The sequence below is a fragment of the Streptomyces sp. NPDC088810 genome (assembly GCF_044750305.1).
Classification (GTDB): Bacteria; Actinomycetota; Actinomycetes; order Streptomycetales; family Streptomycetaceae; genus Streptomyces.
In genome coordinates this window covers 1-54,051 of record NZ_JBIVJQ010000016.1, presented here as the reverse complement: position 1 = coordinate 54,051, position 54,051 = coordinate 1, and the positions used below count along the sequence as shown (strand labels likewise).

51 protein-coding genes and 12 pseudogenes are annotated in these 54,051 nt (G+C 69.8%); 23 read left to right on the top strand and 40 right to left on the bottom strand.

The window, feature by feature from the left end; genetic code table 11:
* Nucleotides 1–1,057: 1,057 nt before the first annotated feature.
* Both ACIP4Y_RS35390 and ACIP4Y_RS35385 read right to left on the bottom strand, forming a co-directional pair.
* Nucleotides 1,058–2,107, bottom strand: a pseudogene (locus ACIP4Y_RS35390) (transposase); the annotation flags it as partial.
* 84 nt (nt 2,108–2,191) lie between these two features.
* Nucleotides 2,192–2,602 carry a RidA family protein gene (locus ACIP4Y_RS35385; RefSeq protein ID WP_401400326.1) on the bottom strand — a complete coding sequence of 137 codons (411 nt, stop codon included), beginning with the start codon at nt 2,600–2,602 and terminating at the stop codon, nt 2,192–2,194.
* An 809-nt stretch (nt 2,603–3,411) separates the two neighbouring features.
* Between ACIP4Y_RS35385 and ACIP4Y_RS35380 the strand changes: the two are divergent.
* A pseudogene (locus ACIP4Y_RS35380) lies at nt 3,412–4,835 on the top strand (NF041680 family putative transposase).
* Between the two features lie 510 nt (nt 4,836–5,345).
* Here the strand turns inward: ACIP4Y_RS35380 and ACIP4Y_RS35375 are convergent.
* The 6 genes and pseudogenes from ACIP4Y_RS35375 to ACIP4Y_RS35350 form a co-directional block, all read right to left on the bottom strand.
* On the bottom strand, nt 5,346–5,927 hold the full coding sequence (locus tag ACIP4Y_RS35375) for a GNAT family N-acetyltransferase (protein WP_401400323.1): 582 nt from the start codon (nt 5,925–5,927) through the stop codon (nt 5,346–5,348).
* A 43-nt stretch (nt 5,928–5,970) separates the two neighbouring features.
* Nucleotides 5,971–6,111 (bottom strand): annotated as a pseudogene (locus tag ACIP4Y_RS35370) (IS110 family transposase); the annotation flags it as partial.
* Nucleotides 6,112–6,363: 252 nt separating this feature from the next.
* Nucleotides 6,364–6,591 (bottom strand): annotated as a pseudogene (locus tag ACIP4Y_RS35365) (GNAT family N-acetyltransferase); the annotation flags it as partial.
* A 3-nt stretch (nt 6,592–6,594) separates the two neighbouring features.
* Complete coding sequence (locus tag ACIP4Y_RS35360; RefSeq protein ID WP_401400320.1) at nt 6,595–6,738, bottom strand: hypothetical protein; 144 nt, start codon at nt 6,736–6,738, stop codon at nt 6,595–6,597.
* A gap of 86 nt (nt 6,739–6,824) precedes the next feature.
* A pseudogene (locus ACIP4Y_RS35355) lies at nt 6,825–7,204 on the bottom strand (Hint domain-containing protein); the annotation flags it as partial.
* A gap of 166 nt (nt 7,205–7,370) precedes the next feature.
* The gene (locus ACIP4Y_RS35350) at nt 7,371–7,715 is read right to left on the bottom strand and encodes a phosphotransferase family protein (RefSeq protein ID WP_401400317.1); all 345 of its coding nucleotides are present in this window, start codon (nt 7,713–7,715) and stop codon (nt 7,371–7,373) included.
* Between the two features lie 215 nt (nt 7,716–7,930).
* Here ACIP4Y_RS35350 and ACIP4Y_RS35345 point away from each other — a divergent pair, with 215 nt between their 5' ends.
* The gene (locus ACIP4Y_RS35345; protein WP_401400314.1) at nt 7,931–9,121 is read left to right on the top strand and encodes a helix-turn-helix domain-containing protein; all 1,191 of its coding nucleotides are present in this window, start codon (nt 7,931–7,933) and stop codon (nt 9,119–9,121) included.
* A 67-nt stretch (nt 9,122–9,188) separates the two neighbouring features.
* Here the strand turns inward: ACIP4Y_RS35345 and ACIP4Y_RS35340 are convergent, their stop codons facing one another.
* The 8 genes and pseudogenes from ACIP4Y_RS35340 to ACIP4Y_RS35305 all read right to left on the bottom strand — a co-directional run.
* Nucleotides 9,189–10,100 (bottom strand): hypothetical protein, encoded by a 912-nt coding sequence (locus ACIP4Y_RS35340; protein WP_401400311.1) that lies wholly within the window; start codon nt 10,098–10,100, stop codon nt 9,189–9,191.
* A 751-nt stretch (nt 10,101–10,851) separates the two neighbouring features.
* On the bottom strand, nt 10,852–11,394 hold the full coding sequence (locus ACIP4Y_RS35335; RefSeq protein ID WP_401400308.1) for a hypothetical protein: 543 nt from the start codon (nt 11,392–11,394) through the stop codon (nt 10,852–10,854).
* A 95-nt stretch (nt 11,395–11,489) separates the two neighbouring features.
* A complete protein-coding gene (locus ACIP4Y_RS35330) occupies nt 11,490–12,059 on the bottom strand; it encodes an RNA polymerase sigma factor (protein ID WP_401400305.1) in 570 nt (189 codons plus the stop codon).
* A gap of 114 nt (nt 12,060–12,173) precedes the next feature.
* A complete protein-coding gene (locus ACIP4Y_RS35325; protein WP_401400303.1) occupies nt 12,174–13,472 on the bottom strand; it encodes a hypothetical protein in 1,299 nt (432 codons plus the stop codon).
* A gap of 1,612 nt (nt 13,473–15,084) precedes the next feature.
* Nucleotides 15,085–15,504: a hypothetical protein gene (locus ACIP4Y_RS35320; RefSeq protein ID WP_401400300.1), complete on the bottom strand. Its 420-nt coding sequence runs from the start codon at nt 15,502–15,504 to the stop codon at nt 15,085–15,087.
* Nucleotides 15,505–15,515: 11 nt separating this feature from the next.
* Nucleotides 15,516–15,977 (bottom strand): MarR family winged helix-turn-helix transcriptional regulator, encoded by a 462-nt coding sequence (locus tag ACIP4Y_RS35315; RefSeq protein ID WP_401400298.1) that lies wholly within the window; start codon nt 15,975–15,977, stop codon nt 15,516–15,518.
* A gap of 67 nt (nt 15,978–16,044) precedes the next feature.
* Nucleotides 16,045–16,587 (bottom strand): LysR substrate-binding domain-containing protein, encoded by a 543-nt coding sequence (locus ACIP4Y_RS35310; protein ID WP_401400295.1) that lies wholly within the window; start codon nt 16,585–16,587, stop codon nt 16,045–16,047.
* A 161-nt stretch (nt 16,588–16,748) separates the two neighbouring features.
* A pseudogene (locus ACIP4Y_RS35305) lies at nt 16,749–16,874 on the bottom strand (LysR family transcriptional regulator); the annotation flags it as partial.
* A gap of 49 nt (nt 16,875–16,923) precedes the next feature.
* Between ACIP4Y_RS35305 and ACIP4Y_RS35300 the strand changes: the two are divergent.
* A complete protein-coding gene (locus tag ACIP4Y_RS35300; RefSeq protein ID WP_401400294.1) occupies nt 16,924–17,271 on the top strand; it encodes a YciI family protein in 348 nt (115 codons plus the stop codon).
* A 354-nt stretch (nt 17,272–17,625) separates the two neighbouring features.
* Here ACIP4Y_RS35300 and ACIP4Y_RS35295 read toward each other — a convergent pair whose 3' ends face one another.
* Nucleotides 17,626–18,528: a dienelactone hydrolase family protein gene (locus ACIP4Y_RS35295; RefSeq protein WP_401400291.1), complete on the bottom strand. Its 903-nt coding sequence runs from the start codon at nt 18,526–18,528 to the stop codon at nt 17,626–17,628.
* A 301-nt stretch (nt 18,529–18,829) separates the two neighbouring features.
* Here ACIP4Y_RS35295 and ACIP4Y_RS35290 point away from each other — a divergent pair, with 301 nt between their 5' ends.
* The gene (locus ACIP4Y_RS35290; protein WP_401400288.1) at nt 18,830–19,804 is read left to right on the top strand and encodes a GlxA family transcriptional regulator; all 975 of its coding nucleotides are present in this window, start codon (nt 18,830–18,832) and stop codon (nt 19,802–19,804) included.
* Between the two features lie 186 nt (nt 19,805–19,990).
* Here the strand turns inward: ACIP4Y_RS35290 and ACIP4Y_RS35285 are convergent, their stop codons facing one another.
* Complete coding sequence (locus tag ACIP4Y_RS35285; RefSeq protein WP_401400285.1) at nt 19,991–20,584, bottom strand: ABATE domain-containing protein; 594 nt, start codon at nt 20,582–20,584, stop codon at nt 19,991–19,993.
* A gap of 86 nt (nt 20,585–20,670) precedes the next feature.
* On the opposite strand from ACIP4Y_RS35285, the gene ACIP4Y_RS35280 reads away from it, so the two are divergent.
* Nucleotides 20,671–21,462, top strand: a complete 792-nt coding sequence (locus ACIP4Y_RS35280) for an MBL fold metallo-hydrolase (protein ID WP_401400282.1) — start codon at nt 20,671–20,673, stop codon at nt 21,460–21,462.
* On the opposite strand, the gene ACIP4Y_RS35275 is transcribed toward ACIP4Y_RS35280, so the two are convergent.
* Nucleotides 21,360–21,833: a DUF4259 domain-containing protein gene (locus ACIP4Y_RS35275; RefSeq protein WP_401400279.1), complete on the bottom strand. Its 474-nt coding sequence runs from the start codon at nt 21,831–21,833 to the stop codon at nt 21,360–21,362. The two genes, ACIP4Y_RS35280 and ACIP4Y_RS35275, sit on opposite strands and share 103 nt — an antisense overlap.
* A gap of 979 nt (nt 21,834–22,812) precedes the next feature.
* On the opposite strand from ACIP4Y_RS35275, the gene ACIP4Y_RS35270 reads away from it, so the two are divergent.
* Both ACIP4Y_RS35270 and ACIP4Y_RS35265 read left to right on the top strand, forming a co-directional pair.
* Complete coding sequence (locus tag ACIP4Y_RS35270; protein WP_401400277.1) at nt 22,813–23,097, top strand: hypothetical protein; 285 nt, start codon at nt 22,813–22,815, stop codon at nt 23,095–23,097.
* A 328-nt stretch (nt 23,098–23,425) separates the two neighbouring features.
* Nucleotides 23,426–23,833: a hypothetical protein gene (locus ACIP4Y_RS35265; protein WP_401400276.1), complete on the top strand. Its 408-nt coding sequence runs from the start codon at nt 23,426–23,428 to the stop codon at nt 23,831–23,833.
* On the opposite strand, the gene ACIP4Y_RS35260 is transcribed toward ACIP4Y_RS35265, so the two are convergent.
* The 5 genes from ACIP4Y_RS35260 to ACIP4Y_RS35240 all read right to left on the bottom strand — a co-directional run bounded on the left by ACIP4Y_RS35260 (nt 23,782) and on the right by ACIP4Y_RS35240 (nt 26,263).
* Entirely contained in the window at nt 23,782–24,129 is a 348-nt protein-coding gene (locus ACIP4Y_RS35260; protein ID WP_401400273.1) for a hypothetical protein, read from the bottom strand. The two genes, ACIP4Y_RS35265 and ACIP4Y_RS35260, sit on opposite strands and share 52 nt — an antisense overlap.
* 76 nt (nt 24,130–24,205) lie before the next feature.
* A complete protein-coding gene (locus tag ACIP4Y_RS35255) occupies nt 24,206–24,373 on the bottom strand; it encodes a hypothetical protein (RefSeq protein WP_358645352.1) in 168 nt (55 codons plus the stop codon).
* A gap of 117 nt (nt 24,374–24,490) precedes the next feature.
* The gene (locus ACIP4Y_RS35250; protein WP_401400270.1) at nt 24,491–24,784 is read right to left on the bottom strand and encodes a hypothetical protein; all 294 of its coding nucleotides are present in this window, start codon (nt 24,782–24,784) and stop codon (nt 24,491–24,493) included.
* 29 nt (nt 24,785–24,813) lie between these two features.
* Nucleotides 24,814–25,164, bottom strand: coding sequence for a hypothetical protein (locus tag ACIP4Y_RS35245; RefSeq protein WP_401400268.1), 351 nt, complete (start codon nt 25,162–25,164; stop codon nt 24,814–24,816).
* A gap of 556 nt (nt 25,165–25,720) precedes the next feature.
* Complete coding sequence (locus ACIP4Y_RS35240) at nt 25,721–26,263, bottom strand: DUF1772 domain-containing protein (protein ID WP_401400265.1); 543 nt, start codon at nt 26,261–26,263, stop codon at nt 25,721–25,723.
* Between the two features lie 96 nt (nt 26,264–26,359).
* Here ACIP4Y_RS35240 and ACIP4Y_RS35235 point away from each other — a divergent pair, with 96 nt between their 5' ends.
* Nucleotides 26,360–26,695, top strand: coding sequence for a hypothetical protein (locus ACIP4Y_RS35235; RefSeq protein ID WP_401400264.1), 336 nt, complete (start codon nt 26,360–26,362; stop codon nt 26,693–26,695).
* Between the two features lie 478 nt (nt 26,696–27,173).
* On the opposite strand, the gene ACIP4Y_RS35230 is transcribed toward ACIP4Y_RS35235, so the two are convergent.
* Complete coding sequence (locus ACIP4Y_RS35230; protein ID WP_401400261.1) at nt 27,174–28,082, bottom strand: LysR family transcriptional regulator; 909 nt, start codon at nt 28,080–28,082, stop codon at nt 27,174–27,176.
* A 103-nt stretch (nt 28,083–28,185) separates the two neighbouring features.
* On the opposite strand from ACIP4Y_RS35230, the gene ACIP4Y_RS35225 reads away from it, so the two are divergent.
* The gene (locus ACIP4Y_RS35225) at nt 28,186–28,689 is read left to right on the top strand and encodes a hypothetical protein (RefSeq protein ID WP_401400259.1); all 504 of its coding nucleotides are present in this window, start codon (nt 28,186–28,188) and stop codon (nt 28,687–28,689) included.
* Between the two features lie 183 nt (nt 28,690–28,872).
* Nucleotides 28,873–29,577 (top strand): class I SAM-dependent methyltransferase, encoded by a 705-nt coding sequence (locus tag ACIP4Y_RS35220; RefSeq protein WP_401400605.1) that lies wholly within the window; start codon nt 28,873–28,875, stop codon nt 29,575–29,577.
* A gap of 50 nt (nt 29,578–29,627) precedes the next feature.
* On the opposite strand, the gene ACIP4Y_RS35215 is transcribed toward ACIP4Y_RS35220, so the two are convergent.
* A complete protein-coding gene (locus tag ACIP4Y_RS35215) occupies nt 29,628–30,806 on the bottom strand; it encodes an isochorismatase family protein (RefSeq protein ID WP_401400257.1) in 1,179 nt (392 codons plus the stop codon).
* Nucleotides 30,807–31,002: 196 nt separating this feature from the next.
* Nucleotides 31,003–31,689, bottom strand: a complete 687-nt coding sequence (locus ACIP4Y_RS35210; RefSeq protein ID WP_401400602.1) for a hypothetical protein — start codon at nt 31,687–31,689, stop codon at nt 31,003–31,005.
* Between the two features lie 182 nt (nt 31,690–31,871).
* On the opposite strand from ACIP4Y_RS35210, the gene ACIP4Y_RS35205 reads away from it, so the two are divergent.
* On the top strand, nt 31,872–32,498 hold the full coding sequence (locus ACIP4Y_RS35205; protein WP_401400254.1) for a hypothetical protein: 627 nt from the start codon (nt 31,872–31,874) through the stop codon (nt 32,496–32,498).
* A 95-nt stretch (nt 32,499–32,593) separates the two neighbouring features.
* On the opposite strand, the pseudogene ACIP4Y_RS35200 reads toward ACIP4Y_RS35205, so the two are convergent.
* A pseudogene (locus tag ACIP4Y_RS35200) lies at nt 32,594–33,280 on the bottom strand (DUF4872 domain-containing protein); the annotation flags it as partial.
* Here ACIP4Y_RS35200 and ACIP4Y_RS35195 point away from each other — a divergent pair.
* Nucleotides 33,262–34,044, top strand: coding sequence for a recombinase family protein (locus tag ACIP4Y_RS35195; RefSeq protein WP_401400252.1), 783 nt, complete (start codon nt 33,262–33,264; stop codon nt 34,042–34,044). The pseudogene ACIP4Y_RS35200 and the gene ACIP4Y_RS35195 sit on opposite strands and share 19 nt — an antisense overlap.
* A gap of 244 nt (nt 34,045–34,288) precedes the next feature.
* Here ACIP4Y_RS35195 and ACIP4Y_RS35190 read toward each other — a convergent pair whose 3' ends face one another.
* Nucleotides 34,289–34,831 (bottom strand): hypothetical protein, encoded by a 543-nt coding sequence (locus ACIP4Y_RS35190; protein WP_401400249.1) that lies wholly within the window; start codon nt 34,829–34,831, stop codon nt 34,289–34,291.
* 838 nt (nt 34,832–35,669) lie between these two features.
* On the opposite strand from ACIP4Y_RS35190, the gene ACIP4Y_RS35185 reads away from it, so the two are divergent.
* The 3 genes from ACIP4Y_RS35185 to ACIP4Y_RS35175 are packed head-to-tail and all read left to right on the top strand — an operon-like array spanning nt 35,670 to nt 38,637.
* Nucleotides 35,670–36,749, top strand: a complete 1,080-nt coding sequence (locus ACIP4Y_RS35185; protein ID WP_401400246.1) for a tyrosine-type recombinase/integrase — start codon at nt 35,670–35,672, stop codon at nt 36,747–36,749.
* Nucleotides 36,746–37,081: a helix-turn-helix domain-containing protein gene (locus ACIP4Y_RS35180; RefSeq protein WP_401400244.1), complete on the top strand. Its 336-nt coding sequence runs from the start codon at nt 36,746–36,748 to the stop codon at nt 37,079–37,081. The genes ACIP4Y_RS35185 and ACIP4Y_RS35180 overlap by 4 nt, the downstream gene beginning before the upstream one ends.
* On the top strand, nt 37,078–38,637 hold the full coding sequence (locus tag ACIP4Y_RS35175; protein ID WP_401400242.1) for a hypothetical protein: 1,560 nt from the start codon (nt 37,078–37,080) through the stop codon (nt 38,635–38,637). The genes ACIP4Y_RS35180 and ACIP4Y_RS35175 overlap by 4 nt, the downstream gene beginning before the upstream one ends.
* A gap of 9 nt (nt 38,638–38,646) precedes the next feature.
* Here ACIP4Y_RS35175 and ACIP4Y_RS35170 read toward each other — a convergent pair whose 3' ends face one another.
* On the bottom strand, nt 38,647–39,360 hold the full coding sequence (locus ACIP4Y_RS35170) for a carbon-nitrogen hydrolase family protein (protein WP_401400240.1): 714 nt from the start codon (nt 39,358–39,360) through the stop codon (nt 38,647–38,649).
* Nucleotides 39,361–39,937: 577 nt separating this feature from the next.
* Between ACIP4Y_RS35170 and ACIP4Y_RS35165 the strand changes: the two genes are divergently transcribed.
* From ACIP4Y_RS35165 to ACIP4Y_RS35155, 3 genes are all read left to right on the top strand, one after another.
* Nucleotides 39,938–40,186, top strand: coding sequence for a hypothetical protein (locus ACIP4Y_RS35165; RefSeq protein WP_401400237.1), 249 nt, complete (start codon nt 39,938–39,940; stop codon nt 40,184–40,186).
* Nucleotides 40,187–40,424: 238 nt separating this feature from the next.
* The gene (locus tag ACIP4Y_RS35160) at nt 40,425–41,423 is read left to right on the top strand and encodes a histidine kinase (RefSeq protein ID WP_401400600.1); all 999 of its coding nucleotides are present in this window, start codon (nt 40,425–40,427) and stop codon (nt 41,421–41,423) included.
* On the top strand, nt 41,383–41,733 hold the full coding sequence (locus tag ACIP4Y_RS35155; RefSeq protein WP_401400234.1) for a hypothetical protein: 351 nt from the start codon (nt 41,383–41,385) through the stop codon (nt 41,731–41,733). Before ACIP4Y_RS35160 ends, ACIP4Y_RS35155 begins: the two co-directional genes overlap by 41 nt.
* 188 nt (nt 41,734–41,921) lie before the next feature.
* Here the strand turns inward: ACIP4Y_RS35155 and ACIP4Y_RS35150 are convergent, their stop codons facing one another.
* Nucleotides 41,922–43,130: a phosphatidylserine/phosphatidylglycerophosphate/cardiolipin synthase family protein gene (locus tag ACIP4Y_RS35150; protein WP_401400231.1), complete on the bottom strand. Its 1,209-nt coding sequence runs from the start codon at nt 43,128–43,130 to the stop codon at nt 41,922–41,924.
* 379 nt (nt 43,131–43,509) lie between these two features.
* Between ACIP4Y_RS35150 and ACIP4Y_RS35145 the strand changes: the two genes are divergently transcribed.
* The gene (locus ACIP4Y_RS35145; RefSeq protein ID WP_401400228.1) at nt 43,510–43,719 is read left to right on the top strand and encodes a peptidoglycan-binding protein; all 210 of its coding nucleotides are present in this window, start codon (nt 43,510–43,512) and stop codon (nt 43,717–43,719) included.
* Between the two features lie 88 nt (nt 43,720–43,807).
* On the opposite strand, the gene ACIP4Y_RS35140 is transcribed toward ACIP4Y_RS35145, so the two are convergent.
* Nucleotides 43,808–44,047: a hypothetical protein gene (locus tag ACIP4Y_RS35140; RefSeq protein WP_401400226.1), complete on the bottom strand. Its 240-nt coding sequence runs from the start codon at nt 44,045–44,047 to the stop codon at nt 43,808–43,810.
* Nucleotides 44,048–44,119: 72 nt separating this feature from the next.
* Here ACIP4Y_RS35140 and ACIP4Y_RS35135 point away from each other — a divergent pair, with 72 nt between their 5' ends.
* Complete coding sequence (locus tag ACIP4Y_RS35135; RefSeq protein ID WP_401400224.1) at nt 44,120–44,359, top strand: hypothetical protein; 240 nt, start codon at nt 44,120–44,122, stop codon at nt 44,357–44,359.
* Nucleotides 44,360–44,518: 159 nt separating this feature from the next.
* On the opposite strand, the gene ACIP4Y_RS35130 is transcribed toward ACIP4Y_RS35135, so the two are convergent.
* The 5 genes and pseudogenes from ACIP4Y_RS35130 to ACIP4Y_RS35110 all read right to left on the bottom strand — a co-directional run bounded on the left by ACIP4Y_RS35130 (nt 44,519) and on the right by ACIP4Y_RS35110 (nt 47,590).
* Nucleotides 44,519–45,166, bottom strand: coding sequence for a response regulator (locus ACIP4Y_RS35130; protein ID WP_401400221.1), 648 nt, complete (start codon nt 45,164–45,166; stop codon nt 44,519–44,521).
* A 319-nt stretch (nt 45,167–45,485) separates the two neighbouring features.
* A pseudogene (locus ACIP4Y_RS35125) lies at nt 45,486–45,984 on the bottom strand (IS5 family transposase); the annotation flags it as partial.
* A pseudogene (locus tag ACIP4Y_RS35120) lies at nt 45,982–46,583 on the bottom strand (IS5 family transposase); the annotation flags it as partial. The pseudogenes ACIP4Y_RS35120 and ACIP4Y_RS35125, both read right to left, overlap by 3 nt.
* A gap of 118 nt (nt 46,584–46,701) precedes the next feature.
* Nucleotides 46,702–47,116, bottom strand: a pseudogene (locus tag ACIP4Y_RS35115) (RacP protein).
* A 153-nt stretch (nt 47,117–47,269) separates the two neighbouring features.
* On the bottom strand, nt 47,270–47,590 hold the full coding sequence (locus tag ACIP4Y_RS35110) for a hypothetical protein (protein WP_401400218.1): 321 nt from the start codon (nt 47,588–47,590) through the stop codon (nt 47,270–47,272).
* A 119-nt stretch (nt 47,591–47,709) separates the two neighbouring features.
* Between ACIP4Y_RS35110 and ACIP4Y_RS35105 the strand changes: the two genes are divergently transcribed.
* Nucleotides 47,710–48,480: a hypothetical protein gene (locus ACIP4Y_RS35105; RefSeq protein WP_401400215.1), complete on the top strand. Its 771-nt coding sequence runs from the start codon at nt 47,710–47,712 to the stop codon at nt 48,478–48,480.
* A gap of 182 nt (nt 48,481–48,662) precedes the next feature.
* Here the strand turns inward: ACIP4Y_RS35105 and ACIP4Y_RS35100 are convergent, their stop codons facing one another.
* Together ACIP4Y_RS35100 and ACIP4Y_RS35095 are read right to left on the bottom strand one after the other, a co-directional pair.
* Nucleotides 48,663–48,899 (bottom strand): hypothetical protein, encoded by a 237-nt coding sequence (locus ACIP4Y_RS35100; RefSeq protein WP_401400212.1) that lies wholly within the window; start codon nt 48,897–48,899, stop codon nt 48,663–48,665.
* A gap of 340 nt (nt 48,900–49,239) precedes the next feature.
* A pseudogene (locus ACIP4Y_RS35095) lies at nt 49,240–49,915 on the bottom strand (IS5 family transposase); the annotation flags it as partial.
* A gap of 725 nt (nt 49,916–50,640) precedes the next feature.
* On the opposite strand from ACIP4Y_RS35095, the gene ACIP4Y_RS35090 reads away from it, so the two are divergent.
* Nucleotides 50,641–52,755 carry a SpoIIE family protein phosphatase gene (locus tag ACIP4Y_RS35090; protein WP_401400209.1) on the top strand — a complete coding sequence of 705 codons (2,115 nt, stop codon included), beginning with the start codon at nt 50,641–50,643 and terminating at the stop codon, nt 52,753–52,755.
* Between the two features lie 65 nt (nt 52,756–52,820).
* On the opposite strand, the pseudogene ACIP4Y_RS35085 reads toward ACIP4Y_RS35090, so the two are convergent.
* Nucleotides 52,821–53,590: pseudogene (locus tag ACIP4Y_RS35085) on the bottom strand (transposase).
* Nucleotides 53,591–53,651: 61 nt separating this feature from the next.
* Here ACIP4Y_RS35085 and ACIP4Y_RS35080 point away from each other — a divergent pair.
* The gene (locus tag ACIP4Y_RS35080; protein WP_401400206.1) at nt 53,652–53,921 is read left to right on the top strand and encodes a YrhB domain-containing protein; all 270 of its coding nucleotides are present in this window, start codon (nt 53,652–53,654) and stop codon (nt 53,919–53,921) included.
* Nucleotides 53,922–54,051 lie beyond the last annotated feature (130 nt).

Below are 54,051 nucleotides of genomic sequence, written 5' to 3'. Positions count from 1 at the left end.
TGTCCGGCGTCTAGTGTGCCCGAGACCCATATGCCGCAGTCGGCGTCGGCGGAGTAGCCGGGGACCGGAACGCGTGCCCCCAGACGCCGGCCCCGTCGACGAGCGGCACTGGCCGGGCGCCCTCGACTGTCGCGTCGAGCGGCAACAGCGCGACGTCCACCCCGCCCTGCCGCCAGGACACTACGTCGCCCGGGCCCGGAGGCGGCCGTTCAGCAGCGGAAAGTCAAAGTCCGCAGGCTTGCCGGGGGCCTGCTCTGCGTCATTTGGCGCCCCGAGTGCCCGGGTGACGACATGGGCGCAGGTGCACACCACATCGGCGGCTACGAGGAACCCTGCACCCATCACCTCACTGGCGGCCGAGTAGATCCGCACCTGCGATGCCTCAAGGACGTCACTCCCCCCAGCAGCCATGGTCTCCCCCGGTTCTCTGGCTTGGCGCGTGGCGCCACAAGTCAGCATCCCCCGGCGCGGCTGCCTCTCACAACGGAGGTCTTGCCACCCGAGCGCTCCGGGACGGGAGCCGTAAGATCGAAGTCGAGCATCTGTACGTCCATCTGCCGCGCGTGCTGAAAAGGGCCCGCTGGGCTCTCGCACCAGCACCGAGCAGGAGACTACCCGAGGATCCGTTCACGCCCTCTTCCCCGAGGACCAGGCAGCCGTCGATAAGTTCCGAGGGATGCTCGCCGGCGTACGCACCCGGGGGCCTTGGACGTCGGCCGCACCTTGATCGTCCGATTCGGTCCACGGCCATCGAGCTGACGGTCCTCGGTGGGCGTGGCAGCAACGTCCAGGCGCTGCAGTACCTCTTCATGCCGATTTCCCTCATCAGCTGACGGCCATCCGGGCTGCTCCAGAAGGGCCCTGCCCACCGGCTTTCGGAGGGCAGGGCCCATCTTTCGATTCCAGTGGCAACGGCGCGGGACCGAGCGTCGCGCACCGGCCCGGCCACCCGGCGCCATCGGCTCTATTCGCCCTGCTGCAGGTCGAGGCAAGGCGCGGTGGCCGAACGCACCGACGGTCGGTGATTACGACGTAATCACCCTCTAGCGACTTCCTAGGAGCCCGTCTTTGAGGACCACAGCCACACCGCCGGCGCCTCACGGTCCTTCGACAGGTGCTCGATCTCCAGCCGGATCAACGTCCTCTCAACCAAGGGCAGTTCACCTTTGTGGTCCAGCCAGGCAGCCCGGTGGGTCAGTCGCGGATGGACCCGGTCCCACGCCGGTGTGACGGCCTTGCCGTAGTTCGCGGTGGCCGTGCCGGTGGTAACCGCCGGGTCGGGCCAGGTCTCCGGTTTGGCGAAGCGGAACTCCGGACCGTGCTTGGGCGGTCGGCCGCCCTTGGGGGCGTAGATTCGCGGCAGCTTCGGTAACCGCATCACGCGGTCGCTGCGGATCCGCCCGATCAGCTCGACGGGCAGATCCCGCAGAACCCAGGCCAGCCGGGTCACGTCGTATCCGGCGTCCGTGACGATGACGATGTCCGGCTCGCCGGGCTGCCACTGCCCCGCGGCGATGAGCCGTTCGACGACGTCGCGGAGCTGAGCGGCAGTGACTGCCGTAGCGTCGTCGGCCGGACCGAGCCGGACCGTGTCCGGGATCTGCGTCCAGGACGTGGCACCCATCTCCAGCACCGCGACGAACGAGTACGGCCAGCCCGGGATGAACTGCGAGGCCGTCTTCGCCCGGCCATAGACGTGGCAGAACAACCGGTCCGGTGAACACGGTGCGTCCGAGCGAAGCCACGGCGAGACGTCCACCGCCAGTACCAGACGGCCGTCCGGGAACCGGGGCAGCGGCAGGTCGGCCAGCAGCGACCGCAGCCGCCCGGTGTCGATCCGGCCGCGGTTCAGGGCGTCGTACATTGCGCCATGCCCGCGCCGGTGCTCGGGCAGCAGCGTCAACTCCACCGCCGAGTGCACCGCACCCGGCGCACACAACACCGCATCCGTCAGCTCGAACAGCTCGTCGCCCCGCACGGTCAGACACGCGTACAACTCGTCCCGAAAGCGGGACGCTTCCGCGAACGCCTCATCCACAGCGGCTTCAGGCAGCAGACTCACCCTCACGGGCTTCGTCGTGGTCAGTGCACCTTGGTCGGAGCACATGATCAGACGGTGGCCGCCTCGGCGTCCGGCACATGACCATGCGGGCGAAGCAGTTCGAGACGCTGTTCGAGGCGTGAGGGCCGCTCAGTCGGGCAGCGCGACGGTGAGGTCCACCTCGACCAGCTGCCCTGCGAAGCCCAGCTGCGCAACCCCCAGGAGCGTGCTGGCGGACGTGAAGGCCGGCCCGAGGGCGGAAGCGGTAAGCCGGTGCCAGGCGAGGCCCAGGTCGTCCCTGTCACCGCTCCGCACGTAGATCACCGAACGCACCACGTGCTGCGGCTGAGCATTCACCGCCGTAAGGGCAGCAAGTGCGTTCACGACAACCTGATCGACTTGCACCTCGAGGGAGCCCGGGCCGACGAGAGAGCCGCCCTGGTCGAGGGGGCACTGCCCCGCCAGGTAAGCCGTTCGGCCGGTCTCCACCACGGTGATGTGGTGGTAGCCCGGCGTCTCATGCAACTGATCGGGGTTGATGCGGCTGATCTTCGCTGTCATGCCGCGAGTCTGACCAGTCTGCCCTCGACACGCACCCCAATTTCCCCACCGCGCGACCGTCCGACCCGGCGCTAGGTTAAAGAACAAGCTCAGCTTGTCGTTTGACCATCATGCCGTCGGGGCTCATTGACAGGTAGTTTCTCACGGATCAGGGCCGGATCTGAAAGATCCAAGAGGGGGGTGCGGCGTCCGCACGCATACTCTGCCGGAGCTGCCACAGCGAGGTCGCATAGCTCGCGTATGCCTGTTTGTAGGCATCGCCTTCAAGACTCGCGCCCGAGCCAATGAGGTCTCGGATGGCGAGCAAATGCCGGTGGACGGTCTCTGCTGCGCTGACCACGGGGGGTGAAGCCGTGACCAGCAGACGTTCCCTCTGTGCGAACAACCCAGCTTCCAGCCGGGCGTCGCGGCAGGTGTTCCACCGATCAGTGTGAGTCGCGCTACGCGCAATGCGCCGCAGTTCTTCATGAGATGCATTGCACGCGAGCGCGAACGCGACATGCACCTCCTGCTTCTGGTACCCGTCGCGTGTCTGACGGTCGCGTCGGGCACGTAGGTATTCCGACCATGATGTGCCAGCCAGTGTTGTAAGAGCACCCAGCGCAGTGCCTACGAGCGCAGCCCACTCCATCTGCTCCCCCACGCCTCGTTCAGCGGTACCCCATCGGGGCGCCAAGCCTCCGGCCTTCCTAGGTTTTCCCCACCTTGGGTCTGCTTTCTCCCCATCCTCAAGTGAGCCCGACACGCATCATCGAGGAGGCCATCAAGCGGGCACTGCACAGCATGGCTCGCGGGACGAAGGAGTGGGAATGCTGTCCCGCTTCCGGAGCGAGGTCCATGCCTGTATGACTGCGCGGGGCGACGCGCTGTTCGAGCTATGCGACGCGCTGCTGTGCACGGACGGGCCGGTGCGGACGCTGGTCGACCTGGCACTGGCGCCGGAACACCGCCGGGGACACGGAGCCCTCTACGGCGGCCTCAACCAAGGACGGATCGATGTGGCCCGGCTCCGTCGCGCACTGGCCTCGATGCCGTTGCCGAGGGCGGCGGACGGTCGGATCGTACTGGCCGCGGACGTCTCGCCGTGGCTGCGTCCAGACGCCAACACCTGCCCCTACCGGGCCTTCTGCCACACGTTCGGTCGCGGCGGGGCAAAGCACCAGATGATCCCTGGCTGACCCTACTCGATCGTGGCCGCGCTCGAAACCGGCCGCACCTCGTGGACGGCGGTACTGGACGCGGTCCGCCTGGAGCCCGGCGCGGACGTCGCCGCGGTGGCCGCGGTCCAGCTCCGCGAAGTCGTCGAGCAACTCGTCGCCGCTGCCAGTGGAAGCCGGGCGCCCCCGAGGTCCTGGTCGTGCTGGACGCCGGACACGACGCGCCCCGCATCGCCCACCTGCTGGGCGACCTGCCCGTCGAGGTCCTCGGCCGGCTGCGTTCGGACCGGGTGATGCGCAAACCGGTCCCGGTGCCGTGGATCTCACTGCCGCAGGGAGGCCGGCCGCCCAAGCACGGCGGCGAGTTCATCCTCGGTGATCCGGCCACCTGGGGCGCCGAGCAGGCCGTGACAGTTACCGGCACCCGCCTCTGCGGGAAGGCGACCGCACAGGCGTGGGACCGGCTCCATCCGAGGCTGACCCGGTGGGCGGCCTGGATGGACCACGAGGGGCCACTGCCCATCATCGAGGGAACCGTCATCCGCCTGACCGTGGAGTAACTGCCCAGCGGCGGGGTGAACAAGCGGCTCTGGCTGTGGTGGTCTGGCACCGCCGTCACCGAGGCGGACCTCGACCGCTGCTGGCAGGCCTTTCTGCGACGCTTCGTCATCGAGCATTTGTTTCGCCTGTTCAAGCAGACGCTTGGATGGACCCGGCCGCGGCTTCGCAGCTCGGAGGCGGCCGACCGGTGGACGTGGCTGGTGATCACCGCCTATGCCCAGCTCCGGCTCGCACGCCCATGGGCCACTGACCTGCGGTGCCCCTGGGAGAAACCAACCGAGCCGAACAGGCTGACGCCCGCCCGTGTCCGGCGGGGGTTCATGAACCTGCGCGCGAAGACCGGCTCTCCGGCCGGTGCGCCGAAACCGTCCCACCCCGGGCCCGGCCGGCCACCGGGCTCGAAGAACCATCGCCCGGCCACTCGCCATGACGTGGGCAGAGTCCTCGCGACCGGCGAGACATACAGCCGACCCGCCCACCACAAGGCCGGCACGAAACCCCGCCGCACGGGATAAACGACAAGCTCAGCGGGGCCGGTTCTGTGTCAGTCTGGCGAGGGATTCGGCCAGCGGGCTGAAGGCGGGGAGAGCCGGTTGGGTCGGGTCGTCTCTGCTGGAGAGGCAGAGCTGTATGCGTCTCGACTGACCCGCGGTTCGCCGTAGGTCGGCCTGTCAGGGGGTGCTCCCTCCTCGGTGGGGCAGGCGCAGCCCTACCACGGGCGTTGTCGGGGTGCCAGGCTTGCCGAAGGCGACCGCGAAGCGGCCCGGCCTGGCGGCTCGGCGGCGGCCGTGGTGCCCTCGTGACGCCCGTCCGGGGAGGAGTGCACCACGGCCCACCCATCAGCCCCCACCCACACACCGCAAGATCACCCGACTCCCCCCGGCCCCCTCCGAAACATCTCAGGGGGCTAAGAAGTCAAGCTGTCTCTGTTTCATGAGCGCGAACGATGGGCATAATTGCATGATTTCGGTTCCTGTGGGTTGCTAAGGCATAGTTCGGTCCGACTTGGTACGGCCCTCTCTTCGTCAGCCCTCATGGACGCGGGCGTGCAGATGCATGTCGTGCCAGCCATCAGCGTGAAGCAGTGCCCGCCGCCGTACTCCTTCCAGGGTGTATCCGGTCTTCTCGGCGATGCGGCAGGATGCACTGTTCGCCGTGGAGTGGCCGAGTTCGAGTCGGTTGAAGCCGGCCTCTTCCAGTGCCCAGCTCGACACTCGGGCCACTGCCCGGGTGCAGACGCCATTGCCGCGGGCCTCGGGGGCGGTCCAGTAGGAGATCTCTGCTTGGCCGCCGGCCATGATGATGGACTGGAGGGATACCCGTCCGAGGAGCGTCTCGTCGTCACCATCGACCACGGCCCAGTGGCAGGCGGTCTCGCTCTCCCAGCCGCAGCGCCACTGTTCGATCCATTCACGGGCCTCGTCTTCGGAGTCAGCTCTGCGCAGGTGCCAGTGCTGGATCGTCGGGTCCTGGAACACTCGCGCGACGGCGGCTGCGTCGGAAGGCAACCAGGGCCGCAGCAGCAAGTCGCTGTCGATCGGCAACGACGGCTGGTCAGAGGTGTTGAGCGTGCCATGAGGCATGACGGCGGTGACCAGAGAAGGCATGATCGACATCATGGCAACCCTGTCTTTGGCTCGCGCTGCCGGGTCAGGCTGGCGCTGGGAGAAGGTGTGCGAACGCTCGTTGCTCGTGGTGTTGCCGGGTCTTCAAGCAGTGGTGGACCTGGTCGAGGAAGCGGTTCAACAGATGACGCCGGGCACCGACGTGCCAGTCTCCGTGTTCGCGTCGAAGGGCCTTGTCCTCCAGTCACCGGAGGGCAGGGCCCTTCTTGCGTTCCCAGTGGAAACGGCGCATGACGGAGTGCCGTGTTGCGGCTCGACCACCCGGTGTCACCACCTCAGTCGCCCCTGCTGTGGGTCGGAGCAGGACACGGTGGCCAGACGCACCAACCGTCGGTGATTACGACGTAATCACCCCCTGACCCCTTCGCGCTCACCCTGCTGCGGCTGAGTAATCGTCAAGACCTCTGGATGCGTGTGGTCAGCTGGTCGTCAGCTGCCATCTGATCTCTCCGTCATGCCACTGGTTGGTGGGGGTGAGGCCAGCTGCGGTGGCGACGGCGGCGGATACCTTGTGGTCCGGGTGGATGTGGGCGGTGACCGTGTGCACCGCATACTTCCGGAGCCATGCGACGAGTCCATGGGTAGCTTCGGTGGCGATGCCGCGCCGCTGCCAGCGGATCCCTACCACCCAGGCGATCTCCGTAGCGATTCACCGCTTGCACAACGGCCGCCGCGCTTCCCGTTCTGCGGCCCGCCGCCGCTCCTCTTCCACTTCGGCCTGCGCGGCCTGGCGGCGGTAGAGGGCATCGCCGTCGGGGTCGTCGAGCGCGTCAGTCAGCGTCTGCTCGCCCATCCGTTCCACGCCGCACCGATGGTCGCGGGCTTCTCGTAGCGGGTGGCGATGCCGTGCCACTGCTTCAGGCGGTTGATGCACCGCTGATCGTCGATCGTCAGGTTGTAAGTGCGTGCGTGCCGGGTGAAGGGACGGTTGTCGGTGATGATGACCGTTTCACCCTTGTCGGTGCGCAGGGTCATGCCCGGGACGAGCTCTCCCGCCGGGACCCAGTCATGCCGGGGGGAGACCACAGGGGGTGTTCATGGGTGGCGGTGAGCTTCTCGATGCCGTCCTTGGTGGCGATGGACAGTTCGTTGAAGTGCTTGTCTCCGTCTGTCCGGATCAGGCTAGTAACCTTCCGGGGGGCCGTTTCTCCGGTTTTGGGGTCGGTTGCCAGGACCCTGTCGCCGAGCTTGACCTTTTCGATGTCCTTGGTGGAGCCATCAGCTAGGAGGACAGCTGTGCCTGCAAGGAAGCATTCGCAGTCAGGTAGCGGAATGTCGATCTCTTTGCCAGCGTTCTTGAGGAGTTTCTTGCCGAGTGTTCGGACGGCTCCGGCAACGTTGAGCGCGCTGTAGATGTCGAGACGAGTTTGAGTGTCCTGGTAGAGCTTGGAGCTGGTGTCGACGCCTTTACTGTCGACGAATTCGTCAGGTGCGCGGATCGAAGCCGTAGGCATCCGACAGGCGTTGGTAGTCAGCCCAGGGGCGCCCATAGCGCAGGTAGCCGACGAACTCGGGCATCAGGTCCCACTCGGGTGGCCCGAGGCACATGAAGTCCAGATCGCACAGGACGGCGTGTCCCTCGGGTGCGCGCAGCATGCTGCCGACGTGGGCGTCGCCGTGGATGACGGCACGAGGCAGTGCGAAGTGAGGGCGGAGCAGTTCATCCGACAGGCTGTCGGCCCCAGGTCGTGAAGGAATGCGACGTTTGCTGGTGACACATGACTCGGTGCCCGCCGGAGTCGGGCACGGGCGACGCCGAGGGGGTCCCATACGGGAACCGAAAGGGTGCCCAAAGCAGGCCAGATGTGGTCGCTGACGAAACGCCCTGCCGGCGACGGCGACGGCCTGTGCCGTCGGCAACTGCCCTGCCTCGCGCTGTGGAACCGTCCCCGGCCCGCAAAGCGTGCACATGAGGGGGAGCACCGGATAGCTGTGCTCCCTCGGGACGGGCCCGCGGGCCGACGGACGATACGAGTACGGACCACATGGCTGCAGTTCACGATGACGTAGCGGAGTTCGCGTTACTGCTCAGGCGGCTCAAGGAGCGCACCGACCGCAGCTACGCGGCGCTGGCGCGGCGGCTGGACGTACACGCCTCCACCCTGCACCGCTACTGCACCGGAGAAACGGTCCCGCAGGACTTTGCCGGTGTCGAGCGGTTCGCAGTGCTGTGCGGTGCGTCCGTCGAGGAGCGCACCGAGCTGCACCGCCGGTGGGTCGTGGCCGACGCGGCCCGGAGACAACCCCGTCCGCAGGAGGGACGGCGGGCAGCGGTTGCTCCGGGCGGTGACACCGGTCCCGCGGTCGTCGCCGATCCCGCGCGGCCCGTCCCCGCAGCCGTCCCCGACCGACGGCCCCGGCCCCAATACCGACCCCGGCACCGGCCGTGGTCCCGCCGCCGCTCCCTCCGGTCCGTCGCCCTCGCCCTCGCCCTCGTCGCCGCGCTCCTCGGGCTCACCGCGTCCACCGCCGGTCACCTGCCCGCGCCGCACCGGGCAAGGGCCACCGTCCCCGCCCCCCTCACCTGGACCGCCGACGACCACACCCTCGGGCTCAGCAGCTGCGGCGAGGACTACGTCGTCGCCCAGCCGCCGCAGAAGGTGCCGCCGCCGCCCCACCCCGAGGACATCGCCGCGTGGGCCACCTCCCAGCGGGCGGTGCACGCGGGAACGGCCGGTGTGCGGATCACCGTGCAGGGACGCGGCTCCGCGGCCGTCGTCCTGGAGGCGCTGCACGTGCGCGTCACCAACCGGGCCACCCCCGCCGCCGGCCGGGGCACCGTCTACTCCCTGAGTGACGGCTGCGGCGCCGGCATCACCCCCCGTTTCTTCTCCGTGAACCTCGACGCGTACCAGCCCGTGGCGCGTTCGATGCCCGGCGACGACGGGGCGGGCACGCCGGTCCCCGCGATCGGCTTCCCCTACCGGGTGTCCCTGCAGGACCCCGAGGTCCTGATGGTGTCTGCGCGCACCGAGTCCTGCACCTGCGACTGGTACCTCGACCTCACCTGGTCCTCCCAGGGCCGTACCGGCACGGTCCGCATCGACGACCACGGCCGCCCGTTCCACAGCACCAGCTCCAAGGGGCTGCCGGGCTACCGGTACGACCGCATCTCCTACCGCCCCGGCCGCTGGGTCCCGATCCCCGCCGCGAACATGGACGCCACCGCCGGCTGACGCAGAGACACCGCCGAGCCCGCCCCCGGACGCAGCCGGAAGGGGGCCTGACGGGGCAGCCGCACCGTCAGCGGGCGCCCACGGTGCGGATGTCGGCGACATCACCGGACGCCGGGTCCAGCCTGACCACCAGACGGGTCGTCACCGTCGGCGTCTCCCCGCCGCCGAAGGCGTGGGTGACGGCGACCTCGCCGGTGCGGGCGCCCTCGGTCACCGTCCAGTCCACGGGCACGTTCTGGGCGCGCAGGACGCCGTCCGCCCCGTTGGTGCGCTCCCAGGCCGCCAGCCGCTTGGCGTAGGCCGGGGTGAGGTAGTGCGTGCGCAGGGCGATGGCCAGGGCCGTGTCCGGGCCCACGGGGGCGTCCTTGGCGTCGACGTACGCGCCGTAGAAGTCGGCGACCCGGGTCACCGAGTCGCCCGTCCTGCCGCTGACCGACCGCGCCGCGGCGGGCGCCTTGGGGCGGGCGGTGCTCGTGACGCGGATGTCGGTGATGCCGCCGGCCGGCTCCTGCTTCACGACGAGCCGGGTGGTCGTCGTCAGGGACTCGCCGCCGCCGTAGGTGAGGGTGACGACGGCGTCGAGGCCGGTGGTGCCCTGGGTCACCGTCCACTCCACGGGCACATCCTGGCCGCGCAGGACGCCGTCCGCCCTGTTCGTCCGCTCCCAGGCCGCCAGCTGCTTGGCGAAGGCGGGGGTGAGGTAGTGCGCGCGCAGGGCCTTCGCCAGCGCGGAGTCCGGGCCGGCGGCGTCGTCCTTGGCGTCGACGTACGCGCCGTAGAAGTCGGCGATCTGGGTCACCACGTCGCCGTTGTAGCCGGTCACCGACCGCGCCGCGGCGGACGCCTGGACGGGGGCGGGAGCGGGGGCGGCCTGCGCCGTCGCCTGCGCCGACACGCCGAGCCCGACGGCCAGCAGGAGCCCTGCGGCGACGGCCGCGCGGCGGCCCGGACGACGGCGGGTGTGGGTGTTGCTGCTCATGTCGTGACTTCCTTCGTGTCGTGGTTCGTCGGGGCCGCTCCCCACACCGTGGGTGCGGCCCGCGCCGGCTCTCCGCCGCGCGCACCCGCCCCGGGACGACGCCGTACGTCGGTCATCCGGGCCCTGCGGGCATACGGATGCCCGGTACGCGGGCTCGGGACGGGAGTCGTCACCGGTCCGCTACGAGGTCCTCGGATCGACCCGGCCGGTGCGACACCCACAGCTTCGAAGACGCCGGGAGACCACCGCAACAACCTCGGTCCCATCCGCGACGACGCAACCATCCCACCCGTCCTGACGTGCAAAGACGTGGTGTGCATGAGATGCCGTCCTGGGTTGCGGGGACGGCCCGCGTGCGGCGGGAGAGGCACACGGGGAGATCCTCGTGGCGCCGGGGCGGTCACCTCCTGCCCATGCGTCCGGTCGGCGGCAGGGACGGTGACGGCATGCACTACTTCAACAGGACCGGACGGCTCGCCATCTTCACCGGCACAGACACGATGATCGGTCAAACGTGGACGTGGAAGCCTGGGACGGGCCGACGGGCGTCACCCTCGTCGTCGCCCCCCAGCACGGCACCCGGCACCCGGCGGCGCCCGGTGACGGACTATCCGGACTCCTTACGCCTGGAGCGGGCCGACCAGGTGGTGGCCGCCGTTTCCGCGCCAACGGCACACCCCTCGTCGGCACAGCCCCAGCCGACCCCGCCCGGAGCTCACCCACCCAAGCCCCTGTAAGCGGCCTGGCAGCATCAGTTCTCAAAGGCGAGGCGGAACAGCCTCTCGGCCTTCTTGGTGGCGTGGTCGGTGCCGCCGCAGGCCGGGACGACGCCGTTGTCTGCGGTGACGAGGTAGGACCGGCCGACCTCGAAGGTCCATGCGTCGGCGTTGCCCTGGTCGCTGATGAGCCGGGCAGACGCCGCGTTCCCGCCGCGGAACCAGTGGTCGATGCGGAAAGCGACGCCGTCGCCGTTCCGGGAGGTGACTGTGCCCTTGAAGGCGATGGGGTACTTGCGCAGGGTCTCGACGGTGGGTTCCACGCACTGGGCGGCGGCTGCTTCGGGGTCCACCGCCTCGGGGGTCAATGTCACAGGCGCGCTGATCGGTGTCTGCCGGCCCTGTCGACCGCTGTCCGCCGCAACCTGCCAGACGACACCGCCGCCCGCGACGAGTACGGCTGCGGCTGCGGCAAGCCCCAGGTGGCGACGGCCTCGCCCTCGCATCGTGGTCCGGACGGCAGGGTTGGCGTTGCCGCGCGCAAGTTCCGCGGCCCTGGATGTGGTGTCGGTGGTCAAGGCGGCCTCCATGAGGCGGTCGATGTCGGGGGGCGGAGTCGATGAGGTCGGTGCCGGGTCTGCAGCCCTCAGCCGTGCCAGCAGTACGTCGTCGTTCACCCTTCGCTCCTTCCTTCACCTCTGTCATGTCCGGTCCGGCGTCTGGTCTTTCGCTCGAGTTGCACGGCGAGTCTGCGTTTGGCCCGGTGCAGCCGGATGCTGACCGCATTGGGGGTCAGGCCGGTCGCCTCCGCGATCTGGCGCGGCGCCAGTCCTTCCCAGGCCCATAGCAGCACGAGTTCGCGGTCCAGCTCGCGGAGCGTGCCGAGCGCGGCGTACAGGTCGGTGTGGTCGGCGCCCGCCGCCGGGAGCGGTCGCTGCGCGAGGGTCAACCGCTGCATCAGCCGACGCCGACGTCCGTCCGCCCGGCGGGCATTCGCGAGGCAGCCTCTCGCCACGCCGTAACACCAGGGCAGTACGGTGTCTGGATCGACCTCCGAGCCCGTGGCGAGCGCCGGTAGGTCGTCGATGCGACGCCACAGCGCCAGTAGCGTCTCCGACAGGATGTCTTCGACAGCGTCGGCGTCCGCCCGTCTCAACAGAAACCTGTGCAGCGGCTCTGCCACCACGTGCACCAGTGCTTCGAAGCGCGTCCGCAGCTCCCCGGACGTCTGTTGTTCCGTCATGGATTCCACACCCCCGCTCTGTCCGGCACTGGCTGGTTTCTTTCAGCACCGCGGGCGCATGGAGGTGAACAGCCGCAGCCGGCCCGCTTGGCCGGCTGCGGCCGGCTCGCGAAATCAGCGCGCCGACTCGCCGTTTTGAGCGGGTGCGGTGCCGTCTGCGTACGGCGGAGAGTCGCTCAGGTGCGGGTGGTGGCTCCATTGCCGCCGGTGGTCGGCGTGCTGGTGGCGGCCGTGTTCTCGGTCCCGGCCGTCGTGCTCGCCGGGACCTTGCTGGTCACCGTCGTCCAGCTGACGGTCACAGGGATCGTGCTCGTGGCGCCTGTCCTCGCCCTGGCGGGGTTCGCAGCGGTCGGGATCGTGGCGCGGCCCGGCGTCTGCACGGTCCCGGTCGTTGTCGGGGAGGTCGCAGTGGCGAGAGCGGGGTTCGTCGTACTGGCGCGCGACGGTGTGCCGACGGGCCGCGGCCTCCGGCTTGTTATCCGACCGGCACGTCAGCGGTGGCGCAGGCGCGCTCGCGTGGACGGTGGTGTCGCCGGGCGGTGCCGTGGAGGGGAGCTGGGGCAGCCGCGACGACGCCGTGCTCGGCTGCGTCCGATGCACACCACTCGGCGTGTCCGGAGACGGCGCGCTGCGAGGTGCGGCACTGGACGGGGGCGGGGCAACGCGAGGTGCGGCACTGGACGGACCCGGCTCCCCGGCAGCGCGGGTCGCTGTTCCGCCGGTCAAGGAGGCCAGGATCGTGGTGCCGGCCGCGGCCAGGAGAATGACCGTGGCCACCGCCCATCCCATCGAACGGTTCCACAGGCGGGCGTCGCGCTTCTTCGGCACGGGTCCCCCGGTGGACGGGCGCCGCCCCGCGGACCGCAGGGCGTCGGCTGTGCCGTTGCGCCGCGCCGCGAGGTAGTCGTCGGCCCGCCAGTCGAGCACACCCTCGGCGAGGAGCAGCGGCAGTTGCTGCCGCGAGTGGTCTAGCTGGTCCAGCGCATGCCGGCAGTGGGAGCACTGACGGCTGTGGCGACGCAGGTCGGGGAGGTGGTGCAGGTGGCTTGTGCGGGTGACGGCCTCGATGAGCCGGTTGTAGCGACGGCACTGTTCGTCGGCGGCGAGGGTGAGGTGGGCCTGAACGCAAGAGATGCGCAGCAGCTTCAACGCACGGTCGAGTTCGTGGCCGGCACGCTCCGGATCGAGGCCCACCAAGGCGGCAGGCCCACTGATGTCCTCGCCTTCCACCACCGTGTGCCACAACAGGCACTGGGCGAGCTCCGGCAACTGGTGAAAGGCACGGTGTATCAGACGGCGGTTGTCCGGCGGATGGGCCCCGGGCGCGGGGTGCGGGTGCCCGCCGCCCGTGCGCAAGCCCGGGTGCAACAACTGGGACCTGCCGGTGGTGTCCCACTCCAGCGCGATGCGCATGACGGAGTTCAGCAGAGCGGGGCGCCATGCGCACACCGGACCTGACCCGCGATGGGCGCTGCCGAATTTCCGCATGAAGGCGGCTGCGGTGAGGATTCCGGCGTGGCCGGCGGACGCGGTGCACAACGTGGCGTAGGTGTGTACGGCGTCCCAGTGCCGGGTCATCAGTTCTGTCACGGAGCGGTTGACCGATGCGGGGCCGTGACTTCCTGTGAGATATTCCGCGAGAGACATGTCTGACGGCCGGAGGGATCTGTCGTGCCCCAGAGGATGAGTGTCTGAGGGATCAAGCACGAATGTCGTCCCCTTTCTTGTTGCTGACCAGCTGGTCTGGCCCGCCGACGGGGACGACGGCGGATGCGCCTGTCTCCATGGAAAAGGGTCGGGCGAATTCCGGACGCGGCCCCCGGGGCGGCGCCTTCGCCGGTTGGGATTCTTGCTGGCGGCAAGTGCTGTGCGTGCGGTGTTCGCAGCGCGGGGACAGCGTGCATCATCACCATGCACCGAACAAACGAACAAAGAACCACCTGCTCCAACAATCCTGACCATGATCTTTCCCTGACGAGCCATCAACTCCCCTGCGCCCGGCCCCTGAGGCCGCACGCCAGGCGTAGCGGCGGGAGGAAATGACCACTTCGCGACCTCTGGCAGGGATTCCTCAAGCGCTCCTCACGCTCTGCAGAAGTCCCGTGAGAGAACTACTGACAAGTAATCTCAGAGCCTTCCTGGGTGTGCGACCGAATTGTTATCAGCAGCTCTCCATGCGATTGCGCAGCGCGCAACCGAGCCCTTTCTGTTGAGCTGGCGTTACCACAAATGAGCATCGGATAACGGAGGGTCGAGAGGTACGGACGGCGCGCTGACGATGGCGGACAGACCGTGGCGCCAGCGCCGCGTCCGACTCGGGCGATACAGGAGAGCCGTCGCCTGTTCCCTTGATAAGGCAGGCTGCTACAGATTCTTCTCGTGGCGCGTCGGGATGTCGCGGTGTTCGCGGTCGACTGTCGACCAGTCCTTCTTCACACCGAAGCGCGCGACGTACTCGTCGTTCGACATGATCCGAAGCCTCGCTTGAGAAGCGCTGCTTTGGGCGCAGGCCCAGGATCGGCATGGCGCCACCAGCCAGTGCAGAGCCGAATATGCAGAGTGTGGCGGCGCTTGTGAACGCCGTCCTTTTGAAGCGCGAACGCATAGATCCCTCCCGTTTACGGGCGTCGACGACGCCCATGTCAGCCCGGTTGTCCGGGCATTGCCGCATCCGCACCCGTGGTCACAGGGCCGGCAGAGGTATCTGCGGCAGCAGAGACCAGCGCAATCTACAGATCGCCAAACGGCGACTACGAGCAGTAACAAAGCATCGGGACGACATCCGGCCACGTCAGCCGTTGACGGATGATCTACTCCTCAGACAGCCGTTCATGGACGGAGTGAGCACCCCGAGAACCGGTCACGCCAGCGCTTTCACCCGCGACTTCATGTTGGCGGAGGCTCACCGGATGCACGCGGTGCGGTCCATCCGGTGCGGGAGTGGGAGTGGGCTGGGGGGTGCCGAGGCGGGCGAACTGCTCGGTGAGCCGGTCGGCCGCCTCGGCGAGTCGTGAGTGGGGCAGGCTCACGCGCCGGTTTCCAAGATGCGCTTGAGGGTGGCGAGCTCGGTGTCGACCAGGGCGACCTGCTCGTCGAAGAAGGCGTCGGTGAAGGCCGGCGGCTGGAAGAACGTGATCATGAATTCGGCGCCGGTGCCGTTGGCCACGACGCGGGCGGGGACCTGCCAGGATGCCTCGTCCTCGACGTAGTCGTGGTCGAGGATGCCGAGTTCGGCGTTGCCGCGGATGCGGAGCCTGGCCGGGCCGTGCGGGGTGGTCATCAGCCACCAGTCCGGCTCGTCGGTGGGCTCGATGGCCTTGATGTTGACGATCGCCCAGGCGGGCCAATTGGCCGCGTCGGCGAGGAAGGCGTAGACATCGGTGACGGGGCGCTCGATGGTGACGGTCTTGGTGACCGAGCGTGCGGTGGTGGGGGCGGTGCTCACGGTGGTGCCCTTCAGGGGGTGGGTGGTGCGGGTGGCTCTGAGTGGGCCTCCCCGACGAGGTGGCGTATCCAGGACTCCAGCTGGCGGCGCTGCTCCGGTTCCAGGGCGGCGAAGAAGTGGGCGTCGTTGCGGTCGGCGATCTCGGCCAGCCGGGGGGCCAGGTCGCGGCCGGTGTCGGTGAGTGCCAGCCGCAGGGTGCGGCGGGAGGCGGGGTCCGGTTCGCGGGTCATCAGGCCCTTGGCGGCCAGTCGGTCGACCAGGCGGGAGACCGCGCCGGCATCGATGCCCATGTACCGGGCCACTTCCCGGGTGGTGGTGGCGTCGCCGCGGTGGACGGTGATCAGGACCGCCCACTGGGAGACGGTCACGTCGTGCTCGGCGAGTTCCCGTTCGAAGCGGCCGTGGACTTCGTCGGAGAGCCGGCGGAGCCAGTAGCCGAGGTGGTCGCGCAAGCCGCTGGTGGAAGACGTCATCACTCCTCCATCGTGAATGCCGCGACAACTGTTGTCAAGGCAACATTTGCTGCGGGTGCTCTGATGCTCACCTTTTCCTGGTCAGAGCCGTGTCCAGATGAGGTCGAGATGGCAGCGAGGTGGAGCGAGGCCTCGTAGGCGATGGCAAGCTTGTCGCCGTGTGGCCGGGCCGCGCCACTGCTTGAGGCGGTTGATGCACCGCTCGACGGTGTTCCGCTGCTTGTAAGCCTCGCGGTCGAAGCCTGGCGGGCGGCCTGGTCGGAGGGCTGCGGGATGACCGCACGGATTCCCCGGCGCCGCAGGTGGCTGCGGATGGCACAGCCGGGAATACGCAGTCTCCGAGGTTTTCCAGGCGGACGCTTGCGCGCCCGGCCAGCGGATGGGCACGGGGCACCATCAGGGACAACGGTCCCGAGAGCACCACCGGGCCGACGGTGATGTCGGGCTCCCGCACGGGCAGCCAGCACAGCTGCAGATCTACCTGCCCGGCCCGCAGCGGCCCGAACGGGTCGCTGAAATGCACCTCGTGGAAGGAGAGCGTGCAGGCTGGGTGTTGCTCGCGGAACAGCGCGGTGGCCGGCGCGAGTTCGTGTGCGAGAGAGCCGAACACGCCGAGCCGCAGTCGCCCCTGCGCCCCCGAGCTGCCTGTCTCGCGGAGTGCAGACCGCTGAGGATGCGTTCGTACCCGGCTTTCAGGTCGTCGCGCAGCCCCTCGCCGATGGGGGTCAGGGCGACCCGGCGGCTGGTGCGTTCAAACAGCGCGGCGCCGAGGCGCCGCTCCTGTCGGGCGACGGCCTGGCTCACCCGGACCTGGGTGACGTGCAACCGCTCGGCCGTCCGCCCGAAGTGCAGTTCCTCGGCCAGGGTCAGAAAGATCTCGATATCGCGCAGCTCCACACAGCCCTCCCCTCACCCACTTCCGCACGTCACGACAAGGAGAACGTTCATGAGGTTCGCGATCGTCGTCATCGAGAACGACGCCTCCAGGCGCAGCATCCAGGACGACCGCCTCGCCTACCGCAAGAAGATCGAGGCATGGATGGGCGAGCAGGCCCAAGCCGGTGTCCTGGTCGGCGGCGAGGCGTTCGAGACCGAGGTCACGCCGCCGGTCACGGTACGCCGGGCCGCCGACGGCACCACCGAGGTGACCGAAGGCCCGTTCGCCACCGGTCAGGAGACCCTGGGCGGCTACCTGCGCGTGGAGGTCGCGGACCGGCCCGGCGCCGTCGACGTCGCCAGGACGTGGCCGACCCCCGAGACCCTCGAGGTACGCCCCCTGTGGACGGCCGGGTAGGGAGCCGTCCGTCCGTGGTCGTCCGGCCCGCGCGGAAGGGTGCATCTTTCGTGGAGTACGGCCCGTGCACGGGCGACCACCGCCGCCGACGGCGATGGACAGTCACCGGTGGGCTGGCCCGGCACCCGGTGCCGACCCGGCCAGGGTCCGCCGGGCCGGGTCGGTCCAGCAGCGGCAGACCCGTCGGGCGTAACCGGCGTTCGGCGGCGGCTCGACCGCGATCCGCCGAGCCGGATTCGCCCCCCGAGGCTACCCGCGGGTCCGAGGTTCGGCGCCCCGCAGCCCTGGCCTTTATCGAGATCCCCGACCCACAAGAGGAACGACACAGGGCCATTGGACCGGGCCAGGGCCCGGTCAGGTGGCGGGCAACGGCCGGTGCGCCTGCGGGAGCAGGCGTTCGGTGAGGAAGGAGAGGATCTCGTCGCGGGCCCGGACCGTGGGGTGGCCGGCCTCGTCGACGAGATGGGCGGTGACGACGCTGTGCGGGGTGCCGACCAGGTCGGCGAAGAAGGGTGGCGGGGCCGGGTTGGCGGCAGTGTCCGGCAGAACGCGCCCGTCGAAGGCGTCGCCCAGTAGCGCACGGTAGGCGGCGAAGCGCTGCCCCGTGCACCAGCGGTCGCCCTCGAAGCGGTAGGCGAGAACGGTGAGTCCGTCGCGGTCGAGCCGGTCGCGCACCGCGCGCGCGTCCGCCGCGTCGAGTTCGAGTCCGCCGGGGTCGTCGAGCGGCAGCGACGGGTGGTTGACCACCGGGGCGATCACGGCCGGCTCCAGGGCCATGGTGAGGGCGAAGTTACCGGTGAAGCACAGGCCGATGGCGCCCGCCCCCGGCCCACCGCACGCGGTGTGGGCCTGGCGTGCCAGACCGCGCAGCCAGAGCGTCACCGGGCTGGTGCCGCCCCCGGCGAAGGCGCGGAACTCCGCGCTGACACAGGCCCTGCGGACGACCTCTCGGCCGCCCTCGACCGTGGGAAAGGCGCCGTCCGTCCCGAACAGGGAAGGCACATGGACGGTGAAGCCCGCGTCACGCACCCAGCGGGCGAGCCGCAGAACGTCGGGGCTGATACCGGGCATCTCAGGCAGCACCACGACCGCGGGCCCGGCCCCGGCCACGTACACCGTCTTCGTCACCCCCTTCACGGTCACGCTGCGGCGGGTGAAGTCGGTGATCGGATCGTCGTAGTTCACGGGACCAGCCTGGTCCAGGCCCGGCCACCGGGTGAGGGGCGGGATCGCCAAGGCCAGGGGTAATCTCGCCATACGCGAAGGGTGGCGGGCGGCACACGGTCGGTGCCCCGGGCCGGAGCAGACGGGGGGCCGGGCCATGGCGGAGGCGGAGGCCGCGCGACAGGCGGAAGGCGGCGCGGGTCCAGTCACCGGGCAGAGTGCGCCACGGGACGGTAAGAGACCGGGCGCCGGGCGGGGCGCGCTGCGCAACAGCACCGGGCCGGGCGCCGGACGGGGTGCGCAGCGGGACGGCACGGAGCCGGACGCCGGACGGCATGCGCTGAGGGTGGGGGTTCTGGCGTATCCGGGCTGCTTCGCCTCCGAAGTGTTCGGTGTGCCCGACCTGTTGACGATGGCCGGGCATGTCGCCGGGCCGGATGCGTCCGGCTACCGGGTGTCGGTGGTCTCGCCGCGCCGCCGGGTCACCGCCTCGGGGGGCGCAAGCCTGGAGGTGCATCCCGTGCCGGAGGTCGACGTCCTCGTCGTCCCTGGCTTCGAAGTGCGCCCGGACACGGACCTGGACGCGCGGCTCGCGCCGCTCGCCCCAGAGATCGCCGCGATCCGCGCACAGGCGAGTGCCGGCACCGCCGTCGTCTCCCTGTGCGTCGGTGCGTTCCTGCTTGCCGAGGCCGGACTCCTCGACGGGCGCCAGGCGACCACGTCCTGGCTGCACGCCGGCGAACTGGCCCGGCGCTGTCCGGGCGCCGACGTGCGGCCCGAGCACCTGGTCGTCACCGACACGGGTGTGACGACGACGGCCGCCTTCAGTGCCATGTACGACTTCGCGCTGGACCTGATCCGCCGGAACGACGGCGCCCGGGTGGCCCGTACCACCGCGCGGTTGGCGCTCCTCGACGAGGCACGAAACTCACAGACCCCGTACGTCGACCCTCGGCTCCTCCCCCAACCGGGCCGCAATTTCTCCCAGCAGGTCATGCGCCGGCTTGACCAGAACCTCGCCGAGCCCTACGACCTCGCCGCGCTCGCGGACGCCTTCCAGGTCAGCACCCGCACGCTGCTGCGCCGCTTCGCCGAAGAGACCGGACGCAGCCCGCTGGCCCACCTACAGGCCTCCCGGGTCCGTCGCGCCCGCCACCTCCTGGAGGCCACCGACCGCACCGTCGCCGCGATCGCCGCAACCGTGGGCTACCGGGACCCCGGCACGTTCACTGCTCTCTTCGTCCGCCACACCGGCCACCGCCCCAGCGCCTACCGGACGGTCTTCCGCCGCACGTCTGGGTCACCCCTTCCGGAAGGCGGCGTCGTGACGCGTCCGGGGTCAGCCGCTTCCCGGTCCGGTGATACGTGATCACGCCCGCGCCGAACGAGTCGGGCACGCAGAGCTGGTCGCGTCGCAGGCGCTTGCCGTTCGCTTTGATATGGGGAACGCGGCTGAGGGTGGCGTCAGGGTGATCAGGTGCATCTTCGAGCAGCAGTCTGAGCGGCAGTGGGTCTGGCGTTGTTCGCTTCAGCACGAGTGGTCGCCGGGTGCGCGTCATGGGGAGGCGGTGCGACGGGCGTAGGCGCGGGCGGCGCGCGCGCGGTCGCCGCAGCGGGTGGAACACCAGTGGCGGCGGCCGTAGCGGAGCAGGTAGCGGTTGCAGGGGGCAGAGCCGCAGGCCGTGAGGCGGTCCGCGTCGGGGCCTGTGAGCAGGTCGGCAGCGTCAGCGGCGAGGGTGGCCAGGGCGTGGTCCAGGATTGCGGTTGTGGGGTGGGGGGTGGCGCGGTAGGGGCCGGTTTTGTCGTCCCACTGCAGCAACGGGGCGGTGGGGACTCGGGTCATCGCGTCGTTGATGGCCCGGACCGCGGCGGGGAGGGCGGGCAGACCTTCGGCGCGGGCGGCGAACAGTGACCTGATCTGTTCGCGCAGCGAGCGCAGTTGTGTCGCGCACATCTCCCGCATGCCGGCGTCGACCGGCGCGAGACCGCGTTCTGTCAGCCAGTGGTTCGCCTGTGCGGGAGTGCCCAGAAGATCGACCGTGTGCCCGCCCGTCAGCGCGAGTGCGCTGTTGGCAAGGGCGAGGGAGAGGTGCTCTTCCTCGCCCTGAGCGGGCGGCAGGCCGGGCTGGTCGATCAAGGGCTCCTTCATGTTCCTCATGGTACGGCTTGCATGCATCCGTGAGTAGCGGCTACCGTCACATCACGGTTAAAAGACTCTCATCCGTGAGGTGCTGCATGTCTTCTCTTCCCGCAACGACCAACCCGCTTCCCGTCCGGGTCTTCGGCGGCCCGACCGCCCTCTTCGAGTACGGCGGCCTGCGCTTCCTCACCGACCCGACCTTCGACGCCCCGGGCGACTACGCCCGTCCCGACGGCCGGTTTCTGACCAAGACTGCCCCCTCCAGCGGAGCCCCCGCCGATCTCGGCTCCACCGACGTGGTTCTGCTCTCGCACGACGAGCATCCCGACAATCTCGACACCTCCGGCCGGGCCCTGCTTGCCGACGTCCCGCTCACCCTCACCACCCCCGGCGGCGAACAGCGCCTTGGGGGCAGGGCCAAGGGCCTGGCCGACTGGGAATCCGTCGAGCTGGACCGCCCCGACGGCGGCACGATCACCGTGACCGGCGTCCCCGCCGTCCACGGCCCAGGCCCGCGTGAGAAGGTCGAGCCGGTGACCGGACAGGTCGTCGGCTTCGTTCTCACCGCAGAGGATCTGCCGAGCGTCTACGTCAGCGGCGACAACGCCTCCCTCGACGTGGTCAAGGAGATCGCCGAGCGCTTCGCCCCCATTGACACCGCCCTCCTCTTCGCCGGCGCCCCCCGCTTTCCCGAACTCTTCGACAACCAGCTGATCGTCCTGGACAGCGCCCAAGCTGCCGAGGCCGCTCGACTCCTCGGCGCCCGCCGCGTGGTCCCCGTCCACTACGACAGCTGGGCCCACTTCAGCGAAGGCCGCGACGAGTTGGTCACCGCCTTCACCGCCGCCGGACTGGCCGACCGCCTGGACTGGGGCCAGCGAGACTGAGCTTCGCGCCCAGCGCCTAAAGCGCCAACGGCAAACGGCAAGACTCCACGCCGCTCACAGCCGGGTTCCGGCGGCCCGCCGGGGTCGATCAGGGGGCTGTCCGAGAGGGTGCCGGCGGCCAGGGCGCCGGCGGTTACCGCTTCGGCCCCGTCTCCGCCATCGACCCGTTCTCCCGAGTCGGTGACTCGCTGGAATGCGCGTGCAAGCACGTCGATGATCTGCTGATGGGTGAGTCCCTCGAGTTCATCGACGAAGTCTGCGGCGAGGTCGCTGTCGAACGGGCCGGTCCCCCACGTTCCCGGACTCCGGATACGGCTGTCTCGGACGAAGTGCGGGTCCGTGGCCGGAGCCGCGTCGAGGGCCTGTTCCATCCACTTCTGCCGTACAGGACCTGGGTCTTGCCGTGACGGCCGTGGACATCACCGTGGTCGACCTCCTGGAGCCGGATCCGCTCCGCCGAGGCGGCCCTCGCGGTTCCGGGCGTAACGGCCTGCGACCCGTCTCTCCCGCCGTCTCGCGGCAGTCGCCGCGCCCGCCCCACACACCGCCCGAGACGGCTATCCGCGCCGACCGAGCGCCGGGTGGTCCGGGATGGCACATCGAGGTGCGCTGCACACTGGCCGCGGGCCGGCGGGCGCTGGACGTCGCCCAGAACGTCCACGCCCGGGCGGGGGCCGCCGTCATCTCCAGGTCGCCGTGACCCGCATCGCCACCTGGCACGACGGGGCGTGAGGCCGGCTGCGCGTTCCCCTTGCAGCGGCCGACATTCCGAAGCGGAGCTACCTGGTGACTGGCCAGCCGTTTCCCGCGCTGTCGGGTGGACCCTTATTCACCCTATGTGACGAGTCGCCGGTTAGTCGCTGTAGGGCTGGGCAGGGGGCCCTGTGAAAGGCGGTGATTCCGTGGACGAGAGGATTCGCAGGTACTTCATCCGTTTCTCGCTGGTGGGATTGCTGACCGGAGCTGTGCTGGGCTTCGCCTCGGGAGGTGTCTTCGGCGCTTTGGCAGGCGCCGGAATCGGCTTCGCCATGGCCGCCAGCAGCGTCCTGTACTGGGGTGAGCATGGTGGTGCCCGCCGCCATCTGTCGGCGGGTGAGGTGCCACCAGGTGATGCGGACGGCCGGCATCTCGGGAGGGCTCGCTTCGTACCCAACCAGAGGGCGGGCAGGTCGACTGGTTGGCCGTACCTCGAGTACTGACCTCGCGAGCGACTCGGCCGGTTTCCCGGACGACCTCGCGTGCTTGGACCGGTCGTACAAGGAGTCCGGGGCGAAGATCAGCGCGTATCTCCTAGCGGATCCAGTGGGTCTTGCCCAGGCCTGGCCAGGGCGCGAGAAGGTGCGTCGCTGCATGCCGGTTGCCGCGTCGGCGACGACCACGGTGTTCGTGGTCGAGCGTCCGGCTTTGCTCCAGCCCTCTCGCGCGCCCGAGCGACTGATCGTGCTGGGCGTCAAGCTGCTCGGGACGCCGTCTGCCGCCCCGGCGGCCCCCTCTGTCGTCCCGGCGGCCCCGTCTGCGGCCAAGGGCTCGAGCACGGCGCAGCAGGCGTTCAAGCGCGGACCGGCCGCCCTCACCGGGTGGGTGCAACGGAAGGCACCCACCAGCCCGTATCCCGTCCCCGCAGGCAATAGGTGAGGCCCGGGGCCGTGTCCGCAAAGTGGATTGCCCGTTGGTCTGTTCGCAGGGCGACGTCGTGAGTCGAGCGAGGAGTCATGGGCGGTGATCGAGCCGTTGCCGGCTCTCCGCCCCGGACGGGCAGGCCGGTGCGGGTCCGCCGCCGAGTGGTCAACGGACTCCTGGGGAAGCTGTCCACGGGCGCCGCTGGCGTGACCTACTCGGCGGCGAGGACACCGGTGATCTCCCGCGACTGCCTCCGGTGCGGTGCGCTGGAGGAGGCGAGGAGGACGTCCGCCACTCCTGGGGTTGACGCCACCGCCAGAACGCACGCCTGCGCCAACCGGGGATGAGCGGCCAGTCCTACCAGTTACCCAGCCATCGACCCGTCGTCGACCAGGTCATGAACAAGATCACTGCGGGCACTGCGCCTGCTTCAGGGCTTCCCTGGGCCCGGCGCGTTGCCCCGGTCATGGCCGCTGCCAGCGCCTTCTCGCTTCCCCTCGTCAGCACCGTCCCCGCACACGCCGTTACGCGTGACCTTCATGTCTCCTACGTCAGCAAGGACGGGCTGGGCAACATCAAGTACGACGCCCGATTCAGCGGCACCGTCAGGTCCAACGGGCCGACCGGTTACGTGATCGACGGGCGATTCGACGCGTACTGCAGCTCCGGCACGCTGACCCACCAGTCCGCCACCTTCGGCTACCGCCATGCACCGTCCGGGAGCTGGCAGTACGGCCGTGGCGGCCCGTAGCCGTCGATGTAGAGGCCGGCCGCGAGGGTGGCGACGGTCCGGACGACGGTTTCGAGGACCGCGGACTGCCGCTGCTCGGGGCGGTCGGGGCCGGTGGGCCAGCCGTTCTCGCGGATGCGGATCGGGACGGTGTCCGGGATGCCGGCCTTGGGCAGATCGGTGCGCCAGAAGCCGATGAGGACCGCGGTGACAGCTGCGGCCAACTGGGCGGCGGCGATGGGGCGGAAGACGTCGGGGAAGAAGTCCAGGCCGACGTAGTCCAGGCTTTCCAGGAAGCGTGCGTCGGCCCCCGCCATGATGGTTCTTCCGGTTGCGCCGTCCGGGGTTCGGGCAGGCCTGGTGATGGGTTGTCATCAGGCCTGCTTCATACGGTCAGCGTCTGCGGGCCCAGCCGGAGCCGATCCCTGCCACGTGCAGCGCCAGAGCAGTCAGCCCCAGCAGCATCACGTTCGTCGAAGAGAACACATCATTGGTGCTGAGGTCCGTGGCGTTGATCAAAAAAGACACGAAGAACAGCACCGCCGCGACTATGCCGAGCATGAAGCGAGCTCCTTCCAAGGGGGTGAAGCCCGTATGCCCGGCCACCGCCACCGTAGACGTAGGAACGCTTGGAAGCCGGTGCCGCTCGGCGCGAGCGGCTCGCACGGGGGCGGAGCCTCAGGCGTGAGCGTGACGAGGACTTGCTGCCTTATTCGAAGCTGCGTGATGCGCGGGCCGGCCCGTCTCGGGGACTTCCAGACGCCGCAGGGACACAGCGGCGGTGACGAGGAGGCCGGTGAAGACGGCCAGGAGGAGGACGGACACCCACATCTGCCGGCTCCCCGGCGCCTGCAGGCTGGTCCACGTGGCGCACACCGCCCAGAACAGGGTGCCCCCGGCGTAGAAGGAGCGGACCCGGTGCAGTTGCCGCACGGCCCGTAGGAACATGATGCGCTCGGTTTTCGGTGCCATGCGCAGCCGTATACCCCAGGGCGCGTTGTTCAGCGCCCCGCCTGTTCGCCCGCTCGGCGGCGTCGGGTGTAGGCAATGGTGAGGACGGCGACCAGCGGTCCCCAGGCCAGCAGGGGGGCGTAGCAGATGTCCATGATCACGCCTGCCGTGCCGTGCGGGAAGTCGGGGTTGTCCAGCGGCCCTCCTGGTATCAGCGTGACCGCGGCACACAGTCCCATGACCGCGAAGGCGCCCAGCGCGGCGGGTGCGGCCACCGCGAGCGGTGGGATACGGCGACCACCCAACCGCGGGACCCAGTGCGGCACCCGTTCGCCCCAGGCTCTCACCAGGCCGAGCGTCAGGCAGGCGGCAGCTTGTGAGACCACCGACAGAATCAGCACGTACACCATGGTCGGGGTCCCGGTGTAGAGAGAACCGAGTCGTCCGGTGAAACCGACGTCCACCCCGAACCCGAGGCACAGCCGCCACACGCATGAAGGCACAGTGCACAGCACCGTCGCCCAAGCCGCACACACCGACCACCGCGGCGCGGCGCGGCGGGCATCCGGTAACGATGACGAGGACTGGGTGAGCAGCATCATGGACTCCGGCCAGGGCAAGGGGAACCGACCCGGCAGACGATGTCACCGCCCTGCACCCGGTCGCATCATCCACCACGGCCGGGTCCACTCCCCCGCAAGTCGGACGCACCTCAGCCCTCAGAACGATCCGCGGTCGGCATGGGCGTTCCGGTACGAGCTGCTGCAGCGGGCCGAACTGGGCCTCGATCGGCTCGGTCCCGCTCTTGCGGTGTGCTGGTGGGCCCGGTAGACGCCTCGGCTGGAACTGGACGGGGATCCTTGCCCAGGTGCCGCCCCGCTTTGAGATCCCCACGTCCCTGGAGACCCGGCCCCATACCCCAGGCCGTGCAATGCGAAGTGGCACGGATCGCAGCGCTTATTCGGGTTGGCCGGGATCGACGCATCGGCTTCCGAGATGACCGTGGTGGGTTCCGTGGTGCTCGGCCGCTCGCTCGCCTGCCTGGTGCACAGCGACGTCGATCAGGATGGCGAACCCGGTTATGGCAGTGCAGGTACGGGCATCGTTGAACAGTTCCCAGCGGCTCAGGATCTTCGCATGGTCAGCCGGCGGCGCAGTGGCGGCCCACTGCTTGATGCGACCGTTGATCGGGACGTTCCCGAACCGGGTGATCAGGAAGGACGTGACGGTCAGAAGCCCCGCCGTGGCCACGAGAGACCGGACCCGCCCGCGTGTCAGAGCGGCCAGGGCGAGGGTGCTGAGCCCCGAGACCGCCATTGCCCCTTGCATGGTGATCCCGTTCATCTTCATCAGCTCGGTGTGGAAGTCGAGCCTCAGGTCGAGCGGCACGGAGTTGAAGGTGGGGACGAGGTTGGCAGCGCCGTAGCCGAAGGCTCCGGCGAGCAGACCGGTGGAGAGCAGAGACGGGCCCAGGAGAAGACGGTTGCGCATGCGGTTCATGCTTTCTTGGCGGTTTGGGTGAAGCGGTTGCCCGGTGCTCCTCGGAGCTTGCCGTCTCGGAGTCTGCGGCCGTAGGCCCTGCCGCGCGGCACCGGGGTGCGCGCGGCACTCGAACGCGGCTGCGCGCAGGCAGGGTTCCGGCCCCGGATTACCTTCGAGGCGGCAGCCCCGCACGTGCTCTTGCACCTTGCCACGCGGCGCCTGGGCATCGCCGTGCTACCTGCCGGTGAGGACGAGTCCCACTCGACGGACCGCTTCGCACCCTGCGGATCGTCCGGCCCGAGATGCGGGCCCGCATCGCGCTCGCCTGGCAGGCCGACGGTCCTTCGAGCCCCGCGGCCCGGGATTTCCTCGAGCGCCTACGCGATGCCCTCCCCAAGCCGCCCGGTTCCTAGAGTGCCTCTGCCCTTGGTCATCGTGGTGCCCGGATGAGGACGCCCCGGCGACGTGGAACGCGGCCTGATGTGCGAGGGCCCGTGTGCCGGTTCGCATGGCCGGACCGCGCCACTGATCGAAGTCCGGCGGACGGCCGCCCTGACGGCGCGAAACACCGCGCCGTCGTAAATTGGGGCACGTGGACGGCGGCGTAGGTCAGAACACCCGGCAGGGCACGGCATGGCAGAACGGTCGGGTTCCTGCGTGGACACCCAGCTGCCGGCGTGATCGTGGTGCCGGACATCGGGTTCTCCGGGTCGCGCGCTCCGGAGGATTGCGTCGCCGCCCCCTGCTACCGGGACCCGGGATGGTCGCGGCAAGCCCCTGAGGCCCCGTAGGAAACGCCGAGACTCCGCACTCATTCACCTCCTGCGTGGCGGGTCTCCCCACTCGACCGATGCCCGAAGCGAGACGCCTCCGAGCAGCGGCAGGCGCGCCGCCTGCCCCTGGGTCGGTGGCGTGTGGGCGCGGCACTTCACGGGTCCTCGCCCTCGCCGGCACCCCGGTCCTGGTTCCAGTCCCAGTCGATGAGGGTGGCGCGCAACTGGCGTGCAGCGGCCGTGAGAAGGCTGCCGGTGTCCCAGCTCAGCGTGACCGTGCGGCGGCAGTCGGGGCTGTCGACGGGAATCCAAGCGGCGGGGACATGCTCGCCCTTGCGGCGGGCGAAGGCGGGGACGAGACCGATGCCGAGTCCGGCGCCGATCAGATCCGCGATGGCGCCGTGTTCGTCGCTCTCGCAGACGATCCGTGGAACGAGCCCCCGGGCGGCGAAGAGCCGGTCGAGCAGCCGGCGCAGCCAGTGTCCCTGGGGGGCGGTGACGAAGGGCTGGTCGGCGAGTTCGTGGATGCTCAGGGACGTGCGGCCCGCGAGCGGGTGATCCAGCGGTACGGCCACCCCGACCTCCTCGTCGAACAGCCGTACTGTCTCCGCTCCTTCGGCGTGGATCGGCTGCGAGGAGACGCACAGGTCTACATGCCGGGCGCGCAGGAGGCGGGCCATGTCCTCGCTCGGCGACCAATGCAGTTCGAGCTCCACGGAGGGATGGGCCCGCTTGTAGGCCGTCAGGGGGCCGGTGAGGGTGAGGAAGGTTTCCGACGCCATCCTGGCGCTGCCCGCGCCCTCGCTGATGGATTCGGCGACGGCACGGCGTCCGGCTTCGAGCTCGCCGAGGGCGCGTTCGACGTGAGCCCGGAAAAGGCGGCCCGCGGCGTTCAGCCGTAGCCGACCGCCCCGGTCGAACAGCGGCGTGCCCAGGTCGCGCTCCATCCGGGCGATGGTGCGGCTCAGGGACGGCTGGGCGACGCGCAGTTCGTCGGCTGCACGGCTGAGGTGTTCCAGCCGCGCCACGACGAGGAACTGCCGGAGCGAGTTCAGGTCCATCATGCCTCCGCCAGCATAACTCTATAGCGATATTGATCTTAGACAGGATGACTGCGTCGGCATAGCTTCTAGGTGCTCGCAGGGAGCTCAAGTGAGGAGGACCCCCGTGGTCGATGGCAGTCTCAGTACAAAATCCGTGTCCTTTGGCGCGCGGCTCGCCGCGGTGGCAGTCGCCTCCGCCTTGCTCGGCGTCTGGTCGATGAACAGCGCCGACGCCGACACCGGCGAGCGGAGCCGATATGAAGTCCTCGAACTCGAAATCGAGAACGACCAGTACTCCGGCGTCGATCTAGGCCCCGAGGGGCCGAGCCTGGGCGACATGGACGTCTACTCCGGCGCCACAGTCCAGGACGGCCGGAGGGTCGGGCAAGGCGGCGGCTCATGCCAGGTCGTACGCATCGAGGGCGGAAAGCGCACCACGCAGTGCGTGATCACCTTGGAACTCGAGCGCGGCTCGCTGACGATGCAGTCACTGTGGACCGGCGGATCGAGCACGCTCGACATGGCGATCACCGGCGGCACCGGCGTCTACGACAACGCGCGGGGCACCGTCCGCTACTGGGACATCGCAACCCCGCAGGAACGGATGCGCGCCGATATCCGGCGCTGACGGCGACCGGCGGTAGGTGCGGGTCGACCCGGCGAGGTCGGCCGGGAGGGTTTGCAGCGCGTGGCCGTCGGAAAGTGCGCTGCAGGCCAGTGAGCCGGAAGTTTCGGCGCAGCACGGGGAGTTGCTGCTGCGGACCGGCACGGAGTCGGGCGACTGCTCCTTTAGCGTGTAGGGGTGGCCGACATGAACTCGGACGAACGTAGGGCGCGGATCGGGGAGGTTCGCCGGCGGCTCGCGCAGTCGGGGCCGCCGAGGACGCGGGATCGCGCGGCGGACTTCGAGACGGTCACGGTGCCCGAAGGCGAGTGCGACCAGCTGCGTGACCTGCTGATCGCTGAGGGCGTGCAGACGGTTGTCGAGGTCGGTCTCGCCTACGCCAGCTCCGCGCTGGCGATCGGTGAGGCGCTGGTTGCGGTCAACGCGCCGCGTCCCCGGCACATCATCATCGACCCGTTCCAAGAACGCGACTGGTCCAATGTCGGCTGGGACCTGCTGCGCTCCGCGGGACTGGATTCGATCGCCTCGCTGGTGGCGGCTCCTTCGTCGATAGCATTGCCGCAACTGCTCACCGAAGGCCTTGTGGCCGACGCGGCGTTCGTGGACGGCAGTCACCGGTTCCATGAAGTTTTCGTCGATCTGTATTTCCTGCGCAAGATCGTCCGGCCTGGCGGGCTGATCGTCATGGACGACGCGGGGGCACCGTCCGTGCTGACCGCTGTGCGCTACTACGAGCGGAACCTGGGGTGGACGGTGGTTCCCGGTGCATTTCCTGGTGACACTCTGACGGCGGTTGCTGATGGCCGGACCGCACCGGCGACGCGCTGCCAGGCCATGCGCTTGCCTGATCCGCCGTTCGAGCCGCCCTTCGAGGAGTTCCACGCCTTCTAGCGGAAAAGTTCAGCCGCGGCAGATGACGACGTCCGCGCACCGCGTCGTGGCTATTCGCCCAGCAGGAGGATCTCCGAGAACTCCTGCAGGGCATCCCTGCAGACGTCGTGGCCGCTGTCCAGGGTGTGGACGCGCCAGGTCGGGTCGTTGGCCAGCCGGTCGCGGACTGCGGTGAAGGGCGTGCCGTCCCACCCGGACAGATACACGTCGTCCCGGGTGCTGGCGTCACGCAGGCCGGCCGCGTCCAGCCGGATCCGCTGCAGGTAAGAGGCCAGTGGATGTGCTCTCACGCGCGGGTCGCTGCCGGACGGCGGCTGGACCGCGTATCCGTTCGCCGCCGCGCCGTCCAGGAACAGGCTGCGGTAGGCATCGCTGGTCAGGTCCCAACAGGACTGGCCGTCCTCGGGTACGTAGGCGTCGCAGTAGGCCAGGCGGCGCACCACGCCGGAAGGGGCACGGTCGGCGGCACCGGTGATCACCATGCCGCCGTAGCTGTGCCCGACGAGAACGGCGTCGCCCATCTCCTCGGTAGCGAGTACGGCGAGTACGTCGTCGATGTGGGTGTCGAGATTGACGTGGGCGGAGTTCAGGTGGGCGCGGTCACCGACACAGTCACGAACGTCGGCGCCACCGCCGGGCGTTGCCTGATGCGGCATCAGGAGGTTGTTCCGATCAGGTCGATCACCTCGTCGGTGGTGCGTACGTCGCCGAAGGACCGGTAGATCGAGTGCAGCGTGGCGTTGTGCTCCTGGTCGCATTAGGCTGCGTTCGCGTCGGCGACCATGAGCTCCCGGCATGCCTGTGGTGGCCGCGTCCCGGGCTGAGGACTCGCAGCACACGTTCGTGACCGTGCCCGTGATCACAATGGTGTCGACATGCCGCTCGGCCAGCAGTCCGGGCAGTGGTGAGCAGCCGGGAAAGAAGGCGCTGTATGCGGTCTTCTCCACCACAAGGTCGTCCGGTCGGACATCGAGGGCGTGCCACAGACGTGAACGTAGCGGGGCTTCCGCGCCCGTTGTCGCGAACGTCTCGCTGTACACCGGACCGTAGAACTCGCCGCTCAGGCGCCCCAGCGGTGCCTCATTCGCTGGGAGCACCCAGGCGACCGGGCCGCCGGCTGTACGCAGCGCCCCGGCAAGGCGGCCGATGTTGGGCACGATGCCACGGACGTACGGGTTGGCCTCGGCGAAGAGAGGCACCATGTCGATCACGACCAGCGCGGTACGCATCGGATCGAGGCTCTCGTAGGCGTGTCGCCTGCCGCGTCTTGCCTCCTGCCGTGCGTACGTCCCGCAGTTCGATTCGCCAGTGTGAGCCTGCCCTGGCATGACCCGCCTCCACCCGCCTCGGCCGCTCCGGCTACGGCTCCGTGAGCTCCCGGACGGACGTCCGGCGCGGCGGAGGCGGGGCGGGGCAGGGCGGGGTTCAGGGGGTGAACTCCTCCTCCAGCTTGTCGATCGCCCCGTCCGCACCGAGGTGGTACTTGAAGACCAGTCCGCTGTTCGGGTGCGCCTCGAGCCAGTCGAGGAACTCCTGCACGCCGATGTGCTGGTTCTCCGTGCTCGCCACGACGGGGTTGGTGACGGTGACGTAGGCGGCCTGGTTCATGGGCACGGGGATCTCCTTGCCCACCGTCTCGAACGGGGCGCCGTCGGAGTCCGCGGGTGCGCAGCCCCAGGCTCCGTACTTGACGATCAGGTGCAGGGCGCCCCCCTCGGGCGTGTAGCGGTAGACCGCCAGCTCGTCGGGCGAGATGGGCATCTTGTGGTCGCATCCGCTGCCGCTGCCCGCGGTCTTGGAGGCGGCGGGCTTCGCCGGTGCCGGTGGCGTCGGGGCGGCGGTCTTGGCCGGGGAGGCCGTAGTACCGCCGGCGGTGGACTTGCCCGCGGGCGCGGCGCCGGCTGTGGGTGAACCGGTCGCCGGGTCGCTGCCGGAGGGCTGCGTCGTGGCCGCCTGCACCGTGGCCGTCTTCGTGCCGGCGGCGGAGCCCGTGGAGTCGCCGTCGCCGTTGCACGCCGCGAGCGTCAGGGCCAGCAGGGCGGCGGCCAGACTCGTCGCGGTCGTACGGACAACGGCGCCGGGTCTGTGGTGGTCCTCGGTCGTCCTGGTCATCGTCACGGCGGATCGTTCCTTGTCGTTCAGGCGCACCCTGTGTGCGGGCTGTGTCAGTCGCCGGGACGGACGGTTTCGGACGGCCCGTGGTTGCGCCGGGCGTATTTCGTTGCTTGCCCGTGACCCGTGCTGACGCGCGCGGGGCGGCTGTCCCCGCCGACGCGGGGTATCCGATGAGCCACATGGCACGGTTCAACGGGGAAAGGAAGCGGCTCGTGGCCCTGTCCGAGAGCGAGCGAGTGCAGAACACCGGTCCCGCCGGCCGGGCGCCCACGGCCGGGCGCGTCGGCCGTTTCCTGGGCCGGCACTTATGGCTGCAGGTGGTCCTGTCCCTGCTGGCCGCCAGCGCGTTGATCATGCTGTTGTTCCCGGGGCGGTCGTTCGCGTCCGTGCTCCTCCGCACGGCCGTCACCTCCGTGGGGGCGATCGCCGTGCTGGTCGCGCGGCGGCGCAAGGAGAGGCGTGCCACGGGCGGCTCCGCGGACGATCTGGTGTCCCTGGATCTCAGGCTCCGCAACGGTGAGGTGCCCGAGGCTCCCCCGGAGCGCCGGGCGATGCGTGATCTCGTGGCGCAGCGCCTGCACCGCATGCGCCACCGCCGGACGGGGCTGGTGCTCCTCGGGGTGCTGTTCGGCGGGCTCACCGTGCTCCTGGCGCTGACCGGGGACGCCCGGCAGTCCATCGGCTTCGGGGTACTCACCGTGGTCTTCGTGGGGTGGATGGCGTATCAGGGAAACGTGCAGGACCGGAGGTTGCGGGCGATGCGCGCCGCCCTGGCCGACGACGGCCCCGCAGGGCGGGCCGAGTAGCACCCGGCACGGGTGCGGCCCCGGGCGGGTGCGGCCCGGGGGCGGGTGCGGCCCGGGGGCGGGTGCGGCCCGGGGGCGGACAGACATCTGTCGGTTCACGCCGGGGTTTCACTGCCCAGGCGGGTCAGTGCGCGCATGGCCTCGCGTTCGATCCGGGCGATGTCGGCGAGGATCGAGCCGGCCTGGGCGAGGCACTGCTCATCGCCCGTTTCACCGGCCTTCGCGATCAGTGCCGCCGCGTCCGTCCACAGGCCGGCCGCCTCGGTGTACAGCGTGTGGCCGGTGCGCAGGTGGCGGCTGTCGAGCCATTCGGTGCACTCGGCGAGGAAGTCGCGGTAGAGGTTGCGGAACAGGGCGCCACCGGTGCCGGCCTTCTCCATCAGCAGGGCGGCCTGGGGCAGGTCCCGCTGCGGGTGGCCGGTGCGCTCGAGCCAGGTGCGCACCAGCCGACCGACCTTCTCGATGCCGCGGTGACCGAGGTTGGCGATGGGCGGATTCAGGAACGCGTCGGCGCCGGCGGTGATGGCGGGAACGATCTGTCCGTGCGGGTCGGGCGGGTCCCGCGGCGCGGTGAGGGTGAAGGAGCGGTGCCTGGCGGTCATCGGGCCCCGTGCCGCCCTGGCCCGTGCCAGGCCGTCCAGGCTGACGGAGACCGCACCGCCCTGCTGGTCGGTGTCCACCAGGTAGGCCCTGTGGTGGTCGTAGCCGTACATGGCGACGACGTGGCCGCCGAAGTGGACCAGATGTTCTGGTACGGGTGGGTGTGGGAGTCCCACAGGCCGGGGACGACGGTGCATCGGGAGGCGTCGATCCGGCGTTCGCCCGCACCTCAACCGCCCGCCAGGAGCTGGCGAGCCAGCTCGAAGCCCTCCACCGCGCGCAGTGCCACAAGGTGTTCAAGGAACAGATCAGCACCCGCGTCAAGGTCCGGCCCGAGCTGGAGAAGGCGCTCGCCCTGGCCCACCAGTTCAAGGAGGCCGCCCCCGAGACGTCGGTGATCTTCACCGTGCACGAGCTGAAGCGTCTGGCCAGGAATGCGGCCGAGCTGATGACGCTGTCCGCCGAGCTCCAGGCCGGCGGCATCCAGCTGGAACTCCTCACCGGGATCTACGACCCCAACGGCATGGGCGCCATGTTCTTCGCCGTCCTCGCGGTCACTGGGCAGATCGAGCGCAACTACATCCGGGAAAAGACCCTCGAAGGCCAGGTCATCGCCGCGTCCAAGGGCAACCACGGCGGACGGCCCAAGGTAATCGACGACGACATGCTCACCTTCGCCGTCGCGCTTAAAAACAAGGGCGTCCCCGTCCCCGAGATCGCCAAGAAGCTCACCATCAAGACCGGCAAGAACGCGGGCAAGTCCCCCTCGGTCGCCTCGCTGTACCGGGCCCTCGCGGAAGCCGAAGCCGCCGCGGTGGACGACGGCCTACCGCTGCGGCCCAAGCCCGTCCGCATCCGCAGGCCCAAGGACCCGCTCACCGCCGAGGAGACCGACCTGCGCGACCGGCTCCAGTCCCAGCCCCACCCGAACACCGAGCTGCGATAGGGCCTTCCCCGCCGTACCGATGTTCCCCCACCCCGACACACGACGGCCCCCCGGTGCCGGGCAGGAATCGGGGGGACCGTCAACACGAGTGCCGGTTCGAGGGACACGCGCGCGTCCACCGGCTCAACGCGCCTGCTGCCCCGACGTCACGGGCCCGGCCGCCGCGTCAAACGCCCCGAACCGCCATCGCCCCGGGTATGCAGTCCGCTGCCGCTCTTCCCCAAGGCCGATTACTGACCCACGTTCAGTCCATGGAGCAGGGAATGACGAAGTCGTCGTAGGACCGTTTCACGTCGATCTTGCGGTCCTCGCCGTAGTAACCGCCGACCTGCGTGTAGGACACGTCAAGGTCGCGGATACCGCACTTGATGATCCCGATCGACCCCAGGCTCAACTTGCTGCTGCGGGACTTCTGAGTCCAGGAGTTCCTTGCCGTGACCGCCGGGCCGCCCTGGGCCACGTTGGCGCCCATGTGGACCGTAGCGAACACGCTGGCGCTGTAGAGGGGGGTGGCGTTGTACCAGGCCCCACCCCACCAGTAAGTGTTCTTGTCAGTCTCGATGAACATCGCAGACCGTCCTGCGCGGTCGTAGACATATACGCAGGTGCGGAATGCAGTGAAGGTGTAGCCGCCCTGGCCATAGACCTCTTCCCAGCCGGTGCAGTGTTCGCCGGCTTTGGGGTAGGGGCCGTCGTCGGCAGACGCCGCCCCGGGGGTTGCAAAGGCGGATACCACCAAGGCGGCCGCTGCGGCGGTGACGCCGACCATGCGCCTGATCTTCTTCATCTCATTCCTTCGTGAGCTGGTGTCACAGAGCGTGCTGAAGACAGCCCGAGGCAGGCAACGGTCCGGCAAGTATTTTCACTCTGATAGGTCACACCACGCCCGTGTGCGTCACTTCCCCAAGCAGTACGCCGCATCAACCCGCCGGCGGATGCCCAGCAGCAGCGCGCCGCAGTACGAGCAGAAACCCGGTCCCGGTGGTGCCGGCGGCCCCACGGCTAACGGCGGGGGCAGTGCGTGACCTGGCCGCCACGTCAACGCCCCGAACCTTCACAGGTCCGGGAACGGACGGTCGTCCGGCCAGTGCCCCGACCACGACCGTCCCGACCACCGAGAGCGGCAGGTCACCCTCCCAGCCGAGAAGACGTATCCCAGCGGCGCCATCGCCACGGATGTGCAGTCCGGCGATGGCGGTCTCCGCCCACCCGCGGCTCTCCTCGCACTCACCCCATCAGCCACGCGGCCAACGGTGGATTCTCCCGAGACACTCCGGGGCCGCTCCGAGCGCGACCAGACCAAAATCATTCTCACCGATAACCGCTGTACCGATGTTCCAAGCGCCGCCAATTGCATCCGATGCGAACTCGCGACGGTTCGCGAATCGTCGTGGGCAGCGGTGACAATCAGTCCGCTGACCAGCGCAGTTGGCCCGGTCTATTGGTGGTGACGGTAGCGGCGGGCTCGATGATGGCGCCAGTCGGTGTCACTCGTCCGGATGACTCGCCTGCGGTTTGTCCGTCGACTCGCATCAGATGCGGTTTTCTCGCATGTGATGCGAGTGACGGAGGGTGGACCAGTGGGGTTGAACGGGTCGGTCCCAGGTGCGGCGAGGCTGCATCTGGTGGACGGGGTCGCGCTGCTGCGGCCGGAGCAACAGGTCTTCACGGCGATGCTGACCGGGTTCGCGCATCAGCAGCTCGCGCGGAACCTGGCCCGAACGACGGTGGAGGGCAGGGAGAACACGGTCAAGGCGTTCGCCGCCTATGTGAGCACCTACCCGTGGCACTGGACGCCGGCGATGGTCGACGAGTGGCTCGGTGACCTGCGATCGCTGCGGGACCTGAGACGCTCCACGATCCGGTCCTACTCGGAGGCGGTCCGGGCGTTCTGCCACTTCATCACCGACCCGCTCTACGACTGGGCGGCAACGTGCGAGGAGCGGTTCGGCACCCACCCGGTCCAGGTCGTTCACGAGTGGAACACTGCGGTGCACGTACAGGACAACGAGGCCGACGCGAAGAAGCGGGCGTTCACCAAGGCCGAACTTCACGCGTTCTTCGAGCACTGCGACGACGAGGTCGCCCGGATCCGGGCCTTCGGTCACAAGGGCTGGCTGCCCGCGTTCCGCGACGCCACCCTGTTCAAGACCGCCTACGCCTACGGGCTGCGGCGCAACGAGACGCGGATGCTTGACGCCGCCGACTTCGGACGCAACCCGCACGGCGCCGAGTACGGCGAATTCGGCCGCTGCCAGGTCCGGTTCGGCAAGGCCAAGAAGGGCTCACCGCCCAAACGCCGCGGCGTGCTAAGCGTGTTCGACTGGACCCCCGACGTCCTGGACGAGTGGTTCACCGAGGTCCGCCCGCTGCTCGGCACCGACGGCAACCCGGCGGCCTGGCCCTCCGAACGCGGACTGCGGATCGGCTGCCAGCACATCAACTCCCGCTTCATCGCCTACCGCAAGGCCCTGGGCCTGGACGACGGGCTGGACTACCACTCCTTCCGAAGGTCCTACGTCACCCACCTGATCGAGGACGGCTGGGACCCGCGCTTCGTCCAGGAACAGGTCGGCCACGAGCACGCCAGCACCACGTCCATCTACACCTGCGTCTCCTCGGACTTCCGCACCCGCACCCTGCGCCGGCACCTGGACGCCACCGTCGCCGCCGCCCTCCAGGCCCAGAGCGGGGGACGGGCATGAAGCGCAAGGTCGGCTACACCTGGCGGCTGCGTGAGCTGATGGCCCAGCACCACGTCTTCACCGCAACCGAGCTGGTGCCGCTGCTGCGCGAGCGGGGCATCGACCTGTCAGCCTCCCAGGTCCACCGCTTGGTCTCCGGAACGCCCGAGCGGCTGTCGCTGCAGGTCCTGTCTGCGCTCTGCGACATCCTGTCCTGCACCCCGGCCGACCTGGTGGCCACCACCGCCGAGAACGCCGGTGTCCCCAAAACCGCCACCGGCGACCTGCCCGCCCCGCCGGCGAACGTCGCGAACCTGCGGCCCCGCGCGGCCCGCATCCTGCCCGACGCATGAGTCGCCCCTACGCCACCGACGAGCAGCACGAACGCTGGTTCATTGCCGAGTGCTGCCGCTGCGGCCGCCGCAGGCACAAGGCCGGCACCTGGCCGGACGGATACGTCTGCCGGACCTGTTCGGACCGCGCAGTGCGAACACGAGGCACCTGCCCCGGATGCGGCCAGGACCGTGCTCTCCCCGGGCGCCACCCCATCGACGGCTCCGCGATCTGCACGACCTGCGCCGGCTTCTCCCAGACCTTCGACTGCTCGCGCTGCGGCTTCGAGGGCAAACTCCTTGGCGGACGGCTCTGCGAACGCTGCACACTCACCGACCGGCTGACCATCCTCCTTGACGACGGCACGGGCCGCGTCCGCCCCGCGCTGACGCCCCTGTTCAACCTGCTGGTCGGGATGGATGTGCCCAGAAGCGGCCTGGCCTGGCTCGCGATGCGCCGCGGCCAGCCGGGAAACGCCTCCCAGATGCTGCGGCGGCTCGGTCTCGGACAGCTACCTCTGGCCCACGACGCTTTCCATGAACTCCAGCCCTGGCGGGCAGCGGCTCATCTGGAAGAACTCCTGATGGCCAGCGGAGTCCTGCCCGCCGTCGACAAGTACATCTGCTCCTTCCATCGATGGCTGCCCGGTCACCTGGCCGACATCGCCGATCCCGAACACGTCAAGACGATCAAGCTCTTCGCGACCTGGCACGTCCTTCCCCACCTACGGGAACGGGCCGATCGGAGCCACATCACACCGAGCGTCCGCCGCTTCGCAGCCGAGCAGATCAAGTACGCGACCACCTTCCTGCGATGGCTCAGCACCCGGGACGGCACCCTCGAATCCTGCGGCCAGCTCGACATCGACGCCTGGTTCGCGGAGAACACCGAACACGGTGGCACCTGCCTGAGGGCCTTCCTCAACTGGGCCAGGCGGAGCTGCCGTTGTCCACGATCCCTGTCCATCCCCGCTATGAAGGTCTCTCGACGACCAGCACTGAGCGAGGACGAACGCCTGGCCGCACTCGGCCGACTGCTGACCGACACAGACACACCGAAGCGCCTCCGTGTCGCCGGCGTCATCGTTCTCCTCTATGCGCAACCCCTGACCCGGATCGTCCAGCTGACGGTCGACGACGTGCTCCACGACGGGAAGACCACGCTTCTGCGGCTCGGGGAGCCCGCCTCTCCCGTCCCCGCGCCAGTGGCAGCCCTGCTGCTGGCATACATCGCGGACCGCGACAACATGAACACCGCCACCAACCAGGCATCCCGCTGGCTCTTCCCCGGCCGCCGGGTCGGACGGCCAGCCCGTCCCGACCACATGTCCGCACTCCTGCGCGAGATCGGCGTCCCGATCGCAGCCGCCCGCGCCGCCGCCATCCGGCAGCAGCTCCTCGAACTGCCCGCCCCCGTCGTCGCGGACGCCCTCGGCTACCACGACAAGACCACCAGCCGCCTCCTCAGAGAGACCGGCGGGACCTGGAGCCGATACGCCGCAGGCGACCACACCCGGTCACCGGCGGGCTGGGTCCCTCCGGAAACCACGACAGTTGAATACGCGAGCCACCAGTAGGCCGCCGGTTCAGCCGACCTCGGCGAGCACGTGGCCCGGTACCTCGGTGCCCGCGTCGGCGGTCCGTTCGCCGTCCGGGCCCCAGGCGCCGGCGGCGCCGCAGCCCACGCCGTCCTCGTTGTTGCCGAGGACGTTGCCGAGCACCACGTGGAGACCGAACTCCCGGGCCCGCACCGGATAGACCTTCTCGAACGAGTCGTTGTCGGCGGAGAGCACCGAGCTCGCCAGATAGACCGTGCAGCCGTCGGCGGCCGCCCGCTCGGCGAGCTCCGGGAAGCGGTTGTCGTAGCACGTGGCCAGCGCGAACCGGGTGCCCTTCAGCTCGAAGCGGCCGTCCCGGCCGCCCGCTGCGAAGACCTCCTGCTCGATGCCGTACAGGTGCTGCTTGTCGTACCGGGCGAGGAGTCCGCCATCCGGACCGATGACGAGCGAGGTGACCGTGGGCCGGCCCTCTGCCGTGTGCACGGGACCGTTGACGACCGCCGCCGCCGAGACGGCGCGGCACGCATCCCGTACGGGTTCGAGGCGGGCGTCGTCCTCGGTGAGGACGAGGCCGGGGATGTCCCGGATCAGCGTCGGCTCGTAGCCGGTCACGGCGAGCTCGGCGAAGACGACCAGGCGGGCGCCGTCGGCCCCGGCGGCCCGGATCAGCCCGGCGATGGTACGGACGTTGGCGTCGATGTCCCCGGCGACCGGGGCGAACTGGGTGGCTGCGACGATCATGGCCTTCATCATCGCCGCCGACCGGGCCGCGGGAAACCCCGGGGCCCCACAGTACGGGAACCCGCTGGAGATCACGGAAAGTCACTGCCGCGCTCAGCAGCACCGACAACTCGCGACAGTTGAATACGCGAGCCCACCAGTACCAAGGCCGGAGTTCCCGGCCGGCCGGGGGCGGCCGGGGCCGCGTACGCCCTGCACGAGGTCCTGGGCGGTGACTTCGCTCGGAGGTCCTGGAATTCTGGGCGCATGGGCAGGACGGCGGGGGGCAGGGGTGGTCCGGGGGGCGGCGCCGGGCCGCGGTCGCGGTGGTGGTGCTGGCCTGGGGGCTGGCTGCCGCAGCGGGGGTGCTGGCCGGGGCGGCGGGGGGACCGTGGACCGCGGGCCGCTGGTATCTCGTCGTGGACGCCGCCGACGCGGTCGTGTACGGGCTGGTGGCGGGCGTGGTGCTGAGCCGGCGTGCCCACCCCGTGGCGTGGCTGGTGGCGCTGACGGCGATCGGGGGCGGGGTGGCGGCGGTCACCGCGCCGCCCGGGGAGTTGCTCATGCCGGACGGGGGCGGGTACCGCCGTCCTGGGCCGTGCTGCAGAACGTCGCGTGGGTGCCGGGGACCCTGGCGCTGGTCCTGGTGGTGCCCTACCTGGTGTCGGCGGAGCGGCCCGGGCGGGCGGCGCGGGCGGCGGCCCGGGCGGGCGGCGCGGGCGGCGGCCCGGGCGGGCGGCGCGGGCGACGGTCCTGGTCGGGCGGCGCGGGCGACGGTCCTGGTCGGCGCGGGCGGCGGTCCTGGTCGGCGCGGGGGTCACCGTGGCCGTGGTGGCGGTGCGCCTGACGGACCCGTGGCCCTGGCCGGACGGCGGGCAGTCCTTCGCGCCGCTGGCCGTACGGGATGAGGGGTGGGCGCAGTCGGCCGGTCCCGCGTTGCGGTGGCTGTTCGCGGCCGTGGTGGTGCTCGGACTGCTGCCCTCGGGACACGCCGCCCTGCGGCGCCGCCGGGACGTGGCCGCGCGCGGGCTGGGCTGGCTGGCGATCGGCACCGCGTTGATCGCCCTGACGTTCCTCCGTTGGCGGTGCGGCCGGAGGGCACGGGGCAGGTCGTCCTGCTGTTCACACCGCTCGCCCACCTCGCCTCGCAGGCGTTCTTCCCCGCGGCCGTCCTCGTCGCCGTGCTGCGGCAGCGGTTGTGGGGCATCGATCTCGCGGTCAGCCGCACCCTGGTCTGGTGGCTGCTGACAGGGATGCTGGTGGGTGGATCCATCCTGGTCGTGGCGGTGCTGGTCTGGGCGCTGCCCGGGGAGGGCACGGCGGTGCGGGTGCCGACGACGGCAGCCCTGGCGGCCGGTACGCAGCCCGCGCGCGGCTGGCTGCAACGCCGTGTGGACCGGCTCGTGCACGGCGAGGGGACGGCGCCCCCGCTGAGCCGTGTGGGGCGGCACCAGGGCCACGCGGCCAGTGACGAGGAGGCGTTGACCGGCATGGCCGCGAGTCTCGCCGCGTCCTTGAACCTGGGCTCGGTGCGGGTGCTGGACAGTGTCGGCGAGCCGCTGGCGGTCGTCGTGGATCCGTCCGGTCACGGCACGGACCGCGTCGACATCCCGCTGGCGGTGCGCGGGCGGCGGGTGGGCGTCCTCAGCGTGGCCGCCCGCCCCGGCGAACGCTTCGGCCGGCGGGCCCGGGCCTGCCTGGAGGAGGTGGCCCAGGTCGTCGCGACCACCGTGCAGCTGGCCGCCGTCACCCGGGCGCTGCGCGAGTCCCGGGGCCGTCTGGCTGCCGCCCGCGACGACGAACGGCGTGCCCTGCGCCGCGAACTGCACGACCGGATCGGTCCGGCGCCGGCCGGGATCGGGCTCGGCCTGGCGGCGGCCCGCGACCTGCTCCGGGACGGACCGGACGCAGCCGGCGCCCTGCTGGTGCGGCTGCGCGCGGAGGTGGAGGCGAGCGCGGAGGACGTCCGGGTGCTGGCGCGCGGCCTGGTCCCTCCCGTCCTGGCCGAGCTGGGCCTTGCAGGGGCCGTGAAAGGAACTGGTGATGCGGTACGAGGCGGACGGGCTCGCCGTGACGGTGCGTGACAACGGTGTGGGGCAGGTGCCGGGGCAGGTGGCCGGAGCGGCGTACGCGATCGTCGCGGAGGCAGTACCTGCGCAGTACCACGCCCCCGTCGAAGCGGTACAGCACGCCCCGGTGCCGGCCGATGGGGACGCCCAGCGCGAACAGCAAGGGCCCCGCCAGCGCCACGGAGCGATCGTGGCGGTGCGCTCGTCCCACAGCCTCAGGCACAGGCGGACGAGGAAGGCCGGCGGGACGATGAGCCAGTACCACCCGGTGATCGCACACACCACCCACACCAGCTTCGGGGCACAGCGGTCGCTGCCGGCGTAGGCGCCCAGCCCGCGCTCCCGGGCCACAGCGGTCACCTTGCGCGGCACGCACCGCGCAGCCAGCCAGTGCACGGCACCCATGGCACCCCCCTGCCCGCCCGCGCCGGCGGACCCCACCGGGGTTGTACCCGGCCCGGGGCGCCCCCAGCGGCGATCGGCGGGGAAGCGGCGCGCGCTGAGGCAGATGCGTCACAGGAACCGCCGGATCGGAGCGACGGCGGCTTCCTCGGCGCGCTGCAGTATGGCCCGCCGTCTCCATCGGGTGAGGTCGATGTCGACGCTGCGCCGCAGGTCCGCGTCGTAGTCCCGGTCGAGTTCGGCGGTGAACGTCTCGTCCAGGACGGCGAGCATGACCTCCTCGTCATGGTCCATGGACCGGCGGTTGAAATTGGTGGATCCGATCAGGGCGGCGACCGAGTCCACAGTGATGATCTTGGCGTGCATCATGGTCGGCTGGTACTGGCGTATCTGCACGCCTGCTTCCAGCAGCCGTGTGTAGTGGCGCTGGCCGGCGAGCTGGCAGGCGCGCTGGTCGGTGTGCGGCCCGGGAAGCAGGATCTCCACGCGCACCCCGCGGCGGGCGGTCTGACACAGCAGGTCGATGAAGTAGGTGTCGGGGGCGAAGTAGGCGGTGGCGAGGCGGAAGCGCTCCTCGGCGGAGGTGAGCATGACGCGGATGAGCGTCTGCATGTCCTGCCAGCCGATGCTGGCAGAGCCGCGTACGACCTGGACCACCGACGAGCCGGCCTGCGAGTGCTCGATGAAGCGGTCGCGATCGTCGTAGAGCTGGTCGTGGCACTCGGCCCAGTTCTGCGCGAACGCGGCCGCGATGCCGTCCACGGCCGGTCCGCGCACCTGCACGTGGGTGTCGCGCCACTCCCCGGGGTTGCGGGCGTCACCGCACCATTCCTCCGCGATACCGACGCCGCCGGTGAAGGCGGTCTGCTCATCGACGACGAGAGCCTTGCGGTGGCAGCGGTGGTTCTGCTTGAACGGCGACAGCCAGGCGGGCTTGCGGAACCAGGCCACCTGCACACCGGCCGCATCCATGAGATCCAGCAGCCGCTGCTCGATGTCCTTGGCGCCGAAGCCGTCCAGCAGCAGACGGACGCGCACGCCCGCCCGGGCCCGGTCAGCGAGAGCGACGGCGAAGTCCCGGGCGATCTGACCACGCCAGTACACGAACGTCATCATGTCGATCGTGTACTGGGCCGACCGGATCGCCCTGAGCATCGCGGGGAAGATCTCGTCGCCGTTGCGCAGGGGCAGCAGATCGTTGCCTTCGGTGGCGGCCACCCCGATCAGCCGTTCCAGACGGCGGCGCAGCCGCTGCTTGCGTGCCGCCGCGCCGGACGTGGTGACACGCTCCGGGGTTGCCGGTCCAGTGCCGAGGATCACGTCGTTCCTCCCGTTCGACCATGAGGACGGATCGTTGCGGGCCGCTGGTAGAGCCCGAGAAGCAACATGCCCGGCGGGTCCTGCCCCATGTCGGCGGCGGCTCAGGTCCTCTCCGCCCGCGTGCAGGCGGGGGGCCGGACACGTGGCAGACGCTGCCACCGGCCTGAACGGCTATGCGGCATTGAACCGATTTTGCGCTGGCTTCAGCCTCACGATCCGACGAGCCTTGCGGCCCCCCAGCAGGGTGCGAGGCCCGCGGTCAGCAGCCCGCACGCCTCCGTCCTGGCAGTGGAGAACCTCGCCTGGGTACGGCCAGGGCCAAGAACTGGCAGAGCTGTCTGAACGCCGGGGCTTCAACGCCGGTACCGTCGACGGGTAGTTGGGCACCCACAGCTGGAAGGCAGCGCAGAGGATGCTCAACGCCTGGGGTTACGACGCCGGTACCGTCGACGGGGTCGTCGGACCCGACACCATCAGGGCGCTGCAGAAGTTCCTGAACGCCGTCGGCTACAACGCCGGAACCCCCGGCGGGATCGCCGGAACGCAAACCATGACCGCGTTCTGGAACTACAACGCCACCGGCTGCTGAGCCGACCTGCACCGGGGAGGCCGGCGCCCACGTCTGACGCAGGTGTCGTGGTGCTCGCGGAGCGCCACAGCACTGCGGCGTCCCGCCGTCAGCTCGCGTTGGTGAAGGTCAGCTCCAGCGTCGCGTAGTCCTTGCCGCCGTTCTCCTTGTTCTTCAGGTAGACCGTGTGCGACACGGACTGCCCGGCGGCCACCTGGAACCGCAGGTCCCGGACATCGTCGTCCAGATCGGTGGTGGTGTCCTTGGTGCCCTCGTAGAACAGGGCGTCCGCCCCGAACAGCAGCGTGCCCTTGTCGTCCACCACCTGCGCGAACGCGTGCAGTTCCACGCGGATCTCGCCGCCGCACTAGGTCGCCACCACTCGTTGGGCCCGTACACGCCGTCCGTCCAGCGGACCGCGTTGATCTCGCCCCTGCGGTACGTGCCCGGCGACCAGCCCTCGTCGTCGCGGATGACGAACGGCCCGCTGATCACCGCCTTGCGCAGGGTGCTCGTGAGGGCGGTCCCGCCGTCGGCCGCGGAGGCGAGCACGGCCGAGGCGGTGACGGCGGGCGCGGCGACGAGACCGAAGGCCGCGGTCGCCACAGCCAGGATGCGGGCCCGCCGGCTGACACGGCTTCTGCTGCTTGCGTTGCTGTGACGCATGTGGATGGTTCCCCCTGATCCGGTGATGCGTTCCCAGTGATGCGTGACCACTGTCGCAACAGGGGTGTCCTGCATTCATGAGGCAGCTGTCCCGAAGCCGCCTGGGCATCCGTCCCGGCAGGGACGGGTACGCCGTGTCCGCGTCCGCGGTTGTTCAGGGGCCGCTCAGGCCCGCCCGCCGGGCCCGGACAATGACCTCGCCCCGGCTCGCGGCCTGAAGCTTGGTGAGGATGTTGGACAGGTGGTTGCGCACGGTCTTCTGACTGAGGACCACGTGCCGGGAGACCGCCCGGTTGTCCAGCCCCCTGGCCACCAAGTCCAGGACCTCCCGCTCCCGTGCGGTCAGTGCGCCCATCGCATCCGGCGCGGGAACCGCCGCCCCGGTCAGGTAGGCCACGGCCCGGCCGGCCACCGCCGAACCCAGGATCACCTCATCGTTGGCGACCGCCCGCACCGCACGCTCGACCTCGGCGGGGCCCGCGCCCTTGAGCAGGTATCCGCGGGCCCCGGCCCGCACGGACGCGAACACCGACGCGTCATCGTCCAGCATCGTCACGACCAGGACGGCCGTGCCGGGCCGCAGCCGCAGGATCTCCCGGGTGGCCTCGACACCGGACGCGGCCGGCTCGCCCAGGTGCAGATCCATCACCACGACGTCGGGCCGCAGCGCTGTGACCGCCGCAACCGCGCCGTCGGCGGTGTCCGCCTCGCCCGCCACCACGATCCCGGCAAGGGAGCCGAGCAGCGCGGCCATCCCCATCCGGAACACCGGATGGTCGTCCACGACCAGAACCCGCAGCACGCTCTCGCCGCACCCGTCCGGGCCCGCATCGTCCTCAAGGCGGCCAACGCCAACACCGGAGGGAGCGCATGACCACTACCGGTCTGTATGACCTCGTGGCCAGCGAGGGCGACGACGCACCGTGCACCCCGTCATGGTGGGGGGACCGTGTCCCCCGCAGGTCTTTTTCTTCTACACAGCATGTCTCGTGGGGGCCGTGTGTGAAACCCTGCGCAAGCTTCGAATGCACGGTCCCCGCTCCGGACTGGTCGTGCGAAGCACAGAACGCATCTATGGCTATGAACCTCGTACTCGTCACGTCCCGGGCTTAGACCGTGTCCTACGTGGTGAGGCCGATGAGTCGCTTGTAGCAGCACAGGGCGGCGGCGAGGCCGAGAAAGGCCAGGTAGTTGCGGGGATTGCGTTCGTAGCGAGGGTTGAGCCGGCGGTAGCCGGACAGCCAGGACATCGTCCGCTCGATGACCCAGCGGCGTCGCCCCAATCGTTCACTGGACTCGATGCCTTTGCGTGCGATGCGTACTCCGATGCGCTTCCCGCGGAGCCATCTGCGCAGATCAGCCCGGTCGTAAGCCTTGTCCGCATGCAGCCGCTGGGGCTTGAAATACCGGCCGCGGTGGGGGTCGTGTCTCGTTTGGTGACCCTCCACCATCGGCTTCAGTCCTTCGCTGTCTTGGGTGTTGGCGGACGAGACGCCGACGAGGAGGGGCAGTCCGTTCGCGTCCGACAGGATGTGCATCTTGGAACCGGCTTGCCTCGGTCCACGGGGCTCGGACCTGTGTGTTCGCTCCTTTTTTAGCCCGCACGTGGGCGGTGTCGATGAAGCCGGAGGTGTCCTTCGGGCGGCTGACGGTCTTGATCGTGAGGCCCAGGTGCTTTTTCGCCCAGGTCACGAGCTTTCCGGCGTAGGGCGGAGTCGGCCCAGACGATGGTGATCTCGGGGTGCATGAGGAGGAGCCGAAAGAGGACTTCCTTGGCCGCGTGGCTGTCGTGGAGGTCAGCGGGGGTGACCTTCACGAACAAGGGAAGGCCGCGGGTGTCAACAACGAGGTGGCGCCTTGCGGCCGTTGATCTTCTTGCCCGCGTCGTAGCCGCGGGAGTCCTTGCCGACGGTTTCGGCGGCCTTGACGCTCTGGGAGTCGATCACGGTGGCGACCGCTCGGGGGCCTTTGCCCATGTCGCAGCGGATCCGGCTGGTGAGGTGGTCGCGGATCTGGCCGATTACTCCGGCGGCTGCCCCGCGGGCCATGAACCCCCAAACCGTGCGCCATGGTGGGAAGCCAGCAGGTAGAGCCCGCCATGTGCATCCGGTGTCGGCGACGTAGCGGATTGCGTCGACGATCTCCCGCCGGGGGTGTTTCTCGGGCCGTCCGCCGCGGCTGGTCTCGCAGGCCGGCTCCGGCAACAGCGGTTCGATCAGGGCTTATTCCGCGTTCATGGTGTCGGAGGGATAGCGACGCTGACGCATGGCGGCGGGCTTCCCTCCAGATCCAAGGGGAGGGTCGCCCGGCCGGAGGCCGGGCGCCCCTCGGTGGCGGTCAGGAAGAGACGACGAGGTCGAGGGTGGATTCGATGGAGTTGAGCTGGGCGACGATTGGCGTACCCGCTTGTCGCCCGGGTGGGCGGCGGCGTGCGGGGCGACCGTGCCGGTGATGAACCTGCGGAACTCGGTCAGTTTCTCGGCGAGTACGGCCCGTTCGTATGCCTCCAGTGCGGCCCGTTCGGCGCCGAGCTGGTAGCCGTCGGCCCTCGTCCAGATCAGCGGTGGCCAGCCGTTCTCGGCGATGACGTCGCGCAATGCCGCCAGCCCCGACCTGACCTGGCTGGGGGACAGCCCGCTGGCGCGGGTCACTGAGGGAACAGCAGACCCGCCGGTCTGGCCTCGAACAGCACGAACCGCAGGGTGTCCGCGTGCCGCGCGAAGAACCGGGTGTCCTCGAGGGCCGCCGCGATGGCACCGTTGTCGATGCCCTTGGCCTGCGGCGTACGACGCGGCGGCCGATGCGGGCGGGTCAACCGGCTCGCGTGGCACGGCGACGCCCGGGGCGAGCGGACGGCGGGCGGTGCGCCGGGGCGGCCAGGGCGTGGTCATCGTCGGCCTCGTTTTCATGGTGGGATATCGGAGCCGGCCGCCGCCAGAGTGGATCCGCTTGGGCCGGTAGTACGGCGGCGGCAGCTCGTCGTCCGCCTCGGCACGCGCCGCGTACGAGCTGTTCGTAACGCTGCCGGAACGCCGCCCCGGAACTCCTTGTTGCCGGCGGGCTCGTCCAGCATCCTCGCCACCTCGATCAACGGAACCGCGATGGAGGCCTCGACCTCGTCCGGAAGGCTGTCGAGGTAGACGTCGTCCTCGGTGAGCACGAGATCCACGATGCGGCGTGCGGCTTCCCTGACGAACTGTGAACCGGTATCGGTCGGCACGGTCACCCCATGTCCCTCGGTGGGCCCTCACCTCATGTGAGGCGGATCACGTGCCGATCTTCGCATCCCTTTGCGTCCGTCCCGGGTCCGATCAGCGGACGGTCTTGTTTATGGGGAGAATAAAAATGAGCAATCGGACTCTCATGGTCACGGCAAGCCTCGGTGTGTCGTCGCTGATGGCCCTGACCGCCTGTGGTACGGACAAGTCGGACGACCCGAAGGCATCCGGCGGCTCCGCCTCGGCCACCGCGGAGGCGTTCAAGGGCCTGACCGCGGATCAGATCTCCGAGAAGGCCCGTGTGGCGATGACGAAGCTCGACTCGTTCAGGGTCAAGGGCAGCATGACCACGGACGGCAAGCACATGACCTTCGACTTCGCCGTCGCCAAGAGGGGTGACTGTCAGGGGACCTTCGGCACGGGGGATGCGTCCGCCGAGTTCCGTCAGATCGGCGACGCCGCCTACATGAAGGGCGACAAGAAGTTCTGGCGGGAGATGGGCAGCGAGGACGGCTCCTCGTCGGAGGACACGGAGGCCCTCATCGAGATGCTCAACGGCCGCTGGTTCAAGATGCCGGCGCAGGACGCGAAGGCGGACGACAAGTTCCCCTTCTGCGACATCGGCACGATGTTTGAGAAGGACGAGAAGGAGAGCCACCTGACCAGGAAGGCGGACACCGACGTCAACGGCACGCCCGCCGTGACGCTCAAGGGGAAGGACGGTGCCGCGACCCACACCCTCTTGGTGGCCGCCAAGGGCGAGCCCTACGCGCTCAGGTTGACCGCTGAGGGCGGCAAGGAGCCCGGCTCGTTCGACTTCTCGGCCTTCAACAAGCCTGTGACGGTCACGGCCCCGCCGGCCGGCGAGGTCATGGATCCGGAGAAGCTCAAGGGCTAAACGCCCCTACCGGAACGTGCACGGGGGCGGGCAGCGGGTGGGGTGTCGCCGTCTCCTCCAGAGGCGTCGTGCTGCGCGTCGGCTGGCGCGGGCGCGACCCCCAGAAGTTCGCTGTGAGCCGTGCGGTGCGCCGGGCTCCGGCGGCCGTGCCAGGGCGGGGCATGCCACCATGCCGGGCATGCTCAGCCCGCCTTCCGCAGCGGCGTGAGCAGGGCGTCCGCTGGTTGCTCGCGCACCGCTGCCGGGCCCTTCGGCGTGGCCAGTGTGGCCGTGAAACCGGGCCCGCAGGCGGTCAGCGTACGCAGGGTGAGAGCCACGGGCAGACGGACGTCCGCGTCGGTGGGCGGGCGTCCTTCGATCTCGCTGATACCGGCCGGGGTGAGTAACGGCGTCTTCCACCACGACAAGACGCCCGGCATCCGTTCTACCCCGTCCAGAACTCCGCCATTCGATCAGCCGTCCATTAGACGGACGCGTCTGGTTCGGTAGACGACATCGACTCAGACAGCGGCTGGCTCGGACGACCGCATCCGGCCCCAGGATCCGTGCTGGGGCAACCTGACCACGTCAGCGCAACAGCACAGCCCGAGCCGAGTGATTCGGGGTTGCCAGGGCCGTGCAAAGCTGTGGTGGCGACATGGCATCCGGCTGGTAGCGGTAGCCCCTACGGGCAGCGGGCTTCTCGTTGCGCTGCTCACGGGAAACTGGGCGTTGCATAGACCTTGACAGCCGCCTCGGCCTAGGGGTTGTCGTCAAATGTCAGGCCCACATCAGCAGGGACGCGAGGGTGACGGCTGCTTGGTAGGACTCGGCGGTTTTGTCGTAGCGGGTGGCGATGCCGCGCCACTGCTTCAGCCGGTTGAAGCACCGTTCCACCCGTTGCGCCGCTTTCCAAGCTGCTGGTTGAAGGCGGGTGGCCGACCGCCGCGGCTGCCGCGCTTCAGGCGGTTGCGGACCTGGTCGGCCCGCTCGGGGATCGTGTGAGTGATGCCGCGCCGACGGAGCCAGGCGCGGATCGCCTTCGAGCTGTAGCCCTTGTCGCCGATGACATGAGACGGCCTGGTCCGGGGCCGGCCCGGTCCGATGCGAGGCACTCGGATCGTGTCCATCACCGTGGTGACTGGGTGCAGTCATTGGTGTTGCCGCCGGTGACCACCAGGGCGAGCGGTCGGCCGAAGGCATCACAGGCCAGATGAATCCTGCTGGTCAGGCCACCTCGCGAACGTCCGAGTGCTCGGAGCCCCCCTTTTTTTGGGCTCCGGCGGCATGGTGGTGGGCCCGCACGATCGTGGAGTCGACCGACACCAGCCAGACGATGTATCCGGCGGCATTCCGCCTGGGCTTGGGCCGCTTGGAGCATCCGCTCGAACGTGCCGTCCGTGGCCCACGCGCGGAAACGGGTGTGCAGCGTGAACCGAAGGGCATACGGGTTCGGTGCCGCGCAAGGAGGAGTATGCCCCGGTCACCGGGGAGCTGCTCGGCACCGGGTACGACGACCGTGCCGCAGCGGTCGCTTCGACGGCCGATGTACTGCACCCCGCCGGCCAGCGGAACAGGAACTGGGACCGGCGATCGCCAACCGGCTACGCCGCGCCACGGTGCCCCGGAACCGGCCCCGGGCGGTGAGTACCCGCACCTGCCGCTGGCCGTCCTGGACCGATTCGATCCTCACCAGGTGGTGGTCCTCCAGGGATCGGGCGCGCGTTGCCCGCGTTCAGCCAGTGGCGCATCGGAAGGGGGCCGCCGCGCCCGTGCCATCCGACGGCGACCAGCGAGAATTCGAGGCGCAGGACGGCGGGAGGAGCGCCCCGTGGCGAGCACCGCCGGCGAACCTGAGCAGCCCCCAGCGGCGGCTGGTCCTGGCCGGCGAGGGTCAGCAGGGCGTGGGCGAGCTTGGCGGGGTCGCCGGGCTGCTGTCCGTTGATGCTCTTCGAGGGCTTCAGCCACGACGGGTGCAGACGCGTGGAGGAGGGTTGCAGCAAGAGGCCCGCGAGCGGTGCCGGGGGCGTCGGCTTGGATGCCGCTAATGCGCCCAGGTGGCACCGTGCTGACAGGAGTATGTGTTCTCCGGCGGTCCGGGGGACCATGGAGGCGAAGCACCTGCCGACCCAGCCAGGCCGGCGGATGACCCCGTGCCGGCTGGCGGGAGGGAGTGCCGCGATGGGCGAAGCCGGATGGCCTCCCGCGGACCTCGACCGGGCGGGCAACCGCCGGGAGGGGGAGCCGTCGCAGCCGAGCGGGCTGATGGACCTTCTCGCTGTCGCGGCGGTGCTGCTGGATGCCGAAGGCCGAATCGTCCTGTGGAGCCCGCAGGCCGAGGCCCTCTACGGCTACACCGCCAAGGAGGCGCTCGGGCAGTACGCCGCACGGCTGCTCGTCCACGAAGAGCACTTGGACTGGGTGGTCAAGAAGTTCGCCGAGGTCATGGAGACCGGACAGAGCTGGGGCGGGACATTCCCCATCCGGTGCAAGGACGGCATAACGCGGCCGGTGGAGCTGCGCAACATGCGGCTGCTCGACGATCTGGGTGACTTCTACGCCCTCGGGCTCGGCACCGACTCGCCCACACTGCGCGCGCTGGAGCGGGACGTCGCCCTGTCCACCCGGCTGATCGCCCAGTCCCCCATCGGGATCGCGATCCTCGACACCGACCTGCGCTATGTGGCCGTCAATCCCGCCTTGGAGCGCATGCATGGCATTCCGGCGACAGAGCACCTCGGCCGCCACTACCGCGAAATCATGAAGCAATCGAAGTTCGAAGTGCCCGAGGCCGCGATGCGACAGGTCCTCGAGACCGGGATCGCCCTGATCGACCAGTCCACCATCGTCGGCCGCTCCCCGGCCGATCCCGAACACAAGCACGCCTGGTCGATCTCGCTGTACCGGCTGGAGGACACCCAGGGCCGCGTTCTCGGGGTGGCCGACCTGGTGGTGGACGTCACCGACCGCTACCGGTCGGCCACGCTGGCCACCGAGACCCGACGGCGCCTGGCCATAATCGCCGACGGCTCCGCACGCATCGGCACCACCCTGGACGTCGAGCAGACGGCCCGGGAGCTGGCCGAGGTGACCGTGCCCGAGCTCGCCGACGTGGTCGCCGTCGATGTGCTCGACTCCGTCATCGACGAGCACCGCCCCGCCACGACAGACGGCCCAGCGCTCTTCCGCGCGCTGGCGGTAAAGGCCGCCTACCCCACCGAAGCCCTGCAGGCCGCCGACCCGCCCGGCCAGACCGCCGCTTACGACGCCGGCCGGTTGGCCACCCGATGCGTGCGCACCGGCCGCCCCATCCTGATCCGGCACGCCGATGGAAACGACCTCACGCGCATCGCCCGCGACGAGGAGGCCGCCACGCTGCTGGCCCGCGCGGGAGTGCACTCCTACCTGGCCGTCCCGCTCGCCGCACGTGGCACCGTCCTCGGCTTCCTGGGACTTACCCGGGCCCGCGATCCGCGGCCGTTCGACGAGGACGATCTCGCCATCGCCACGGAGCTGGCCTCCCGCGCCGCAGTGTGCATCGACAACGCCCGCACACACCAGAGCGTGCGCAACGCCGCCGAGACCCTGCAGCGTAGCCTGCTGCCAGATCACCCACCCGAGCTGCCCGGCCTGCAGGTCGCCTCCCGGTACCTGCCCGCGCAGGTCGCCTACGAGATCGGCGGCGACTGGTACGACGTCCTCCCCCTCGGCGGGGACAAGACAGCGCTGGTCGTGGGCGATGTGATGGGCAGCGGTATCGACGCCGCCGCGACCATGGGCCGTCTGCGCACCGCGACCGCGGCCTTCGCCCGACTCGATCTCGGCCCTGCCCGGGTCCTCGAGCAGCTCGACGCGATCACCTCCGGGCTGGAGCCGTACATCGCCACCTGCCTCTATGCCGCCTACGACCCGCACGACGGTATGTGCCGCATAGCCAACGCCGGCCACCTGCCCCCCGTCCTCGTCCACAGCGGTGAGCGCCCCCGACTGCTCGACCTGCCCACCGGCACCCCCCTCGGCGTCGGCGGCGTCCCCTTCGAAACCACCACTCTCCGCCTCGCCCCTGGCGACCAACTGATCCTCTACACAGACGGACTCGTCGAAACCCGTCACGACCCCATCGACGGACGCCTCAACACCCTCCTCCGCCTGCTCGAGACACCCGACTCCCCGCTGGAAGAGACCTGCGACCGGCTTCTTCACGGCCTCCGGCACCCCGACAACCCCGACGACGTCGCGCTACTGATCGCCCGCGCACGCCCCTTCACACCAGGCCGTCCGCACCGTTGCCGCTAAGGGCTGTCCCGTAAATGATCTTCGAGGCGTCTAGGGCATGGTGGGCCGCCGTGTGGCCCGCTGGTCTATCCGAGGAGGGCGAGGTTGTGCATGCGGGCGATGCCGAGCATGGCGTGGTGGACGCCGTCGCCTTTGAGGCGGCAGTCGCGGAGGATCTTCCAGGTCTTCATCCGGGCGAAGACGTGCTCGACGCGAGCGCGGACCTTCTTGTGGGACCGGTTGTGTTCCTCTTTCCAGGACGGGAGGTCACTCTGGCCGCGCTCTCTACGGTGCGGGATGACGAGTCCGGTGCCCGGGTATCCGCCGTCGGCGATCGTGAGGGTCTTGCCGACGGCGGCCTTGGCGCCGGACTCCGCCCATGCCTTGCACTCGTTGCGGTTTCCGGCGAGCGGCCAGCCGACCACGACGACCAGGCGGGTGTCGGCGTCGATGACGACCTGGTGGTTGGTGGAGTACCGGTAGTTCTTCGACCGCTCGGCGATGGGGTGGTCGCGGGTGGGGACCAGAGTGCCGTCGACGATGAGCACGGTGTCCTTGGCGAACCGCTTGCGGGGCTGGAGAGCGAGCATCGGCCCGAGGTGGTCGATGATCCGGTCCGCCGCCGACTTGGACACCCCGAACAGCGGGGCGAGCTGCCGCATAGTGAGGTTCGTGCGACAGTAGGCCGCGACGAGCAAGCCCGGTCCTCCAGCGGAAGACTCCACGGCCGGCCTCTGCGGATTGCGTCCGCACCTGCGCGTCGCAGCACCGTCACCAGCTTCCCGAACTGCCGTGGGTTGAGCCCCGTGAACGGGGCTATCCAGGTCGGCTCCGACGCTGTGATCACACCAGCCACACCAAGATCATCCCAGGCCGGTTAGGGTGCCGTCTTCGAGCCGACGGACTGGAGACGGATCATGGAGCAGAACGAGGCCCTGCAACTCGCGGTGACGTTTCTCGCCCGCAGTCAGCGCGACGACGAGCCGCCTCTGGCCATCGACGCAGAGCGGGTCCGTGAGAGCAACGGGCTCCTGATCGTGCCCTACAACTCCGTGCAGTACCTCGCCTCGCGTGATGCCAGAGAGCAGCTGTTGGACTGCTGGCCCATCCTCGTCGACCTTGAACGCGGAGACGTGCGGTTCGGGACTCTGGACGAGCGGCATCTGTGGAGGAACCCGAGCGCCTGACGGCTGTCCCGCAACCACAGTTACGGGACAGCCCTTAGGGCCTGTCCGGCGGATCAAGTGACTTCTCGCACTCCGGCACGTTGGCATGCTCATGAGGCGGGGAGATCTCACGAACGAGGAATGGGCCCGG

What these genes read in the sequence shown, in the direction of transcription:
- ACIP4Y_RS35080 (WP_401400206.1), top strand. Translation starts at nt 53,652, where the DNA reads ATGGAGCAGAACGAGGCCCTGCAACTCGCGGTGACGTTTCTCGCCCGC.
- ACIP4Y_RS35250 (WP_401400270.1), bottom strand. Translation starts at nt 24,784, where the DNA reads ATGGCACCGAAAACCGAGCGCATCATGTTCCTACGGGCCGTGCGGCAA.
- ACIP4Y_RS35330 (WP_401400305.1), bottom strand. Translation starts at nt 12,059, where the DNA reads ATGACGGAACAACAGACGTCCGGGGAGCTGCGGACGCGCTTCGAAGCA.
- ACIP4Y_RS35260 (WP_401400273.1), bottom strand. Translation starts at nt 24,129, where the DNA reads ATGGCGGGGGCCGACGCACGCTTCCTGGAAAGCCTGGACTACGTCGGC.
- ACIP4Y_RS35360 (WP_401400320.1), bottom strand. Translation starts at nt 6,738, where the DNA reads ATGGGCGAGCAGACGCTGACTGACGCGCTCGACGACCCCGACGGCGAT.
- ACIP4Y_RS35295 (WP_401400291.1), bottom strand. Translation starts at nt 18,528, where the DNA reads ATGGCGAGATTACCCCTGGCCTTGGCGATCCCGCCCCTCACCCGGTGG.
- ACIP4Y_RS35300 (WP_401400294.1), top strand. Translation starts at nt 16,924, where the DNA reads ATGAGGTTCGCGATCGTCGTCATCGAGAACGACGCCTCCAGGCGCAGC.
- ACIP4Y_RS35315 (WP_401400298.1), bottom strand. Translation starts at nt 15,977, where the DNA reads ATGACGTCTTCCACCAGCGGCTTGCGCGACCACCTCGGCTACTGGCTC.
- ACIP4Y_RS35255 (WP_358645352.1), bottom strand. Translation starts at nt 24,373, where the DNA reads ATGCTCGGCATAGTCGCGGCGGTGCTGTTCTTCGTGTCTTTTTTGATC.
- ACIP4Y_RS35265 (WP_401400276.1), top strand. Translation starts at nt 23,426, where the DNA reads ATGAGCGGCCAGTCCTACCAGTTACCCAGCCATCGACCCGTCGTCGAC.
- ACIP4Y_RS35090 (WP_401400209.1), top strand. Translation starts at nt 50,641, where the DNA reads ATGGGCGAAGCCGGATGGCCTCCCGCGGACCTCGACCGGGCGGGCAAC.
- ACIP4Y_RS35190 (WP_401400249.1), bottom strand. Translation starts at nt 34,831, where the DNA reads ATGAAGAAGATCAGGCGCATGGTCGGCGTCACCGCCGCAGCGGCCGCC.
- ACIP4Y_RS35155 (WP_401400234.1), top strand. Translation starts at nt 41,383, where the DNA reads ATGCGGTACGAGGCGGACGGGCTCGCCGTGACGGTGCGTGACAACGGT.
- ACIP4Y_RS35100 (WP_401400212.1), bottom strand. Translation starts at nt 48,899, where the DNA reads ATGCCGGGCGTCTTGTCGTGGTGGAAGACGCCGTTACTCACCCCGGCC.
- ACIP4Y_RS35175 (WP_401400242.1), top strand. Translation starts at nt 37,078, where the DNA reads ATGAGTCGCCCCTACGCCACCGACGAGCAGCACGAACGCTGGTTCATT.
- ACIP4Y_RS35230 (WP_401400261.1), bottom strand. Translation starts at nt 28,082, where the DNA reads ATGATGGACCTGAACTCGCTCCGGCAGTTCCTCGTCGTGGCGCGGCTG.
- ACIP4Y_RS35345 (WP_401400314.1), top strand. Translation starts at nt 7,931, where the DNA reads ATGGCTGCAGTTCACGATGACGTAGCGGAGTTCGCGTTACTGCTCAGG.
- ACIP4Y_RS35170 (WP_401400240.1), bottom strand. Translation starts at nt 39,360, where the DNA reads ATGATCGTCGCAGCCACCCAGTTCGCCCCGGTCGCCGGGGACATCGAC.
- ACIP4Y_RS35275 (WP_401400279.1), bottom strand. Translation starts at nt 21,833, where the DNA reads ATGGAACAGGCCCTCGACGCGGCTCCGGCCACGGACCCGCACTTCGTC.
- ACIP4Y_RS35350 (WP_401400317.1), bottom strand. Translation starts at nt 7,715, where the DNA reads ATGGGACCCCCTCGGCGTCGCCCGTGCCCGACTCCGGCGGGCACCGAG.
- ACIP4Y_RS35325 (WP_401400303.1), bottom strand. Translation starts at nt 13,472, where the DNA reads ATGCGCATCGCGCTGGAGTGGGACACCACCGGCAGGTCCCAGTTGTTG.
- ACIP4Y_RS35270 (WP_401400277.1), top strand. Translation starts at nt 22,813, where the DNA reads ATGCCGGTTGCCGCGTCGGCGACGACCACGGTGTTCGTGGTCGAGCGT.
- ACIP4Y_RS35180 (WP_401400244.1), top strand. Translation starts at nt 36,746, where the DNA reads ATGAAGCGCAAGGTCGGCTACACCTGGCGGCTGCGTGAGCTGATGGCC.
- ACIP4Y_RS35215 (WP_401400257.1), bottom strand. Translation starts at nt 30,806, where the DNA reads ATGCGTACCGCGCTGGTCGTGATCGACATGGTGCCTCTCTTCGCCGAG.
- ACIP4Y_RS35210 (WP_401400602.1), bottom strand. Translation starts at nt 31,689, where the DNA reads ATGACCAGGACGACCGAGGACCACCACAGACCCGGCGCCGTTGTCCGT.
- ACIP4Y_RS35385 (WP_401400326.1), bottom strand. Translation starts at nt 2,602, where the DNA reads ATGACAGCGAAGATCAGCCGCATCAACCCCGATCAGTTGCATGAGACG.
- ACIP4Y_RS35280 (WP_401400282.1), top strand. Translation starts at nt 20,671, where the DNA reads ATGTCTTCTCTTCCCGCAACGACCAACCCGCTTCCCGTCCGGGTCTTC.
- ACIP4Y_RS35340 (WP_401400311.1), bottom strand. Translation starts at nt 10,100, where the DNA reads ATGAGCAGCAACACCCACACCCGCCGTCGTCCGGGCCGCCGCGCGGCC.
- ACIP4Y_RS35220 (WP_401400605.1), top strand. Translation starts at nt 28,873, where the DNA reads ATGAACTCGGACGAACGTAGGGCGCGGATCGGGGAGGTTCGCCGGCGG.
- ACIP4Y_RS35105 (WP_401400215.1), top strand. Translation starts at nt 47,710, where the DNA reads ATGAGCAATCGGACTCTCATGGTCACGGCAAGCCTCGGTGTGTCGTCG.
- ACIP4Y_RS35375 (WP_401400323.1), bottom strand. Translation starts at nt 5,927, where the DNA reads ATGCCTTCTCTGGTCACCGCCGTCATGCCTCATGGCACGCTCAACACC.
- ACIP4Y_RS35205 (WP_401400254.1), top strand. Translation starts at nt 31,872, where the DNA reads ATGGCACGGTTCAACGGGGAAAGGAAGCGGCTCGTGGCCCTGTCCGAG.
- ACIP4Y_RS35240 (WP_401400265.1), bottom strand. Translation starts at nt 26,263, where the DNA reads ATGAACCGCATGCGCAACCGTCTTCTCCTGGGCCCGTCTCTGCTCTCC.
- ACIP4Y_RS35285 (WP_401400285.1), bottom strand. Translation starts at nt 20,584, where the DNA reads ATGAAGGAGCCCTTGATCGACCAGCCCGGCCTGCCGCCCGCTCAGGGC.